The organism is Nocardia sp. AB354, assembly GCF_049538315.1.
Classification (GTDB): domain Bacteria; phylum Actinomycetota; class Actinomycetes; order Mycobacteriales; family Mycobacteriaceae; genus Nocardia; species Nocardia nova.
Genome location: NZ_JBMVFU010000010.1, coordinates 170,020 through 227,690 on the forward strand (window position 1 = coordinate 170,020; position 57,671 = coordinate 227,690).

Consider the following 57,671-nt stretch of genomic DNA (forward strand, 5'->3'; position numbering starts at 1 on the left):
CGGTGATGTACGGCGAGGGCTCGAAGCGCACATCGGCGAGGTGGGTGCGGTCGTTGGGGTTCGGGAAGGTCGCCACGATCGTGCGCCACCCCTGGGCGGCCATCGCCGCGCGCAGGTGGTCGAGCACGATGCCGCAGCTGATCACGAGCTGTCGGCCGGTGCTGTCGGTGGTCGGCAACATGCGCTCGTGCACGCTGAACAGCCGCAGTTGGGCACCGTCGAACGTCCACCGCCACGGCTGGCTGTTGTGCAGCGACGGCGCACGGCCGGCCATCCGGACCGCTGTCTCGACGACGTCGCGTGTGGGCACTGTGTTCATATGTCGACGGTAGGTTCGCGCCGCGCGTGGCGGAGGGGCCGTTGGTCCCGAGGTACCGCGACCATGGTCCGCGCCGGCGACCTCACGGCTGCCGGTCCTCGCCATCGTGCACGCACCGTTCGAGCAGCAGCCGGCGCTCGGCGGCGGCCACCGTGCGGCGGGCGTTGCGGACCGCGTCCGGGGTGACCGAAATCGAGGTGATCCCCGCCGCGACGAGATGTTCGGCGAACTCGGGCCGGGTGGACGGGGCCTGCCCGCACAGCGACGACGTGATGCCCAGTTCGCGTGCGGAGGTGACGATGCGCCGGATGGCGTGCAGGACGGCCGGATCCGATTCGTCGAACAGTTCGGCGCATTCCTCGGAATCGCGGTCCACACCGAGGATCAGCTGGGTGAGATCGTTGCTCCCGATCGATACCCCGTCGATCCCGAGCCGCACGTATTCGGGCAGCCAGTGCACGACCGACGGCACCTCGGCCATGATCCACCGGTGCATGCTCCGGTCGTGGCCCAGCGGCGAGGCGTCCACCAGCTCCAGGCACGCGGCCAGCTCCCAGCGGGTGCGAACGAACGGGATCATCAGATGCAGATTCGGGGTGTATTCGCGCACGCGTGCCAGCGCCGCCAGTTCGAGCCGGAACACGTCCGGTTCGTGGACGTAGCGATAGCAGCCGCGGTAGCCGATCATCGGGTTGCGTTCGTTCGGCTCGAAACCCTCGCCGCCGGTGAGCGTGCGAAATTCGTTGCTGCGCAGGTCCGTCGCGCGGTAGACGACCGGCCGCGGGGCGAAGGCCACGGCGATGCGCCGCAGGGATTCGGCCAGGGTGGAGACGAACTCGTTCTCGTCGCCGGCGGCGATCACCGCGCGGGGATGGCGGCCGCCCAGCGCGCGCGTCAAGAGGGTTTCAGCGCGTAGCAGGCCGACGCCGTCGACATCGGAATCGGCGACGCGCTCGGCGATTTCGGGCAGAGCGAGATTGACATAGATCTTCGTTCCGGTGGTTTCGGTCACCGAAACCACCGCCGGCGCGGTGGTGGCCGCGGCGGGCGCGGAGACGGCCGCTGTCGCGGCGGTCTGCTCGTCCGGGCTGTCCGCCCGAATCCGGCCGGCCTTGGCGTCCACGACGATGCGCTGACCGTCGTGCAGGGATGTGGTGGCGGTGCGCGCGCCGACGATGCAGGGGATGCCCAGTTCGCGGGCCACGATCGCGGCGTGACAGGTCATGCCGCCGCTGTCGGTGACCAAGGCCGCCGCCCGCGAAATGGTCGGCAGCCAGTCCGGATTCGTCATCGGCGCGACCAGGACCTCGCCGTCGCGCAATGCCGATCCCTCGGCGGGTGAGTGCAGGATGCGCACGGCGCCGCGAGCCCGTCCGGGAGCCGCCGGCAGGCCCTGCAGCAGCACGGCGGCGGGCGTCGGTTCCGTTGTCGCCGAGGGTAATTCGTCGGGCAGGGTGGTGATCGGCCGCGACTGCACCAGCCACAGCCGCTGGTCGTCGAAGGCCCACTCGACATCCTGCGGACTGCCGTAGTGCTGCTGGACCTCGAGCGCCAGGCGCGCGACCGCGGTGGCCTCGTCGGTGGTCAGTACCGGCCGATGCGCTTCGTCGTCCGGGATGTCGACGCGGCGGTCACCGTCCTCGCCGGCGAAGATCGCGAAACTTTGCGCACCCCTGCGGGATTCCGTCAGCGTCGGGCCGTCCGCCGCGAACACGTAGGTGTCGGGCTCGACCGCACCGGATACCACCACCTCGCCCTGTCCGCGCGCGGCGTCGATGACGACGCGGTCGCGCCTGCCGGTGGTCGGGTCGGCGGTGAACGCCACGCCGGCGCACCGGACGGTCACCATCTGCTGCACGACCACCGCCATCTCCGGCCGCCGGTCCATGCCGCGGCGGGCGCGGTAGGTGAGAACGCGAGGAGTGAACAGGGAGGCCCAGCATTGCCGGACCGCCTCGAGCAGTTCGGCGTCGCCGCGAATATTGGTGCGCGAGAGGTTCATTCCGGCGAAGGAGGAATCGGCGCTGTCCTCGCCCACCGCCGAGGACCGGACCGCCACGCGCACCCGGTCGCCGAGCCGGTGGTAGGCGCCGACGATCGCCTCCTCGATAGCCCCGTCGATCCGGGTCTCGTGCACCAGGTCGCGCATGCGCGAACACAGTCGGTCGAGCTCGCCGCGGCCCGCGTCGTCGGTGGCGACGGCGCTGCGCAGCGCCTCGGCATGCAGCGAGTCGAGCTCGGACCCGTGCGGCCCGTCGGCGACGGCGGTCTCGTAGGTCGATCGCAGGATCACGAATCCCGGCGGCACCGGGAGTTTCGCGGCGACCATCTCACCGAGATTGGCCCCCTTCCCGCCCACTTGGCCATCATCGCTGAGCCGAATATCGTTCAGACTTGCCACGTAGTCGCCCATCACGGCTCCGATCTGCTGAAAGTGTCTCGATGCCCAGACTCGCGCGTCGCGGCGGCCGGGAACATGGTCGAAGGTCCTCGATCCGGCCGCCCACCGCCCCGGATCACAGACCGCTGGGGTAGGTGTCCGGTGTGCTCGCGGCGGTCCATCGGTGTGACGGTTCCAGCGGCCGCAGGGCGGTGGTCCGGTCGATGTGAATGATCGCGTCGTAGCGGTCGGCCGGCCGCGAGTGGAAGTAGTGGCTGTGCCGCTCGGTGGTCGGCTGATAGATCACGCCGATGGCGCGTTCGAGCCGCGGGTCGCGCAGCAGTTCGGTGGCTGCGCCGGCCGTATCGGTGCGGATCAGGAAGCTGTCGCGTCCGGTGTCGTGCAGCAGCTCCTCGACGCTGCTGCGCAGGGCCGGGCGGACGTCCTTGCACTCGGCGTCGCCGTCCCATTCACTCGCCGCGGTCACGGTGCCGTGGCTGGTGGTGAAACCGATGGTGCGGCAATCGTTTCCGTGGCGTTCGCGGACGAGCTGTCCCAGTGACAGCTGGCCCTCGGCGCCCATTTCCGTCGCGCGGGCGTCGCCGATATGGGAATTGTGCGCCCAGACCACCACTCGCGCGGGAGTGCCACCGCGCCCGAGGTGGCCGGCCAGCGCGTCGAGGGTGTCGGCCATATGCTCGTCGCGCAGATTCCACGACGACACCCGATCGCCGAACATCGCCCGGTAGTAGGCCTCGGCGTTGCGGACCGTCCACGCGTTGCGCAACGCGTCGAACGAGGCCTCGCCGTCGCCGGCCTGTCGATGCGCCGCGGCGTTGCGTTGCAGGTCGACCAGCTGCCGCACCACCTCGGCCTGACACGAATGGCCCGCACCGAACGCGGCGCCGAATCCGTAGGCCTGCCCGTCGTGGTCGCTGGTGCGATCGAAACAGGCGTAGCGGTGCTCGGCGCGCTGCGCCGCGGCGGGATCGACCTGCCGCAGATAGTCGATCACGTGCCGCATCGAACGGTGCATGCTGTACAGGTCGAGCCCGTAGAACCCGGCCTGCGGCGCACCGATCCGGCGCTGATAGTCGTTGTGCAGCCGCAACCAGCCCACGAAATCGCGGACCACGGTATTGCGCCACATCCAGGTGGGGAAGCGTTCGAACCCGCGCAGCGCGAGCGTGGGGGAGGAGTCGTCGATGCCGCGGACGAAGCGATCGACGAGGTGGGCGTCGGGCCAGTCGGCCTCGGCGGCGACCGCGGTGAACCCCTTCTCCGAGATGAGCCAGCGCGTGATGGCCGCGCGGGCGGCATAGAACTCGTGGGTGCCGTGCGAGCTCTCGCCGATCAGGACGAACCGGGCATCGCCGATGAGCTCGTCCAGCACGTGGTGCGGCGGCACGCCTTCGGGAGCCTCGATCGCGGCGGCATCGATCACGGCGGCGGGATCGGTGAGGGTGGCCGAATCGGTGCCGGTGGCCGCCGCGTCGACGGTCGGCGTCGTCAGTAGCTGCCGCACCTCGTCGTCACCGACCTGGGCGAAATCCCAGAACGACTCGCCGACAGCGAGGAACGGCGACGGCATGGTGGCACAGACCATCTCGTCCACCAGCGCGTCGAACTCCCGGCAGGTCGATTCGGGGGCGGCCGGCACCGCGACCACGATGCGGTCGGGCTCCCCCGCGCGAATCGCCTCCACCGCCGCGAACATGGTGGCTCCGGTCGCCAGACCGTCGTCGACGAGGATCACCGTGCGGCCGGCGATCGGCGCCGGTGGCCGGTCATCGCGATAGGCGCGTTCCCGCCGGGCCAGCTCCGCCGCCTCTTCTCGTGCGACGGATCGGATCTGTTCGGCGGTCACGTGCAGTCCGCGGATCGCATCGTCGTTGACGACGATCCGGCCGTCGGGTGCGAGGGCGCCGATGGCGAATTCCGGATGTCCCGGTGCCCCGAGTTTGCGGACGACGAGCGTGTCCAGTGGCGCGTGCAGGGCGGCGGCGACCTCCCAGGCCACCGGTACCCCACCGCGCGCGAGGCCGAGGACGACGACACCGGCGTGGTCGCGGTAGTGCTCGAGCAGTCCGGCCAGCACACGACCGGCCTCGCGGCGGTCGCGGAAGATCGGCTGCGAGGAATCACGCAGGACAGGTGCTGCCGTCATGGCTGTGGCCTCCGGGAGTGAGTAGTAGTGACCGGCGGATGGGAGGCGGGCGCGGGTCCCGGTCTCGCGGCGGCGCTGCCGGCGGGCAGGCCGAGCGCGGAGCGGTCGCAGGCGGTCGCCAGATCGGTGGCGGTGACGACGCCGGTCAGCCGGCCGGCCGGGTCGACCACCGTGATGGCATCGAGTTTGGGACGCAGCACGACCCGGGTGGCGACATCGGCGAGCAGATCGTCCTGTCCGACGATCGCGGCTGTGCGTAACGGACGTGCGACCGAGCGCAGAAAGGTCGTGTCACGAGCCGGTACGGCGGTCGTCGTGAGATCCGACCAGGCGACGACACCGATCGGATGGCCGACAGCGTCGACGACCGGAAATATGCTGTGCCCGGTCTGCGGTGCGCTGGAGGCCAGCAGCTGGGTGATCGTCCAGTCGCCCGGCACCGCCATCGGATTCGCGGTCATGACCTCGCGAACGGTGGTGTTGCCCAGCCGGTGCCGCAGCCCCGCTGCCGCGAGTTCGCTGTTGGCGGCGGTCTGCAGGAACCAGCCCAGCAGCATCAGCCACAGCCCGCCGAACTGGCGGAACACGATGATGTCGACGGCGCCCAGCACGACGAGCACGGTGCCGAGCAACCGGCCGCCTCGCGCGGCCACGGTGGTGGCGCGCAGCCGGTCGCCGGTCCGCCACCAGACGACGGCCCGCACCACCCGGCCGCCGTCGAGCGGCGCGCCGGGCAGCAGATTGAACAGTCCCAGAACGATATTCGTGGCCGCCAACCAGGCGAGCGCCGCGGTGACGGCGCTGTCGGGCCGCCCGCTGTCCACGGCCACCGCGACGGCCGCGAACAGTCCGCCGAGCACGAGACTCGTCGCCGGACCGGCGATCGCGATCCTGAAATCGCTGCGCGCGTCGGGCGGTTCGTCGCCGAGTTCGGACGCCCCGCCCAGCAGCCACAGCACGATGCGCTCGACCCGTACCCCGTCGCGCCGGGCGACGATCGAATGGGCCAGTTCGTGCGCGGTCAGGGAGGCGAACAGGGTCACCGCGGCGAGCGCCGCAACCGACCAGGTGAAGGCCGGGCTGCCGCTGCCGCGCAGCTGCACGCCGAGCAGCCAGACGAACAGCGCCACGGTGACCAGCACCGACCAGTGCGCGCCGATGCGGATACCCGCCACCCGGCCCAAAGGGATTGTCTCGTGCAACATCCGGCCACCTCGCTCCCGGTGTCATCACACCGGCCCGCGGAACATTTCGGTCGTCGCGCGACCGCCCGGGCCACACGCCGAGGCGCGTCGATGCGTCGAACCGGCGATCGGCGCGCCTACCGCCAGTCTGTGCCGGTGCCGGGCCCTGGGGGAGGGGCGAGATTCCCGGCCTCCCGGGACCAATGTCCCTCGAGGACGCCGAGCGCATCCGGGCCGGCGCCGACGTTCCGGCGTGGGGACCGACGGCCGGTCGGTGAGGTCTTTCGCCCCTGCCACCGGCCGGTCGCGTCGATCAGGCTGGATCGCGGACGCGGAAGTGAACCCGCGCCCGGAGGAGATGATCGAGATGGATATGCAATCGCCGATGATGCAAGCAATGCACGCCGTGATGATGTGGCTGGCCCAGATGGGGATCTGCCCGATGCCGATGCCGATGTGATCCGGTCGGGTCCGAGGAGAACGCAGATCCGTCGATGCAGTGAGGAATTACGGCGATGATGATGTGGTACGGCACCGGCCTGGGCGGTTGGGGTTACGGGTTGATGTTCGCGGGCATGGTGATCTTCTGGGTGCTGGTGGTCGTGGCGATCGTGGCCCTGCTCCGCTACGCCGGCCGGTCCGATACCGCCGCCCTCGACCGGGACGGCCGGGGTCCGTCCCCGCAACAGATCCTCGCCGAGCGCTTCGCCCGTGGTGAGATAGACGACGAGGAATACACCCGTCGAATGCGGACGCTCGGTCCCTAGCCGGCCCCCGCGCCGGACGCCGGCCCGGCGGCCGTGGATTGCAGGAGGCCGCCGTGGCGCGCGAGTTACCGTTCCGATCGCTGTACCGGCACGGATTCGTGCGCGTGGGCGTCGCCGTGCCCTCGATGCGGGTCGCCGATCCCGAATACAACGCCGAGCAGACACTGCTGCTGGCGCGGCGGGCCGCCGCCGACTCCGTGGTGCTCACGCTGTTTCCGGAACTCGGCCTCTCCGGCTACTCCGCCGAGGACCTGTTCCACCAGGAGGCGCTCGACGACGCGGTGCGAGCCGCCGTGGACCGCGTGGTCGCCGAGAGCGCGGACATCGACAGCGTGCTGATCGTCGGGGCTCCGCTTCGGGTGCGGGAGCGACTGTTCAACTGTGCGTTGATCATCGACCGCGGCCGCGTCCTGGGGGTCGTGCCGAAGAGCTACCTGCCGAATTTCCAGGAGTTCTACGAGAAGCGGCAGTTCTCCGCGGCCCGCGACGCCGTCGACGACCACACCACCGTGGCCGGGCAGCGGGTGCCCTTCGGCGCCGACCTGCTGTTCGAGGCGGTGAATCTGCCCGGATTGGTGCTGGCGGTCGAGATCTGCCAAGACGCGTGGGTTCCGTTGCCGCCCAATATCTTCGCGGCACTGGCCGGCGCCACGGTGCTGACCAATCTGTCGGCGAGCAATATCGTCGTCGGCAAGGCGGACTACCGCAGGGAACTGTGTGTGTCGACCTCGGCGCGCAATATCGCGGCCTATCTGTACACCGCGGCCGGGCAGGGCGAGTCCACCACGGATATGGCGTGGGACGGTCAGGCGCTGATCTGCGAGAACGGCAACCTGCTGGCCGAAAGTGAGCGCTTCGCCGCCGAACCGCAACTGGTCACCGCGGATATCGATCTGCAGCGGCTGGCCGCGGATCGGCTGCGGCTCAACAGTTTCACCGACAACGGTCACGATTTCCTCGAGCGGGTCACCCGATTCCGGCGGCTCGAATTCGAGGCGCCGATCCCGGACGGCGCACCACCGCTGCGTCGGGAGGTCCCGCGCTTTCCCTACGTCCCGGCCGATCCCGGCAGCCGCAACGCGCGCTGTGCCGAGGTCCATCACATCCAGGTCGCCGGGCTCGCCACGCGGCTGGCCGCCACCGGATCCCAGCACCTCGTGATCGGGGTGTCCGGTGGCCTCGATTCCACTCTCGCGCTCATCGTCGCGGCGCAGACCATGGACCGGTTGGGCCTGCCGCGGTCGAATGTGCTCGCCTACACCATGCCCGGCTTCGCCACGAGCACGCGGACGCTGGAGAACGCGCGCCGGCTGATGCGCGCCGTCGGGGCGAGCGCCGGCGAGATCGATATCCGGCCGTCGGCGATGCAGATGCTGCGCGATCTGGGTCATCCGGCGGCCGACGGCGCGCCCGTCTACGACATCACCTACGAGAACGTGCAGGCCGGAGAGCGCACCTCGCATCTGTTCCGCCTGGCGAATATGCATCACGGCATGGTCGTCGGGACCGGGGATCTGAGCGAATTGGCCTTGGGCTGGTGCACTTTCGGCGTCGGCGACCATATGTCGCACTACAGCGTGAACGCCTCGGTGCCCAAAACGCTGATCAAATATCTGATCGCCTGGACCGCCGACCGCGGTGAGCTCGGCCCGGAGGCGAGTGCGGTGCTGCACTCGGTCCTGGAGACCGAGATCTCACCGGAGCTGGTTCCCGGCGCGGCGCTGCAGAGTTCCGAGGCCACCGTGGGCCCGTACGAGTTGCAGGACTTCCACCTCTATCACCTGCTGCGGTTCGGATTCCGGCCCAGCCGCATCGCCTACCTCGCCGAGCGCGCCTGGGGTGACCGCACCCGCGGCGGCTGGCCGGACCTGATCCCCGAAGATCAGCGTCACGAATACGACCTCGCCACGATCAAGCACTGGCTGGCCGAATTCCTGCGCCGCTTCGTGCAGACCAGCCAGTTCAAACGATCGACCCTGCCGAATGCGCCCAAGGTCGGGTCCGGCGGATCGCTGTCGCCGCGCGGAGACTGGCGCGCGCCGAGCGACGCTCCCGCCGCGGCGTGGCTGGACGAACTCGCGCGCAACGTTCCCGACTGAGCGTTGTCCCCGGTGGCGTCGCCGCGACGGATGTCATCGCCGCTAGGGTCTTTCCGCCCTCCCCGTGACCGGGCGCCGCGCCGTTGACTGGAAGTCGAGCAGACGGACGGCACGGGAGACGGAGGCGCGATGAGCCGGAACGACGCGAGCCCGTACGACGCGGAAACCGCGACGCCGTCGCGATGGGCGCCGATCGAGAAGTCGGCGGCCGAGATCGCGGCCGCGACCCTTCCCGACTACGGCCGGGCGCGGCGTGACTTCTCCTGGTCCGCGGCCCGCTCCGAACTCGCCGGGCTACCCGGCGGCGGAGTCAACATCGCCGTCGAGGCCGTCGACCGGCACCTCGAGGCGCCGATCGGGCCGGCCCCGTCGTTGCGCTGGTTGCCGGTCACCGGTGGCGTGACCGAGCTCGACTGCGCGGACCTGGTCCGGTTGAGCAACAAGTTCGCCCACGTGCTGCGCGACCTCGGGGTGTATCGGGGTGAGCGGGTGTGCCTGCTGCTGGGACGCACTCCGGAGTTGTATCTCGCGTGCCTGGGCGCGTGGAAGGCCGGATGTGTCGTCTCCCCGCTGTTCTCGGCCTTCGGCCCCGAACCGGTGCGTCAGCGGCTGGACCTGGCCGAGGCGAGCACCCTGGTGACCACCGCGGCCCACTATCGCCGCAAGGTCGCGCCGATCCGCGACACACTGCCCGCACTCCGGCACGTCATCGTCGTCGACGGCGAGACCGACCTGCCCGGCGTGGTATCGCTGCCCGCGGCCATGGCCGCCGCCGACAGTGAATTCCCCATCGTGCGAACCCAATTCGAAGACCCCGCCCTCCTGCACTTCACCAGCGGAACCACCGGCCGTCCCAAGGGCGCGGTGCACGTGCACGGCGCCGTCGTGGCGCACCGGGCCACCGCGCGCGCCGCGCTGGACCTGCGCGGCGGCGACGTGTTCTGGTGCACCGCCGACCCGGGCTGGGTGACCGGCATGTCCTACGGGGTGATCGCGCCGTTGTGCCTCGGCGCCACGGTGATCAGCGACGAGGCGGAATTCGATCCGCAACGCTGGTACGACATCCTCACCGCGGAGCGGGTGTCCGTCTGGTACACCGCGCCCACCGCCCTGCGGATGCTGATGCGCCGTGGCGACGAGCTGCCGCCGAGCACGGATCTGTCGTGTCTGCGCTTCGTGGCCAGCGTCGGCGAGCCGCTCAATCCCGAAGTCGTGGTGTGGGGGCAGCGGGTGCTCGGGCACCCGGTGCACGACAACTGGTGGCAGACCGAAACCGGCGCCATCATGATCGCCAATATCGCTGCGGCACAGGTTCGTCCCGGTTCGATGGGGCGGCCACTGCCCGGCGTGGAGGCCACGATCCTGCGCCGCGGCGCAAGCGGGCGCGCGGCGATCACCGACGGCGACGTGACCGCCGCCGATACCGGGGAAGTGGGTGAGCTGGCACTGCGGGCGGGCTGGCCGTCGATGTTCCGCGGCTACCTGAACGACCCCGCTCGCTACGCGGACGCGTTCGCCGGCGGCTGGTACCTCACCGGCGATCTGGCCCGGCGCGACGGCGACGGTTACTTCTGGTTCGTCGGGCGCGCCGACGACGTCATCAAATCTGCCGGACATCTGGTCGGGCCGTTCGAGGTGGAAAGCGTTCTCATGTCACATCCCGCGGTCGCCGAGGCCGGTGTCATCGGAACCCCCGATCCGGTGGCCGGGGAGCTGGTCAAGGCATTCGTGGTGGTGCGCAAGGGTTTTCAGCCGAGTGACGACCTGCGTGACGAACTCACCGCGTTCGGCCGCCGCGCCCTGGGCGCGGTGGCTCCCAAACGTATCGACTTCGTCGACGCGCTGCCGCACACCCGCTCCGGGAAGGTGATGCGCCGGCTGTTGAAGGCCCACGAACTCGGATTGCCCGAGGGCGACGTATCGACCCTGGAGACGGTGCGATGAGCACGATCGAGACCGACGGCCACGCCCCGGCGCCGGCCGTGGCGACGCCCGGCGATGCCGCCGGAACGGATCGAAAGGCGCTGCTGCGGCAGATGATCCGGATCCGGCGCTTCGAGGAACGCTGTGTGCAGCTCTACAGCGCCGAGCGGATCCGCGGATTCCTGCACCTGTACGTCGGCGAGGAGGCGGTGGCCGCCGGACTGCTGAGCGAGATCGGCGGCGACGATGCGGTGGTCTCGACCTACCGCGAGCACGGTCACGCGCTGGCCCGCGGCATCCCCATGACCGACCTCATGGCCGAGATGTTCGGCCGCACCACCGGCTGTAGCCACGGCCGGGGCGGCTCGATGCATCTGTTCGACGCGCGGCGGCGCTTCTACGGCGGGAACGCGATCGTCGGCGGCGGACTGCCGATCGCGGTGGGCCTGGCACTGGCCGACGCCATGACCGGACGCGATCGGATCACGGTATGCCTGTTCGGTGACGGCGCGATGGCCGAGGGCGAATTCCACGAATGCATGAACCTGGCCGCGCTGTGGCGGCTGCCCGTGCTCTTCGCCTGCGAGAACAACCGCTACGCCATGGGCACCGCGCTGGCCCGCGAACACGCCGCGACCGACCTCGCGCTGCGCGCGACGGGCTACGGCCTGGCGGCCTGGCCGGTCGACGGCATGGACGCCACCGCCGTCGCCGCCGCGACCCGGCGCGCCGTCACCTCGATCCGGGCCGGAGGCGGCCCCTGCTTCCTGGAACTGCGCACCTATCGGTTCCGGGCGCATTCGCTCTACGACGCCGATCGATATCGCGACAAGGCCGAAATCGCGCGGTGGCGCGAACGCGATCCCCTCCGGCTGCTGACCGAACGGCTGCGCGACGCCGGAGAACTGACCGACGAGGACGTGCGGCGCTACGAGGCGCAGGCCGACGAGGAACTCGACGCCGCCATCGCCGCCGCCGAGGCCGCACCGGCCGAGCCGGTGTCCGAATTGACCCGGCACGTCTACGCGGAGCGGCCATGACCACCTATCGGGAGGCGATGCGGGATGCGTTGCGCGAGGCGCTGCTTCGCGACGAACGGGTCTTCCTCATGGGCGAGGATGTCGGCGCCTACGGCGGCTGCTTCGGCGTGAGCCGCGGACTGCTCGACGAATTCGGGCCCGAACGGATTCGCGATACGCCGCTGAGTGAATCGGCGTTCGTCGGCGCGGGGATCGGTGCGGCCCTGGCCGGCATGCGGCCCATCGTCGAGATCATGACCGTCAACTTCAGCCTGCTCGCGCTGGACCAGATACTCAACAATGCCGCCACGCTGCGGCACATGTCCGGCGGACAGCTCGGCGTGCCGCTGGTCATCCGGATGGCGACCGGTCCGGGCCGCCAGCTCGCCGCCCAGCACTCGCACAGCCTGGAGGCGTTCTACGCCCACATTCCCGGTCTGCGGGTGGTGTGCCCCGCCACCGTAGCCGACGCACGAGGCATGTTGTGGACCGCGCTGCAGGATCCGGACCCGGTGGTGATCTTCGAGCCGATCTCGTTGTACAACAGCGGATCCGAGCTGCCCGAGGACGCCGGTGCCGTCGATATCGACGCGGCGGCGATCCGGCGCGGCGGCACCGACGTCACCCTGGTCGCCTACGGCGCGACGGTGCCGGTGGCCCTGGCCGCCGCCGACCTCGCGGCAACCGAGGGTATCGCGGTCGACGTCGTCGATCTGCGCTCGCTGCGTCCGCTGGACGAGGCGACGGTGCTGGATTCGGTACGCCGCACCCATCGCCTCGTGATCGTGGACGAAGCCTGGCGCAGTGTCAGCATCGCCGCCGAGATCGCCGCTCGCGCAGCCGAATACGCCTACTACGACCTGGATGCGCCGATCGGCCGGGTATGCGGCGCCGAGGTGCCGATCCCGTACGCACGTCAACTGGAGGACGCCGCACTGCCGGACGCGTCCGGGGTGCTGGCCGCGATCCGGAAGGCGGTGGGATGACATGACCGAATTCCGGATGCCGTCGCTGGGCGCCGACATGACCGAGGGCACCGTGACGCACTGGTTCGTGCACCCCGGCGACCCGGTGAAACGCGGCGACATCGTCGCGGAGGTCGACACCACCAAGGCCGCGATCGAAATCGAATGCTTCGACGACGGTGTCATGGACGAGATCCGCGTGCCCGAGGGACGGACCGTTCCGGTGGGCGCCGTGCTGGCGACGATCACCGCCGGCGCCTCGAGCAGTGGGAACGGGAAGGTGGAGACCGTCCCGGAGGCGCGTGGCGAACCGGTGTCGTCCGTCGCGACCTCGGAATCGGCCGGACCGCCGGAATCGCGCGACCAGGCGGAATCGGTCGCGGCACCGTCTCCGGTCGCGGAACCCGCTCGGATGACACCCCTGATCCACCGGCTGGCCGAGGAGGCGGGACTGGATCCGGCGACTGTGCACGGCTCCGGGCCGGGTGGGCGGGTCCTGCGCGGTGATATCGAAGCCGCTGTCGCGCAGCATAATTCCGCGCCCGCGTCTGCGGCGGCGCCTGCACCCGCACCTGGGCGCGAGGCGGCGCCCGCACCCGCACCTGGGGAGGCGGCGCCCGCGTCCGCCTCCAGGCCCGCGCCCGCACCCGAGGAGGTGGACGCTGTCGCGCGGTCCGGGGCGCAGCCGGACGTCGCACGCGCCTCCGGTCTGGCGCGGCGACTCGCCGAAGCGCGGGGACTCGACCTGTCCGGGCTGTCCGGAACCGGTCCCGCCGGTGCCGTGCGCGCCCGCGACCTCCCGGCCGAGGGTGTCCCCGCACCCGCCGCGGCACAGCCATCGGAGGACGAGACGGTTCGCGCGGACACCGCCACCCCGCTCCCGGGCTCGCGCGACGCGGCGGCGATGCGCTCGGCGATCGCCGCGACGATGGCACGGTCCAAACGAACCGTGCCGCACTACTACCTGTCCGATGTCGTCGATGTCTCGGCGGCGGCCGACCGGCTGCGGGAGCGAAATGCCGGCGCGCCGCTCGCCGAGCGAATCGTGATGGCCGCCTTGTTGTTTCGCGCCGTGGCCGGGGCTGCCCGCCGGGTGCCGCAGCTCAACGGATATTGGATCGACGACGAGTTCCGTCCGGCGTCCGCGGTGCATCTCGGCGTCGTGGTGTCGCTGCGCGGCGGGGGCATCATCGTGCCGACGATTCCCGACGCCGACACCTTGGACGCGGCGGAGATGATGGCCGCGATGCGATCGGTGGTGCAGCGCGCCCGATCCGGCCGCCTGCGCTCCTCGGACGCGACCGCGGCCACCATCACGGTCACCAACCTCGGCGATCTCGGTGTGGAGTCGGTGTTCGGCGTGATCGCCGTGCCGCAGGTCGCGATCGTCGGACTGGGCGCCGTCACCGACCGGCCGTGCGCTGTCGACGGTTTGCTCGGTGTGCGGCCGCAGGTGACCGTCACCCTGTCGGCCGATCATCGCGCCAGCGACGGCGCGACCGGCGCCCGATTCCTGCACACCGTCGCCGACCTGCTGCATCAACCCGAGGAGTTGTGAAGCCATGTCCACCACTGTTTCCCGGCAATCGGCCGACAGCGCGGTGCGTGCCGCACTGCGCGGATTCGCCACCGACGCCGAACTCACCGCACTCGGACCGGACGAGCCGCTGCGCACCACCCTGGAACTGGATTCGCTGGATTTCCTCACCTTCGTCGAACGGCTGTCGAATCTGCGCGAGGAGCCGATCGCCGAGGCCGACTATCCACGGCTGGCCACGATCCGCACCTGCGTCGACTTCCTCACCGGGAGTCCCGAGACGGGTGCCGGGGCGCGATGAGCACGTTGCGCATCATCCGCGGCAGCGCCAACCCGCCGCTGGCCGACGCCGTGGTCGCGCGAATCGGCGGGGATTCGCACGAGTGCTGCGATTCGCAGCCGACGGCCGGCGGCGAACGGCGTGTGGTGGTCGCCGACATCTCCGGCGACGATGTGTACATCGTGCAGCCGACGTCGCCACCGGTCGGTGAGCATATGGTCGAGTTGCTGCTGCTGCTCGACGCCTGCCGCCGCGCCGGCGCGGGACGGATCACCGCGGTGGTTCCGTACTTCGGTTATGCCCGTCAGGACCGGGGCACGGCGGGGGAGGCGATCGGCGCCAGGGTGGCGGCCGAGGCCATCGCCCACGCGGGCGCCGACCGGCTGGTCGTGGTCGACCCGCACACGCCCGCACTCGAGGCGATCTGCCCGGTGCCGGTCGAAATCCTGACCGCGGTGCCGCTGCTGGCGAGCGAACTGGAGCCGGCCATGATCGGCCGGGGTGTGGTCGTCGCCCCCGACCTGGGCGCCGGTGAGCGCGCCGAACACTTTGCCGCCGCCTTGCGCGCATCCGTCGCGGTGGTGCGTAAGCACCGGCTGAGCGATACGAGCGTGCGCGCACTCGATCTGCTCGGCGAGGTCAGCGGATGCCCCGTCGCCCTCGTCGACGACATGATCTGCACCGGGGCGACGATCGAGGCGGCCGCCCACCTGGTGCGGTACCAGGCCGCCGACACGCTCGTGGCGGCCACCCACGGCCCGCTGAGCGACGGGGCGGCGGCGCGTCTGCACGAACTCGGACTCCGCCGCATCGTCGTGACCGACAGCGTCTTTCACGATGCGGAGGCAGGGAAGATCGAGGTGTGCTCGATCGCGCCGCTGCTCGCCGACGCCATCATCGGATTGCACGAGGACCGCCGCCGCGGGTGACCGGCGAGAGCCGCCGCGCACGTTCCGCGCCACGCCGGGACAGGGGCGAAAGTCCCGGACGCGCGGGGACTCTCGTCACCGAAAGGTGAGGCCCGCACCGGGCCGGACGTCCCGGACAGCGACCCGATTGGCCACTTCCCGCGATGGCTTCCGATACTGCTCCTCGACTGTGATGCAGACCACAATAGAAGTGTCGAAGGAACCGGCGACGACGAGGTCGCCGCATCGGCAGGAGTCGGCCACAACGGTGTGGCGTGATTCGTCGGGGATGATCATTCGGGGGTGATCGGCAGTATCGGACAACGACCGATTCGCGGCTCCCGGACGAGGGTGAGCCGCGAATCACGTTGATGGAGGCTGGGTTTCGCGCTGTTCGGCATGGTGGACCGCCGGGCGAGCCCGGTGGGTCACCCGATGGTCTCGTCGGCCTTGCGATGCAGCCATTCCGACAGCGGTGCCGTGGGAGCGCCCGTGGCATCCGCGACGGGGCCGGGGCCGGGAACCGTTTCGGCGTGGGTGATCTCGTCGACGGTGAGCGCCAGCGCCGTCACCGTCCGCTCCTCGGCCGCATCGGCGAATCCGCCGGTGATCACGGCGTGACCGCCGTCGACCCGGATCGTCCACTGGCGGCGGCTGCCGGCGTAGTCGTCGAGCAGGGCGCGCACCTTCGCCTCCACGGCGGCGTCGTCGCGCATCAGGGTGCGCAGCAGATCCCGGCGTGCCACGATGCCGACCAGAATCCCCGCCTCGACCACCGGCATCGAACGCAACCGCCGGGTGAGCATGCGCGCGGCGACGGTGGCGAGGTCGGTTCCGGGCTCGATCACCTCGGCGGGGGTGGTCATCGCCGCCCCGACCGTCGCGTCCGGGGCAGGCGCCGAGAGCGCGTCCGATTCCGACAGCATGCCGACGACGTGCCCGTCCTCGTCGACGACCGGAAGGGCGGCGAAGCCGCGCTCGGTGAGCTGGGAAATCGCCTGGGGCAGTGGGGTTTCGGCGTGGACGGTGACCACGGGACGGCTGAGAATGTCGCGAGCGTACATGGCAGAACCTCCTGCATCGATCCTGGTTCCGGCCCGGAACACACACCAGGGACCGTCGGCTCCCATCCCTGGACGAAGGTCCCGCATCGGGCGCGGTGCGAGATGCGGGCCGCGCGGTCGAGATGAGGACTTTCGGCCGCATCGCGGCATCGGCCGTCGTCTCTACCGTGAGAACAACGGCCGAGCACCTCGCGGGCCGTCGCACGGAAGGAAGGGCGCCATGACCCCCGAACACAGCTCCGACATCCGCCATTCCGCCGCGGCCGCGGTCGTGGTGGGTGTCGACGGTTCCGGGCACGCCGGTCTCGCGGTGGACTGGGCCGCGGGGATGGCCGCGCAGCGCGGGCGGGAATTGCGCATCGTGCACGCGCTGGACCTGAACCGGCTGCAGCTCGGCATCGGCTCGCTCGATTCACCCGCGGCCGCCATGCTGACCGCGGCTCGCGAGCGCGGCGCCTCGTTGGTCGAACGGTCGGCGCAGCGAGTCCGGGCGGTGCTGCCGGGGCTGCGGATTTCGACCGCGGTCCTCGACGGTGACCCCGCCAGGGCGCTGGTGAACGCCAGCGCATCCGCCTACGCGGTGGTGCTCGCGGCCCACGGCACGAACCGGCTGGCCGGCCATTTCGGGGCCACGGTGTCGGCGGTGGCCGCCCATGCGACCGGGCCGGTGCTGGTGGTGCGGACCGATCCGCAGGAGAACCGCGTGCACACCGAGGGCCCCGTCGTGGTCGGCGTCGACGGCGGGCCGGTCAGCGAGGCAGCCATCGGCGCGGCCTTCGAGGAAGCCGCCGAACGCGGCGCCGAACTCGTCGCCGTGCACGTATGCCACGACGTCTACTACGGGCAGTTCGCCGATGATCCGCACATCCTGTATTCGGCTCGCGAGGTCGAGGTGCGGGAACGTGCCGTGCTGGCCGAACGGCTGGCAGGCTGGCAGGAGAAGTATCCGGATGTCGCCGTGGCGCGCCGGGTGTCGCTGGCCGATCCCGGTGCGGTGCTGCTGGAGTCGTCGAAATCGGCGCAACTGCTGGTGGTCGGGAGCCGCGGCCGGGGCGCGGTGCTCGGCGCGCTGCTCGGCTCCACCTCCCATTCGCTGGTGCAGCACGCCTGGTGCCCGGTCATGGTGGTGCATCCGCAGCCGTGACGCGCTCGCACCACCGGTGTCCCCGCCAGAGCAGCACTGCCCGCCTCGGGCCGCCTTTCGTCACTCGCGGCGGCGACCTTCGCATCTGCCGGTGACACGACGGAGCGCACGAGACTGAACCCACCAGCTCGGCAGATCGCCGGCATGTTTCGGAACGAGCCACCACCATGAACGAATTCGGACCGCTGGACACGGGTTTCATGGAGCTGGAGGACAGCGACCGCCACGTCAATATCGCCATCGCCGCGATCGCGATCGTCGCCGGGCCGGCGCCCAGCCGAGAGCGGTTCGACGAGACCGTGACCCGGGCGCTGGGCCGCAAGGAGCGCCTGCGCCAGCGGATGCGGCGCACACCGCTGGACATCACGGCGCCCAGCTGGGAGGACGACCCGGATTTCCGATTGTCCCGCCACGTCCGATGGACGGCGCTGCCCGGCCCCCGGGACGAGCAGGCGTTACGCGAGTTGGTGGGCGAGGAGCTCGCCCGCCGCCTCGATCGCGAACATCCGCTGTGGCAGGTCGTGGTGGTGGACAATCTCGCCGAGAACCGGTGGGCGGTGATCGTCAAGGCACACCACAGCATGGTCGACGGGATCGCCGGCATCACGGTGTTCGAAAGTCTCTGCGACGAAGAGCCGGAGGCGCCGTCCGAACTGCCGGTGCGGCCGCCGGACACCGCTGTGAGCCTGCGGGACACGGCGGGGACCGTGATCCGATTGCCTTACACCGCTTCCCGTTTCGCTGTCCGCACGGCCCGCACGCTGGTGCCGCTGCTGCGCGATACCGTGGTCCCGACCCCGACATCCTCGCTCAACGGCCCGCTGGGCCGCCGACGCCGGTATGCGGTGGCGCGGACCTCGCTGTCGCAGCTGCACGAGGTCGGCGCCGCGTTCGACGCGACGGTCAACGACGTCGCGGTGTCCGCGCTCGCCGGAGCGTATCGACGCCTGCTGTGCGCGCGCGGCGAAGAACCGCGGGCGGATTCGGTACGGATCGTGATACCGGTGTCGATGCGCTCGGCCGACGCGAAATACGCGATGGGTAACCGGGTCTCGGTCGTCATCGCCGCCTTGCCGGTCGATGTCGCCGATCCGGTACACCGCCTGCAGACGGTGCACGAACGCATCGTCCGCCATCGCGCGCGGGGCGAGGCGGAGGCGGAGGCGTCACTGCTGACGCTGGCCGGCCGGCTGCCCGCCGGCGTGGCGGCGTGGGCGTTCCGGCTGGCCACCCGCTTCCCGCAACGCGGCATCAGCGCGCTCGCGACCAACGTCCCTGGACCGCGCCACCGGCTGAGCATGGCGGGCGCCGAGGTCGAGCAGGTCTGGCCCGGAATTCCGGTGGCCATGCGGCTGCGCACCACGGTCGCGATGCTGAGCTACGCCGGCCAGTTCACCTTCGGGATCACCGGCGACTACGACACCACTCCCGATATCGAGCTGATCCCGGCGGCCGTCACCGACGAGATCGAGACGCTGCTGGCCCGCGCCCGCGCCACCGCCTGAACCGGCCCCACAAGCTAGGACGGCTCGGACACCGGCGAGGGCTCGGGCGGCGACGACTCGGGCGCCGGCGACGGCTCGGGTGCCGACGGCTCCGGCACCCGGTGCCGCAACACCCACCGATACACCTCGTCGCACCCCCAGACGATGAACGGGAACGGGACGACGAACGCGATCATCCACGGTGCGAGGGCCGCGGTGCCCAGGACGTCCTGCAGCGGCGGCACGTACACCACCACGGCGGTCAGCACCAACTCGAAACCTATGCCCCACAACAGCATCGGATTCGAGAACACCCCGATCGACCGCAGCGACGCGCGTTCGGTGCGGGCCGCGAAGGCGGTGCCGATCTGGCCCGCGACCATGCCGACGAACAACATCGTCACGGCCTGCCGGTAGGCATGGTGCAGTGCGGATCCGGGCCCGGTGGGGTCGCCGGGATGCCAGCCCGCCGAGATCAGGACGGCGAAGAAACCGGCGAGGGCCAGGACGGCGCAGATCAGTCCCAGGAACAGCCAGGCGCGCAACAACATCCGGCGCCGGATCACCGGCTCGCCGCGGGGCCGCGGCGGCCGTCGCATGATGCCCGGCTCCGCGCGTTCGCGGCCCAGCGCGAGGGCGGGAAGCGTTTCGGTGCCCACATCGAAGGTCAGCAGCAACGGCACCGTCAGCGGAACGGGCACCGCGCCACCGGACAGCGCGAACACCAGGAACGGCAGCACCTCGGGTGTGGCGTGGGCGAAGATGTAGAAGATGAACTTGCGGATGTTGTCGTAGACCCGGCGTCCGGACTCGACCGCCGCGGCGATGGTGGCGAAGTCGTCGTCGGTGAGCACCATCGTCGACGCCTCGCGGGCGACGTCGGTTCCGCTGCGGCCCATGGCGATTCCGATATCCGCGCGCCGCAGCGCGGGCGCGTCGTTGGCGCCGTCGCCGGTCATGGCCACCACGTGCCCGGTGGCGCGCAGGGCGTCCGCGATGCGCAATTTGGCTTCGGGTGAGGACCGAGCGAAGATCACCTCGTCGGCGCCGGCGAGAAGATCGTCGAGCTGGGCTTCGCTCATGGCGTCGAGTTCGGGGCCCGTGACGATGACCGGGGTGCCGTGCACGATGCCGACCTGGCGGGCGACGGCGGCGGCCGTCGCCCCGTGATCGCCGGTGATGACGATGATCCGGATTCCCGCGGTGCGGCAGCGGGTTACGGCGCCCGGTACCTCCCGGCGTGGGGGGTCGACGATGCTGACGACCGCCAGCAGGGTGAGATCGGTCTCGGCCGCGGCGGGTGTCGCCGGATCCGGGCGGCCCGCGGGCAGGGGCCGGTCGGCGATGGCGAGCATCCGGTATCCGTCGTGCGCCCGCGCGTCGACGGCGGCGAGAACTTCGGCTCGCCGCCGCTCGGTCAGCGGGCGGGTGGTTCCGTCCGGGGCGAGTTCGGCCGTGCACAGCGGAACGACGGTTTCGGGCGCGCCCTTCACATGGACGGTGTGCACGCCGCGGGCGTCGTCGAGGGTGGACATGCGTTTGCGTACGGAGTCGAAGGCGAACTGCCGCAATCGATGTCCATCCGGGCCCGCCGGATCGAGAGCTGTCGCCGCGGCGAGGACGGCGATATCGGTCGCGTCGCCGGCGAGCTCCCCGGTCGGTGCCGGATGGGCGTTGTTGCAGAGCGTCATCGCCCGCGCCGCCCGGCGCACCGGTTCCGCGACGTCGGTGGCGGCGAAGGGGTCGATCTCACCGGAGGCGGTGGCGATGGTGATCACCCGCATCCGGTTCTCGGTGAGGGTTCCGGTCTTGTCGGTGCAGATCACGTCCGTGGAACCCAGCGTCTCCACCGCCGAGAGGCGTTTGACCACCGCGCCGCGGGCCGCCAGCTGGCGCACCCCGATGGCCAGGGCCAGGGTGATCACCGGCAGCAGCCCCTCGGGCACGTTGCCCACCAGCAGCCCGACGGCGAAGATCACCGCGTCGAGGAACGGCAGCCCGGCCCCGAAGATCGCCAGCGGGATGAACGCCGCGCCGAGCAGTACCGAGATCGCGGCGATCAGCCACGCCACCCGCCGCACCTGGTGTTCGAGCGGACTCTCCTCGGTGCGCACCCGCTCCGACAGCGAGGCGATCCGGCCCAGTTCGGTGCGCATCCCGGTGGCGAAGACGACGGCCGACGCCTCACCCTGGGTGCACGCGGTGCCGCTGAAGATCACGTCGGTGGCATGCAACAGCGGCACGGTGGAATCGACCGGCCCGGCGCTGCGGTGGACCGGCACCGACTCCCCGGTCAACGCCGACATATCCACCTCGACGGCGCCGTCGAGCAGGCGGGCATCGGCCGAGATCTTGTCCCCTTCGGACACGATCAGCACATCGCCGGGCACCAGGTCGGCGGTGTCCACGCTCCGGCGCGACCCGTCGCGAACAACGGTGGCGTGCAAAGGGATGAACGCGGCCAGCGCCTCGACGGCATGTTCGGCGTGGCGCTCCTGGACGAATGCGAAGACGGCGTTGAGCACGATCACCGACAAGATCGCGATCGCGACCGCTTCGATGCCGACGGAGAACGCCAGTGCCGCCGCGGCCCACAGCAGGAGTGCGAGCGGGTGGGTGAACTGGCGCAGCAGCTGTCGTGGCCATTGCCGGGTGCCTCGGCGACGCAGCGTATTGGGCCCGGCGTGAATCAGCCGGCGTTGCGCCTCGCGGGTGGACAGGCCGCCGCGTGAACTGCGTAGATCCCGCAGCAGCAGGTCCAGCGGTTCGGTGGCTTCGACCTGAGCGGGCACCTCGGCCGCGCGGTCGGTATCCGGAGAGACGGAGCCGAGCACGGTCGATCAGCCCGGCCGTCGTGCGGTGCTGCGGACCATGATGCCTCCCTCCGGCACTCGGCCGGGTTCGGTGACGTTTGCTCCTACTCGACTGTAGAAGCAGCGCTCGCACCGGACACGGGACTTCGGTCACCACCGCGGCCGACCGGAATGCCCTACTCGGTGGTCCGCCGATCCCGTGAGATGGACCGTATGCCGATCGTCACGCTCACGATGAATCCCGCGATCGATAGTGCCGCCCGCACCGAGCGGGTCCTTCCGACCGACAAGATGCGCTGTAGCGCACCGCGATTCGACCCGGGCGGCGGCGGCATCAACGTCGCTCGCACGGTCGCGGCCCTCGGTGAGCCCGTCACCGCGATCTATCCCGCCGGTGGGCACACCGGTGTCTTCCTCGAGCAATTGGTGCGCGCGGCGAATATCCCCTCACACGCCGTGGCCACCGCCGAGCCGAGCCGGGAAAATCTGGCCGTGTTCGCCGACGACACGGGGGAGCAGTACCGATTCGTCTTCCCGGGGCCGCGGCTGACACCGGCCGAACAGCACCGCTGCCTGGCGGCGGTGGAGCACTGCGCGCCCGGAGCGGATTATGTCGTGGCCAGCGGCAGCCTGCCGCCCGGCGTCGAGTCCGACTACTATCAGATTCTCGCCGATGTGGCTGCGGCACAAGGTGTTCCGATGATTCTCGACACCTCCGGGGCCGCGCTGCGGGCGATCCGGCGCGGCGTCTTCCTGATCAAGCCGAGCGTGCGGGAGCTCGCGCAGCTGGTCGGGCGCGCGCTGCCCGATCGCGAGGCACAGGCTGCCGCGGCCCGCGAACTCGTGCACGCCTCGGTCGCCGAGGTCGTCGTCGTGTCGCTCGGCGCCGAGGGGGTACTGGCGGTCACGGCCGAGCGATCGCAATGGTTCGCGCCGATACCGGTGCCGGTGCGCAGCGGGATCGGCGCGGGGGACGCGATGGTCGGCGGCATCACCGTCGGCTTGACGCGCGGTTACGAGCTCGACGACGCGATCCGATTGGGTATCGCCGCGGCGACCGCCGCCCTGACCACCTCGGGCACCGCTCCCGGGCTGCGCTCGCGGATCGAGCAGCTGTACGAGGAGCAGACGCGGGCCGCGGCGCCGGTAGCCGAAATGGGCTGATCGCAGGCGCGCCCGACCGCGATGTGCCGAGCTACGACGGGCCGAGCCGCAAAACGACGTGGACGACCTCGTCGTCGCGATGGGCCGACATCGGCAAATCGATGTCCATCAGCAACTGCATCATCTTCGAATTCGTGGCCAGGATGTCGCCCGCGAGCCGGGCGATGCCGTGCCGTCGTGCGTCCTCGCCCAGCCGCGTGAGCAGGGCAGTGCCGATACCCGACTGCTGGTCCTCATGGGCGACCACCATGGCCACCTCGGCGCAGTCGGTGTCGGGCAGCACGACGTAGTTCGCCACCCCGATGAGCCGACCGCCCGAGAAGGCGCCGAAGGCACAGTGCCTCGGGTCGTTCAGCGATATGGCGGCCGCCAGTTGTTCGAGATGTTTCGGCCGTGCGCCGAAGAACCGGTAGTAGCCGTCGCGCTGATCGAGCGTCGCGTGCAGATGCCGGACCGCATCGCAGTCGCCGGGGGCGAGACGGCGGTAGGTGACGTCGGTGAGGTCGACGGCCGGCTCCGCGGTCACGCGTCCCCCCGTCCGATCGTGTGCCGATAGCTGCGCAGCGCGGCTGCGACGGTCTCGTCCTCGGAGGCGGTGGTGTCCAGGACCACCGCACCGGGCCACGGGTCGCGATCCGCGGCCATGGCCGCCGCGACGGCGGGTGTGGCGTCGGATTCGGATCCGCTGCGTGCCGCGATGCGTGCGGCGGCGACGGAAGCCGGTGCACTACAACAGAGTTCGATGAGATCCGCCGCGGTGTCGGTCGCGAGCCGAGACGCTCGGCGTCGTTGCGCCTCGTCGATCCAGCTGGCGTCCAGAACGACCGAGCGGCCGGCGGCGAGCAGAGTCTGCGCCTCGGCGCACATGACCGTGTAGACGTGATCGCGGGCGGCGGGCGTGTAGGCGCCGTGGTCGTACTCGCCGGCCGCACCGTCCAGCACACCCTCGGCGCGCGCCACGGCGCGAATGTGGTCGCTGGACAACAGGATCGCGCCGGTCGCCGCGGCCAGGCGGCGGGCGATCGTCGATTTGCCGGTGCCCGGCAGGCCGCCGACCAGGACCAGGCGCACCGCGCCGGCGGCGAGGTGGCGCAGGGCGACCTCTACGTGCCGGACCGCACTCGCCGCCGCGTGGTGCTCCCCCTGCCGCAATCGCACGCAGTCGACCTTCGCGCGTACCGCCGCCCGGTAGGCGATGTAGTGGTGGTACAGCGAGTCCGGCGCCGGGTCGCCGGTCGTTTCGAGATACTCCTCGACGACGGCCCGGCCGAGCTCCGGATACCCGAGGCGTTCCAGATCCATGGCCAGGAAGCAGATGTCGTCGAGCCGATCGACGTGGCGGAGTTCGTCGTCGAAGTCGAGGCAGTCGATGACCCGCACGCCGTCGTCGGTGACGAAGATGTCGTCGGCGCGCAGATCCCCGTGACCGTCGACGATGCGCCCGGTGGCGATGCGCTTGTCGAACAGCGCCTTCCGTCCGTCGAGGTAGCGCATCGCCAGTTCGGTCAGCTCTCGTACCGCGGCCGGTTCGATCGGGGGATGGGTCATTCCGGACAGCAACGACATCCAGCGCTCGCGCACCGCCGTGACCGTCGCCGCGCGATCGATCGCCGGTCCGGTCGACGCCCGGTCGTGCCAGGCGGCCACGTCGTGTACCAGAACCGAGAGGATGTCGCGCGCGACGGCCGGGTCGTCGAGGCGACGCGACAACCGGGTGGCGTCGGGGAGCCGGCGCATCACCAGCACCGGTTCGTCCGCATCGGTCGTCGGATCCGACAGGTGCCCGATGCCGAGGTAGACATCGGGGGCGAATCGCCGGTTGAGTTCGAGTTCGCGCATGCAGGCGGCTTCGCGCGCGGCCCGCGTGGAGAAGTCGAGAAAGTCGGTCCGCACCGGCTTCTTGACCTTGTAGGCGCGGTCTCCGTACAGCACGACCACCGCCGAATGAGTTTCGGCGAGTGCGGCGAAGGGATCGTTCGTCTCCATCGGTACCAGCGTCGCCGATGGCCCGGGAATTCGTGATGGACCAAAGTCACCGGAATGTGGTCCATGCGGCCCGTGGTGCGTCGATGCGCTGGGTGCCGGGGCAGGAAATGCCGGAAACCGGAGACCATCAAGGCCTTTCGAATCTGCCGGGCGGCCGGGGCCGCCATACAGGATCGAATCACGGACTTCGACCAGTGAGGCGGCCACCATGACGATCGAGCAACCGCTACTGCGCCCGCTCTCCCGACCCGCGGCGCTGTGGCGCCGGTGGGTGGCGGCCGTGACGGTCGGGGAATTCCTCGGCTTTCTCGCCCCGGCGACCGCCGCCGCGGCGACCGCGCATGCCGGTGCCGGTGTCACGGCCGCCGCGATGCTGACCGCCGGTGCGGTGGAGGGGGCGGTCCTGGGTGCGTTCCAGTCCTCCGTGCTGCGATCCGCGCTGCCGCACTGGCGCACGGCGCCCTGGATCGGGGTCACGGCGGCGGCCGCGGTGGTGGCGTGGACGCTGGGGATGATGCCGATGCTCTTCGGTGAACAGGTCGCACGGTGGCCGCTGTGGGTGCAGATTCCGGCGGTGGTGGCCGCGGGCCTGGTCGTGGTGTTCTCCCTGGGTGTCGCTCAGTGGACGGTGCTGCGCCACTACTGCGCGCGAGCGGCATTGTGGCCCTGGGGCAACGCCATCGGCTGGATCGCCGGGTTGTGCGTGTTCACCGCGGTGACCACCCCGTGGTGGCAGCCCGGGCAGTCGGCGGCGCAGATCGCCGCGATCGGGGCAGTGGGCGGGCTCGCCATGGCGGCCGCCGTCGCGGTGGTCACCGGGGTCTTTCTGGTCCGCACCATCGGGGAGGGCGAGGGTCGAACGCGAGGGTGAGGACGCGGCTCACCCGGTCATGGTCGCGCGCGGGCCGTGGATTCGCGGAAATGGGTGCAAAACCAGTCGCGGGCCAGTTCGGCCACCGCTTCCAGCGTGCCGGGCTCGGCGAACAGATGGGTGGCGCCGGGCACGATCTCGACGCGTGTCTCGCACGTCATCGCTCGCTGGGCGAACCGGTTCAATTCGATTACCGTCGGGTCGTTTCCACCCACGATCAACAGGGTCGGCGCTCGCACGGCGGTCAGATAAAGGTCGGCGAGGTCGGGCCGGCCGCCGCGAGAGACGACGGCGGCGATGCCCAGTTCCGGCGCGGCGGCCGCCCGCAGCGCGGCGGCGGCCCCGGTGCTGGCGCCGAAGTACCCGATCGGAAGGTCGTCGGCGTAGTGCAGCCCGGTGAGCCACCGCGTGACACCCGCCAGCCGATTCGCCAGCAGGCCGATATCGAAGACATTGGCGCGGTCGAGCTCTTCGGCGGGGGTGAGCAGATCGAACAGCAACGTTCCGAGTCCTGCCCGCTGGAGGACGGTGGCGACGAATCGGTTGCGCGGACTGTGCCGGCTGCTGCCGCTGCCGTGCGCGAAGATGACGACGCCCGTCGCGGCTTCCGGGACCGTCAGGTGGCCGCTCAGTTCGGCCTTCCCGACGGTGATGGTGACCTCGTCGTCGACCAGCGGTGGATCGTCGGAATCGGCCACACCGGGTCGTTCCCGGGCGGCGACCGCCGCCCGGGCGAGCAGATCGACCACTTCGGCGTCGCTCGTCTGCCCGAAGTGCCGGTACCACTGGCCGACCGCGTCGAAGAGCAGCGGCGTTTCCAGACAGACGATCTCGTCTGCTTCCGGCCGCAGCGACGCCAATGCCTCGCGCGGGGCGACCGGAGTCGCGAGGACGATGCGGGCGGCGCCGCGGGCACGGGCCACGCGGCAGGCGGCGCGGGCGGTGGCCCCCGTCGCGATGCCGTCGTCGACGAGCACCACGGTCCGGCCACGCAGCGGCGGTCCGTCGCGCCCCTGCCGGTACATGTCGACGCGACGCGCAAGTTCCGCGCGTTCGTGCTTCTCCACCGCATCGATGTCGTCCTCGGACAGCCCGGTGCGGCGCACGACCAGGGTGTTGATTACCCGGGTGTCGTCCTCGCCGATCGCGCCGAAGGCGAGTTCGGGCTGATAGGGGACGCCCAGCTTGCGGATCACCAGCACGTCCAGCGGCGCGCGCAGTGCCCGCGCCACCTGGAAGGCGACGGGCACTCCGCCGCGCGGCAGGCCCAGCACGACGACATCGGTATCACGCAGGGCCATCAGGTGCGTCGCGAGCTTGCTGCCCGCCTCGACGCGATCACGAAACACCATCGAATGCCTCCTGCCGGGTTCTTGCGAAGCCCGCGGGCAGCACCGCATGCCGGCTCGGCACGGCCCACGCCCTGGCGCTACGGCGACCACCGGACCTCGGCGCGGAGTCCGAGGAGGTCCTCACCGATCTCACCGACCGGGTCGCCGACGTGCTCATCGGGTCTCATACGGCAACTATCCGCGTTCGCTCGCTCCGCCGAATCGTGCCGAAGGCTCCGATGCGTGGGACGTTGGTCAATTTTCTCGCCGGAACCCTCCCTCGCGCTGCCGAGGGGCCGGCGCCGCCGCGGCGTGCGGGAATGTCACCGGTTCGTCGGTGGCGTGGCACGCATCGGGAAGCTCAGGGGCGGGGCAGCGTCCCGATGGGGGTGCGATCGGGCATTGCGGTGTGCGCCGCTCGGGCCAGCGGCCGCAGCAACTCGGCGAGGCGTCCGGTCGCCGCGGACCCGATCTCCCGCCACGGCCGCGCGGCCAAATCGTCGGTGCGCCTTTCGATCTCGTCGAATTCGGCGCGACCGGCCGAGGTGGGCCGACCGTCCGCGTCGAGCCAGCCCCGGTCGGTCAGGCCCGCGATCGCGCGATCCCACTGCTCGTCGCCCCACCCGCGAGCCGGTTGCAGGATGTCGCGTCCGGAATCGGTGGCGGCGCGCCAGGCCAGACTCTGACATCCGGTCAGTCCGGCGGTGGTCAGCGCGGCGACATGGCCGTCACCTCGGTGCTCGCGCAGCACCGTGCAGGCGTGCCACAGGACCGACAGCGGTTCGCCGGGCCAGGTCAGGTCGGCATTGGCGGCGGCGAGAGGTTTGCCTTCGAGTTCGACCGCTGTCGCGGCCCGCCGGGCCAGTTCGGCCGCCTCGGCGTACTCCTCGTCGGTTCCGCCGAGCCGGATCAGCGCGGCGCGGGCGCCGGCGGAGCGGGCCGCGAGCACTCGCTGCGGCGTCGCCAGCTCCCACACGCCCGGCAGCGCGCGAGCCACCATGGCGGGGGAGAAGCCGAAGAAGGCCGCCGTCACCACGCCGGGACCGACCGGCCCGAACGGCGCCGATCGGCCGCCGAAATAACCGCGCCAGAAGCCGCGCAGACCCGCCTGCTCGAATTCGGCCCGGCATTCCGGGGCGAAATAGGTCACCGCGTGGATCGGCTCGAACACCGCCCACATCTCGCGTGCTGAAATCACCCGCACCCCTTGTCTGTTCGCATCCTCCGGCAAGTGGATCACCTCGATCCTAGGTACCTCCGGAATCCCGCCACCCCGCCACCGCCATCGCGGTCAGGTCGGGATGAGGGCGAGCCCGACCACGCCGAGGACGTACACGACGAGCACGGTCAGCGAATCCGGTCCCATCCGCAACCATTGGCGGCGGGGACGGAACACCAGGCCGGTCATGTAGACGAGGGTGAGCACGCCGCCGAGGGCGGTGAGGTAGATATCGGTGTTGTGTGCTCGAGGAAGCACCGACGACCCCGAGAGCAACGTCGCGAGCAGAAACAGCACCGGGAGGAATGCGTTTCCGCCGAAGATGTCGCTGACGGCGAGTTTGTAATCACCCATGCGCGTGGAGGTCAGTCCGGTCGACAGTTCGGGCAGTGAGGTGGCCGCGGCCAGCACCGTGGCGCCGAAGACGACTCCCGACATTCCCCAGCGGCCGAACAACTCCTCACCGCTGCGCTCGATGCACACGCCCGCGGCCAGGGTGACCACGGCGGCCCCGGCGAAGATCAGCGCCGTCCGGCCGGTGCCGACCCCGCGACGCGTGGCGTGATCCTCCTTGGTGGCCGTGGAGTGCCCGGCCGGACGGTCCTGGCCCCCGGGCGCGTCGCCGGCCTCGTGCCACGGCAGGCTGCGTCCCGCCCGGCGCAGCAGCAGCAATCCGATGGCCCACAGCACCGCGATGAGCACGACTCCCGGCGTCATCCGCCAGGCGATGACGTCGGACGGCATCTGGGTGGACATCACGACGAGCAGCAGCAACGCCACGACCAGCGCGCCTTCCAGCAGCAGCGTCAGCGAGGCGGCCAGATAGGTCAGCGGCGCGCGCGGGCGGACACCGGCGGCGTCGAGCGCGACGAGGACGACGGTCTGCAGTGCGATCCCGCCGAGAATATTGCCGACCGCCACGTCGAGCTGATGCGCGAGCGCCGCACTGGCGGTGATCGCGATCTCGGGCAGATTGGTGGCGACGGCCAGTAACAGGACCCCGCCGAGCGCCTCACCGAGGTGCCAGCGCTGCGACAGCACATCCGTGGTGCCGGAGAGTTTCACGCCGGCCACCCAGATGGCCGCGGCGCAGGCCAGGAAGATCAGCAACAGCAACGGCGAAGACAGTGCGCTCATGATGGCGCAGTCATAGCCGCGGTCCCCAGGATTCAAACTGGGCACATCCGCCCACGGGCCACGGCTCGGCGAGCGATGTAGCCCATCTCACACCGACGGCGCGCAGCGGCCGTCAGCGTGCCCGATTCGAAGCGAAACATGCTGTACGAGAAGTGTTTTCGTGGTGAATCGCACCACCGGGTGCGCTGCCGGTGTAGCGCGGCCGTGAGCGGGTAGCCGCCGGAAGTGCGTAATCGACGGGGGCGGTGGCGGCGGGCGGCGAGATGCGGTGCCCGGAACCGGCCGCCGATGTGGATCAAGGAGGGCTGATGCGGACGGTGACGTCCATGCCGCAGCAGATCACCGTGGACGAACAGGTGTGGATTCCGATGCCGGACGGGGTGCGGCTGGCCGCCAAGGTGTGGCGGCCGGTCGCCTCCGACGACGCCCCGGTCCCCGGCATCCTCGAATACATCCCGTATCGCAAGCGGGATCTGAGCGCGGTGCGGGATTCGATTCACCACCCGTATCTCGCCGGCCACGGCTACGGCTGTGTCCGCGTCGACCTGCGCGGCACCGGCGAGTCGGAGGGAGTGCTCGCCGACGAATACCTGGAACGAGAGCATCTCGACGCCGAAGCGGTGCTCGCCTGGATGGCGGCGCAGCCGTGGTGCAACGGCCGGCTCGGAATGATGGGCATCTCCTGGGGCGGCTTCAATTCGCTGCAGGTGGCGGCCCGCAAACCCGCGGGGCTCGAGGCGATCGTGATCTCCTCGTTCACCGACGATCGCTATTCCGACGACATGCACTACATGGGCGGCGCCCTGCTGTCGGACAACATCGCCGAATCGGCGACGATGTTCGCCTACAGCACGCTGCCGCCCGATCCCGCGCTGGTCGGCGAGCGATGGCGGGAGATGTGGCTGGAACGGCTGGAGAACTGCAGCCTTTGGGCCGCGAACTGGCTCGAGCACCAGCGCCGCGACGACTACTGGCGGCGGGCGTCGGTCTGCGAGAACTACGCCGACGTCCAGATTCCGGTGCTGGCCTCCAGCGGCTGGGCCGACGGCTATTCCAACGCCGTCGCACGGCTGCTCGAGAACCTGGAAGTTCCGCGCAAGGGCCTCATCGGCCCGTGGTCGCACAAATATCCACATCTCGGCGAACCCGGCCCCGCGATCGGCTACCTGCAGGAGGTGGTGCGCTGGTGGGACCATTGGCTCCGCGATATCGACAACGGCGTGATGGACGGGCCGATGCTGCGCACGTGGATGCAGGAGAGCGTGCCGCCGTCCACGTCCTACGAACAGCGGCCTGGCCGCTGGGTCGGTGAGCCGGCGTGGCCCTCACCGCACGTGCGGGCCGTGGCGCACCCACTGGCACGCACTCGGATCGCGCGCCCGGACGAGCCGGTGGCCCCGGCGGCGCTCGCGGTCGAGTCGCCGCTGTCGGTGGGACAGTTCGCCGGGAAGTGGGCGTCCTACAGCGCTCCGCCGGATCTGCCCTACGACCAGCGCGAAGAGGACGGCGGCTCGCTGGTGTTCGACACCGACGCGCTGACCGAACGCTGCGAGATCCTGGGCGCGCCGACCGTGACGCTGGAGGTGTCGGCCGACAAACCGGTGGCGATGGTCGCGGCCAGGCTCTCGGATGTCGCCCCGGACGGCCGCGCGACCCGGGTCACCTACGGCCTGCTCAACCTGACCCACCGCGACGGGCACGACGAACCGGAGCCGCTGGAACCGGGTCGGCGCTACCGCGTCACCGTCCAGCTCAACGCCGTGGCCCAGGCCTTCCCGCCGGGTCACCGGATCCGGTTGTCGCTGTCGACGTCGTACTGGCCGCTGGCGTGGCCGCCGCCGGAACCGGCCCTGGTCACCGTGTACACCGAAGGCAGCGCGCTGACGCTGCCGATCCGCCCGGTCGCCGAATCCGACGATGTCGCGGTGCGCCCGTTCGAAGAGCCGGAAGGCGCCGAGCCGATGCGCACGACGCAGATCAGCCCTGGCGAGCAGAAATGGACGGTCTCGCGCGACCTGATCGAATACCGGTCCGCGCTCGACATCGTCAAGGACGCCGGCCTCGTCCGCTTCGACGAGCACGATCTCGACGTCGACCGCCGCGTCCACGAACGCTACAGCTGGAAGGCGGACGAATTCTGTTCCGCCACAGCGGAAACGTCGTGGTCGATGAGTTTCGCCCGCGGCGACTGGCGGGCCCGCACCGAGACCCGGACCCGCGTCACCTGTACCTCGACCGAATTCCTCGTCCACGCCGAACTCGACGGATTCGAGGGTGAACAGCGAATGTTCTCGCGGAACTGGAAGAGGGTGATCCCCCGTGACCATGTTTGACCTGGAGCCGGTGGCCCCGGTGAACCACGCGAAACCGAGTCTGCGCAGCCGGATGCTGATCGCCGGCATGCGAATGACCCACGCGGACAAGACCTTTGCCGACGCGCACGCGCTACGGGAGAGCATCCGCAAGAGCCAGCGGCCCGACCGCGACCGCCCGCCGGCCGAATTGCACACCCATTACTGGGTGACGCGCCGCACCATGCAGGGCCGGCCGGTCTACACCATCCGGCCACTCGAGGGCGGCACCTCGCGCCACGTCCTCTACCTGCACGGTGGCGCCTACGTGCACCAGATCCAGCACGACCACTGGAAGTTCCTGGCGCGACTGGTCGACCGGACCGGATGCAGCGTCACCGTGCCGCTCTACCCGCTCGCGCCCGCACACCACGGCGACGACACGGTGGCCATGGTGCGCGCCGTGCACGACGAGGTTTTCGCGCACACGGCCTCGGAGAACAAGGTGTTCATGGGTGATTCCGCCGGCGCCGCGCTGGCGCTGGTGCTGGCGCGCGAGCTCGGCGCGTCGGAGGCGGTCACGCCCAAGGAGGTCGTGATGATCTCACCGTGGCTCGACGTGACCATGACCGATCCCATGGCCCGGGCTCTCGAGCCGTGCGACCCCTACCTCGGCGTCGCGGGACTGGCCGAGGCCGGTCGCCTGTACGCGGGTGACCTCGACCGGTGCGATCCGATGATCAGCCCGCTGAACGCGCCCGCCGCGACGCCCGGGCGCCTCAACCTGTTCGTCGGCACCCGCGACATCCTGCTGGCCGATGCCCGGCGCTTCCGGGCGCGGTGCGTGCGTGAGGGTGTCGAACTCGCCTACTTCGAATATCCGGGAATGTTCCACGCGTGGCATCTCTCGGATGTTCCCGAGGCGCGGCACGCGATGCGCCGGCTGGTGCGGATCGTGCAACGCCCGGCGCCCCGGCCGGATGCCGGGGAATCGATGCACGCGCCCGTGGAAAACATTTCGAAATGAGGAATTCGTGAGCAGTGCCGACATCTTCGTAATCGGTCTCGACGACGGAAATCTGCGCACCCTCGAGCAGATTCCGGATGCGCAGCGGTTCCGGTTCCACCCACTGCTCGGAATCGAGGAAACGCAGGAGGGCGAGATTCCGATCGAGGACCTGTTGTACAAAGCGCAGGAAACACTGAAGGACTTCGACGGCGATATCGCGGCTGTCGTCGGTTACTGGGATTTCCCGGTGACCGCCCTGGTTCCGATGTTGTGTGAACAGTTCGGACTGCCCAGCGCCGATCTCGAGGCAGTGGTCAAATGCGAGCACAAGTACTGGAGCCGGATCGAGCAGAGCAAGGTGATCGACGAGATCCCGAAGTTCGGAATCGTCGATCTCGACGGTGAGGCCCGGCTGCCCGAGGGGATGAACTATCCGGTGTGGCTCAAGCCCGTCAAGTCCTTCTCCTCGGAACTGGCGTTCCACGTCCACGACGATCGCGAGTTCGAGGCGGCGGTCGAACAGATCCGCGAGGGCGTCGGCCGCGTCGGCAAACCGTTCGAATTCGTACTCGACCGGATCGAACTTCCGCCGGAGATCGCCGCGATCGGCGGCCAGGCCTGCCTGGCCGAGGAAACGCTCACCGGAGTGCAGGCCGCGACCGAGGGATACGTCTATCGCGGGCAGGTCACCGTCAACGGCGCCCTGGATTCGATCAACTATCCGGATACGCCCTGCTTCCTGCGGCATCAATATCCGTCCCAGTTGCCGCCCGAGATCGTGGCGCGGATGACCGATATCTCCGAGCGCGTCATAGCGCAGATGGGCCTGGACAATTCGACCTTCAGCATCGAATTCTTCTGCGAGCCGGAAACGGGACGGGTCTCGGTCCTGGAGATCAACGCCCGCCATTCGCAATCGCACGCCGACATGTTCTACGCCGTGGACGGCGTGCCCAATCACCACTGCATGGTGCGACTGGGCCTCGGTCTCGATCCGCGGCTGCCGAAGGGCCAGGGCCGCTACGACATCGCCGCCAAGTGCTACCACCGCCGCTTCTCCGACGCGATCGTGACCAGAATTCCCACGGCGGCCGAGATCGAGCGGATCGAGGACGACATTCCCGGCGTCACCATCGAAGTGGTTCCCAGCGAGGGAACCCGGCTGTCGGATATGCCGGCGCAGGACAGCTACAGCTACGAACTGGCGGATCTCTTCATCGGCGCCGACAGCGAAGCGGATCTGATCGCCAAATACGAACGCTGTGTCGAGTCCCTGCACTTCGAATTCGACGAGGAGGGCTAGGCCCGCACCGGCGGCGGCGGGCCCTCACCGCCGGCGCGCGGTGCCGACGACCAAGGGCACGATGGTCGGTACCACGGTCGGCATCCGGGTGTGTTCGATGACCTCGATATCGAAATCGGCTGCCGCGAGCAGACTTTCGAAGTCGCGATTGGCGTGGCAGCCGTCCGCGAGGCGTCGTTGCAGCGGGGTGAGCAGGTCCTGGACGCCCGCGCGCAGGCCGGTTCCGCGGACGTGTTCGTGGAACAGGAAGCGGCCGCCGGGACGCAGTACACGATGGACCTCGCGCAGCGCCCGGGCCGGGTCACGCACCGAGCAGAAGACCAGGGAGGCGGTCACGGTGTCGAAACTGGCGGCCGGGAAGTCCAGCCGGTGCGCGTCGCCGTCCACGACGGTGACGGGTGCGGAGAGGGCGTCGGCGCGGGCTGCCAAGCGGGCGCGTAGCGCCGGATTCGGTTCGAGCAGGACGAGTTCGTCCAGGCCGTCCGGATAGTGCGAGACGGACAGGCCGTCGCCGGCCCCGATTTCGAGGGTGCGACCGGATGCGTGGGTGAGCTGGGTGCGGCGCAGATCGGCCTGTCCGGCCCGATCGACGCGGGCCATGAAGCCCGGATACCAGCTGGCGAAGAATCGTTCGCCGAACGTTGCTGTGGTCATGGTGTACGAGTGTGGCCGGTGTCGGCCCTTCGCGTCATGGCCGTTTCGGGCCATAATCGATGCCGGATGATGCGCCGGCCTCGACGGCCGCCGCGCGAGAGGGTGGAGCATGGGGCGCGCCGAGGATCAGGTGATCCACCGGGTGCGGACCGTCGGCGGCGAGGTCGCCTGTTCGGTGGTCGGCAGCGGTCCCGCATTGCTGATCGGCGGGTGGTGGTGCAGCCACCTGATCCTCAACTGGAAGGATCCGCTGTTCCGCGCCTTCGTGTCCCGGCTGGCGACCCGGTTCACCGTCATACGGTACGACCAGCCGGGGCGAGGACTGTCCGAGGCGGGGGTGCCGGTCGATGCGGACGGCGAAATCGCCGTGACCGCCGACATCGTCGATGCGCTGGGGTTCGAGCGGGTGGCCGTACTGGGCGCGTCGTCGGGCTCGGCGGTCGCCGCGGGACTCGCGGCCCGGCTGCCCCGCCGGGTGCATCGGCTCGTCCTCTACGGATCGTTCGCCCGGGGCGTGGACATCGCACCGGACGGTGCGCGCCGGGCGCTGGTGGACGCGATCTCCGCGCACTGGGGATTGGGGTCCCGATTGCTGGCCGATGTGTTCGTGCCCGGCGCCGACAGCGCCGAACGCGAACGGTTCGCCCGATTCCAGCGGCTGTCCGCGACGGCGGAACAGGCCGCCCGATCCTTGGCCGCCACATACGAACTCGACGCCACCGAGTACCTGGCGGCCGTCACCGTCCCGACCACCGTGCTGCATCGCAGGGACGATCGCGCGGTGCCTTTCGCGCTCGGCCTCGACGTCGCCCGCCGGGTGCCCCGCGCGAGCTTCGTGGAACTGTACGGCGAGGACCATTTCCCGTGGCGCGGTGATGCGACCTCGGTCGCCGACGCGATTCTGCGCGGGCTGGGATATCCGGTGCGGGCCGAGCCGGCACCGCCGGGGCCCGAGGCGGTGACCGAGCGCGAGCGCGAAATTCTGCGCCTGGTCGCCGAGGGGCTCACCGACGCGCAGATCGGCGAGCGGCTGACCCTCAGTCCGCACACCGTGCACCGGCACATCGCGAACGCGCGCACCAAACTCGGCGTCCGTTCGCGCGCCGCCGCGTCGGCCGCCATCCGAACGCATCGCCCGGACCGCACATCCTGATCCCGCGTCCACGCCCGGGTTCATCGCGACGACACCGGGTAGCCCGACAGTGCCGGCCGGTCGGACGGCACCGAACGAAGTTGGGAAGGAGACTCGAGATGGTCAGCTATCCGCAGAGCACCGCAGTGGACCGGCCCACCGGACGGGAGGCTCGCCACGGCGGCCCTGGTGGTGCGTCGGTTGTGACGGTCGATGGATTGGTCCTGCTGGCGGGACTGTTCACGGCCATCACGCCGTGGGTGATCAACGATTTCTCCGTCGCGCCGAAGTTGGTCATGCAGAATCTGATCCTCGGTATCGCCGTAGCCGTGATCGGCCTGGTGATCACCGCGATACCGACGCACGGCTACGGGCTGAGCTGGGTCCTGATCCCGATCGGCGTCTGGCAGATCATCAGCCCCTGGGTCGTGGGTGAGCGCCCCACGGGCGTGCTCTGGACCAATGTCGTAGTGGGGGCGATCGTCACCGTTCTGGGTCTAGCGGCGGCCGGGTTGCTTGTGACCACGGCCGTCAGTGACCGGCGACCGCACGCCGCGGCGGCACACCAGTGAGTCGCGGCGGCGCCGGGTCGCCGGAGCGTGAACCGGGCCCGTCGGCACGGCGCGCGTATGGAGATCGGCGAGCGGGGTAGTCGCCGCCACGACGGCAACTATTCCGCTTCCTACTCCCTGAAAAGGAGTTTGATATGCGCTACGACCCGATGCGTGCGGCGGCGCGCGTACTGATGGGCTCCACCTACGCCGTACTCGGCGCGGACGCGTTGCGCGAGCCCGGCGCCCGGCCGGAGGCGGCGGCGCCGACCCTCGCGGCGGTGCGCACGGTCGTACCGCTGCCCGAGGACGACAAGCTGCTGGTGCAGGTCAACGCGGGCGTCCAGGTGGCCGCCGGCGTATTGCTGGCGCTGGGCAGATTACCGCGGCTGTCGGCGCTGGCACTGGTCGCCTCGATGGTGCCGACAACCATTGCGGGACACGCGTTCTGGGCGCTCGACGACCCCGCGGCGCGCAAGCCGCAGCAGGTGCAGTTCCACAAGAATATGGCGATGATCGGCGGGCTGTTGTTCGTCGCCTCGGACAAGCGCGGCGGATAGCCGGCACCGGCCGATTCGCCGCGCTACGGCTGCGCGACCGCGTCCTCCGGCGTACGCCACACTCCGTCGCGCAGTGTGTCCAGGATCCGGGTCAGCAGTCGTGACACATGCATCTGCGACACCCCGAAATGCTCGGCGATCTCCGATTGCGTTTTCGATTCGAAGAATCGCAGGACGAGGATGTCGCGGTCGCGCTGAGGCAGATCGGCGATGAGCGGCCGCACCGCGGCGGCCTGTTCGAGCAGCTCGTAGCAGGGCTCGTCGACACCGAGCGCCGCGGCCGCCGTGGACGGCGTGTCGTCGCGTTCTGTGCGCGCGGCGTCGAGGGAATCGCACTGGTAGACGTTGGCGGCGACCAGCGCCTGGGTGATGTCGATGATGTCGACGTCCAGCTCGGCGGCCAGCTCCCGGGCATTGGGCGCCCGGCCCAGGCGCTGAGTGAGAGGATCGCCGGCCTTCACGATCCGGTGGCGCAGTTCCTTGTAGCGGCGGGGTACACGGGCCGCCCAGGTGTGGTCGCGGAAGTGCTTGCGCACCTCGCCCATGATCGTGGGGACGGCGAATCCGAGGAACGGCGCGCCACGTCCCGGATCGAAGCGGTCCACCGCGAGTACCAGGCCCATGCGGGCGGTCTGCAGCAGATCGTCGTAGGCCTCGCCGCGGTTGAGGTAGCGGCGTGCGATGTGCTCGGCCAGGGGCAAACACAGTTCGATGATGTGTTCACGCAGTGCCCGCCGGTGCGGGTCGGTGGCGTCGAGGTCGGCGAGTTTGTCGAACCACGGTTCGATGTTGTCGTAGCTGTCGCTACGCGACCGGGCGCCTCCGGTCCGGTGGGTTCGTGCGGGATGTGTCATTCGGGCCACTCCGTTTCCGTCGTATGCGACGACATGGAGCGAGCACCTCGATCACGCAAGCTCATCGGTGCTGTGCCTGCGCACGGATGTTCGCATTCGGCTATCGTTCGCCTCGGCCTGCGCCGGAGTTTCGAAACAGGTTGGCGCGCAACGCATCTACGTGGTGCACAATCGAACGCTGGGGGGCGGGCGGATGCGCGCCGTTCGCGTACCGAACCGATCCTACGGACCCTCCGGTTTCATCGGTCGAGATCCGGAAAGGATCCGGTATCGGTTGGGCTACGGATCGGATGCCGCCGCGCATCGCCTCGGCACGGCCGCCCCGTCGGCGCCGCCGGCAGGGCATCGGCGCAGGTGAGAGGCCCTGCCGAATGGGGGAGTAGGCTGCGACCATGGTTGGCGGCGGGCAGGATGACGGCGTCGAGCGGGTGGTGGGCGCCGGTGAACCGCAAGGCGTCGGCCGGTTCCGATTCTGGTTCGCCGAACAACGGTGGGAGTGGTCGGACGAGGTGGCCCGCATGCACGGTTACGCCCCGGGGCAGGTCGAGCCGACCACCGAGCTGCTGCTCGAGCACAAGCATCCAGACGACCGAGACCGGGTCGAGGCCACCATCGTCACCTCGGTGGAGGACCACGCACCGTTCTCCAGCAGGCACCGCATCGTCGACACCGGCGGCACGGTCCGCGACGTGCTGGTGGTGTCGGAGCCGATGCTCGATGCGTCGGGTCAGGCGATCGGCACGCAGGGCTACTATGTCGACCTCACCGAATCGGTCGACCGGGAGCGCCGGCTACTACTCGAGGAGGAGTTGCCCGCCGTGATCGAGCGCCGGGCGGCGATCGAACAGGCCAAGGGAATACTGATGTTCGTCTACCGGATCTCAGCGGAGCAAGCGTTCCGGGTGCTGGCCTGGCGATCCCAGGAAACCAACATCAAATTGCAGGAATTGGCCGCGCACCTCGTCGACGATCTGGACAGCATGCCCCCGGTGCCCGCGCCGACGCGGACCCGGCTCGATCATCTCCTGCTGACGCTCCACCGCCGGGACGAGCAGTAGCCCGTGCGCTATCGGCCGCGTCTACGGCAGCGCGCACTCCAGCAGCAGGAACAGCGGACGAGTGAAGTGTTCGTCCCACCAAGGGTTTTCGCGCCGCTGCCGATCGGAGGGCCGGGGTTCGCGCACGGCGGTGATCGCGAATCCGGCGGTGGTGAGCATTCCGATCGTCGCTTCCAGTGAGTACAGCGCTTGAACCGATGCGGCGGGGGAGCGGGTCCCCGCGACCTCGAACCGCTGTCGCACCGTCCGTCCGGCGAAATAGTCGTCGATCGTGAAACCCGTTCCGGCGCTGGTGCGTTCGCCACGGGCGACATAGAAACAGGGATGCATCATCAGCATCACCAGCCGTCCCGGCGGGCGCAGGACCCGGGCGAATTCGGTGAAGCGCCGCCCCGGCTCGGACAGTCCGTGCGGAAGGCGGTTGACCACCACCAGGTCGACACTGTCGTCGGCCAGCGGTAGTGCGGCCACGTCGGCAAGCCGGAATCGCGTGCGAGCCGGATCGTGCGCCGGATGGCTCGCGGCGGCCGCGACGAATTCCGTGCAGGTGTCGACGCCGTGTACGAAACCCGCACCGCGCGTGATCAATTCGCGGGCCAGATACCCTTCACCGCATCCGGCGTCCAGGATGTGCAAGCCGGTGCACTCGCCGACGAGCGCGAGCAGCGCCGGGTCGGTGAGGCCGCTGCGGTACGGGTCGAGGTCTTCGCGCACGATGCGAATCCAGAACTCGGCGTTGGCCGCGTACGCGTCCGAGACGGGCTCGTCTCCCAGCACATTCGCTCCCCACTGCGATCGGGTCGGAATTCGGAACCGAATTGTAGACGGCGGCGGCATGATCCGCACGGAACACCGTCGCGAAACAATGATGTTTTTGATAGCATTTTCCGAAGCCGGTATTCACCGGTGGAATGCGGATTCAGGGCGGCCAGGTGCGGCCCGAATATTCATGGCCGGGTCGCATGCGCGCCGGTCGGAAGGAGTCGGTCGTGGCTCGCATATCGCCCGCGGAAAAGTCGGAGTGGTCGCCGGAACTGGTCGGCTTCATCGGAGAATTTCGTTCCTCCGTGCTCGGTGACACCCCGGCCGACACCCACCCCGCCGGTGCCAACCTGCTCGGTACGCTCGCGCGATATCCCGCGCTGGCCAAGGCATTCCTGAGTTTCAACGGCCATCTGCTGTACGGATCCACGCTCGACGACCGGCAGCGCGAACTGCTGATCCTGCGCGTCGCCGCCGTCCGGCATTGCGATTACGAATGGGCCCAGCATGCGATTCTCGCCGAAATAGCGGGAATGCCGAAAGCGGAAATAGAAAAGGTTGCGGCGGGGGAACCGGACGATGAATGGACGACGGCCGAGAGGGCGTTGCTCGTCGCCACCGACGAATTACTGTCCGACGGTGCGGTCGGCGCCACAACATGGGAGATTCTGGCCGCCGAATTCGAGCCGAATCAACTCATGGATATCGTTTTCACCGTCGGCACCTACGATATGCTCGCCATGGCCTTGCGATCCTTCGGCGTCGAACCCGAGGACGATCTGAAGCCCTATCTGCCGCGGCATCGGTAACCCGGCGTTCTGCCGAGGGCGGGGCCGGTCCCGGGTGATGAGGCCGGACGGCAGACCCGGCCCCACCGCGACCCACCTCAGGTGTTGCGTCCGCCGTTCACGCCGATCACCTGCCCGGTGATGTAGCCGGCCTCCTCGCTCACCAGGAACGCGCAGGCGGCCGCGATATCCTCCGGCAGCCCGATCCGCCCGACGGGAGTCGCGTCGATCTGCTTGCCGACATCGATGAAGCCGCGCTCGGCGGTGGCTCGCATCATCGGCGTATCGATGAACCCGGGCGGAATCGTGTTGACCGTGATGCCTTTTCGCGCGAATTCCAGCGCGAGCACCTTCGTCAATCCCAGCACCCCGGACTTCGAGGACACATACGCGGCCATCCCCGCCGCGCCGCTGTGCACACTCGACGAGGAGATGTTGACGATGCGTCCCCAGCCCTGCTCGACCATATCGGGCAGCACGGCCTGGCAGCAGTCGAACGTGCCGGTGAGGTTGACCGCCAGCACCCGCGCCCACTGCTGTGCGGTGATGTCGAGAAACGGCCCGGACGTGGTGATTCCGGCGCTGTTGACCAGAATCGAGGGCCGTCCCAGCTCGGCCCGCACCCGCTGCACTCCGGTGTCGATGGCGGCGCGGTCGGATACGTCCACGGCCACCCCGATCGCCTTACCGCCGGCCTCGCCGATCTCCCGCGCCGCGAGATCGGCCGCCGCGCCGTCCACGTCGAACACCGCCACCGGCGAGCCGTCGGCGGCCAGCCGGCGCGCTATCGCGCCGCCGATTCCGGATGCGCCGCCCGTCACGATCGCTGTGCGGCCGCTCATTTGATCGACTCCTGCCCGACCAGGGTGGAGCGGTGCATGCGTCGCGGCTGCGAACGATCGAACGGGCAGGCCCGATGCACCAGGCCGGTGTTGTCCCAGATCACCATGTCACCCACCGACCACCGATGGGACAGCACCCGGTCCGGTGCGGTCGCCCGCGCCAGCAGATCGTCGAGCAGGGCGCGGCCCTCGTCCTGGTCCATGCCGACCACATGATCCGCCGAGGCGCCGAAAACCAGTGAGCGGCGGCCGGATTCGTGCGTCCACACCAGCGGATGTTCCCGTCCGCCGCGACGCGCCCACTCCTCGAGCTGTTCCGGAGTCGGGTCCGCATACGTCAGCCGCTGAATGGCCTCGAAGCTGTGCCACACCCGCAACCCTTCGAACCGCCGCTTCTCCTCCTCGGACAATTCGTCGTAGGCGACGTACGTGCTCGCGAACGCGGTTTCACCGCCCGTCTCGGTCACCACGTGAGCGCTCATGATGGACGCCTTCGCCGGCACCTCGTCCATGAAACCGTCCAGATGCCAGTAGTCGTTGCTGGCGAAATACTCCACGTTGGGGTTGTCCGGATCGAAGCTGATCTCCATCACATCCGGATTCGGGTACAGCGGAAACTGCACCAGCTCCCCGAGTTTGCGGCAGAACGCGGCCTGCGTCTTGTCGTCGGCGTGCAACCGCGGGAACAGCAGCACGCCGTGTTCCTCGAGCGCGGCCAGGCACGCCTGCGGCAGGTCGTCGTCGCTGCGTAGCCGGTCGAGGTCGACATCGTCGACCCGCACACCGACCGTTTCGCTGAGTTTGGTGGTGGTGATCGCCGGCATCCGATGCTCCTGTCTGTCGATGCTGCGCGGTCGGACCGCCGCCCCGGCGCGGGAAACTCCCGGTGCGGGGCGCGCGGACCCCCTCACGCCCCCTCCTCCGGGGCGTATCCCAGGATCGCTTTCGTCTCGAGGTACTCCTCGAAACCGTATGCGCCCCATTCCCGTCCGTTGCCGCTCTTGCGATAGCCGCCGAAGGGGCAGGCGAAGTCGAAGCCGTCGTTGATGGCGACCGATCCGGCGCGGATGCGGCGGGCGACCGCGCGCGCCTGGTCGAGGTCGGCTCCCGCGACGAAGCCGGCCAGACCGTATTCGGTGTCGTTGGCGATCTCGATCGCGTGATCGAGGCCGTCGTAGCCGAGAATGGTGAGGACCGGCCCGAAGATCTCCTCGCGGGCGATCGTCATTTCGTTGCCGACATCGGCGAAAACCGTTGGCTTGACATAGAATCCGACCTCCAGCCCGTCCGGCCGGCCGGTGCCGCCGGTGACGAGGGTGGCGCCCTCCTCGATGCCCTTGCGGATCAATGCCTGGATCTTGTCGAACTGGGCGCCCGACACCACCGGGCCCATGGCGACCTCCCCGGTCGGATCGCCGACGCTGATGCCGGCGGCGGCCTCGCGTGCGGCGTCGATCGCCTCGTTCATGCGGGCGGCGGGGACCAGCATCCGCGATCCGGCGCTGCAGGTCTGGCCGGAATTGTTCATCATCGTCACCACGCCCTTGGCGACGTGGGTGGCGAAATCGGCGTCGTCGAGCACGATATTCGGGCTCTTGCCGCCGAGTTCCTGGGTGACCCGCTTGACGGTGGGCGCGGCGTTGCGGGCGATGTCGATACCGGCACGGGTGGAGCCGGTGAACGAGATCATGTCGATACCGGGATGGCCCGACAGCGGCACGCCCACGCCCGGGCCGTCGCCCTGCACCAGATTGAACACCCCGGCGGGCACCCCGGCCGCATCGAGGATCTCGGCGAAGATCTGCCCGGTGAACGGCGACTGCTCCGACGGTTTCAAGATGACGGTGCACCCGGTGGCCAGCGCCGGAAACACTTTGACCGCAATCTGATTCAGCGGCCAATTCCACGGCGTGATCAGTCCGCACACCCCGATCGGTTCCTTGACCACCAGCGAGGCGCCGTGGCGCTGCTCGAAGCTGTACTCGGCGAGTGCGGCGATCGCGGTATCGAGATGTCCGGCGCCCAGATCGACCTGGAAACCGCCGGCGAGCGCGGCCGGTGCGCCCATCTCCTCGGTGAGCGCCGCCGCCAGATCGTCACGGCGGCACTGATATTCGGCCGCGACCCCCCGCAACACGGCGAGGCGGTCGGCCACAGTGGTCGCCGACCAGGTCTCGAACGCGCCCCGCGCCGCGGCCACGGCCCGGTCCACGTCCTCGGCCGATCCGGCGGCGACCTTTCCGCAGACCCGTTCGGTCGCCGGGTTGATCACGTCGATGGTCTGCGCGGTCGCCGGTTCGACCCACTGCCCACCGATGTAGAACGTCGGATATTCACGCATGAGCCGCCTGTCCTTCTCTTCGGATGTGCTGTGGGGCATGGGTTGTCGAGCACGGGGTCTACTGCATCCCTTCCGCGTACCAGGTGCGGAATTCGTCGTAGCTCGGCATCTCCTCGGAATTGGCCTTCGGATCGACGGCGACGTGCACGACCCCCGGTTTGCCGCTGGAGAAGGCGCGTTTGACGGCCGGTGCGATGTCGTCGTCGCGTTCGACGTATTCGCCGTAGCAGCCGAATCCCTCGGCCACCTTGTCCAGCCGGACCGCGGTGCTCCAGTGCACGCCGGTTTCGAGCGACCCGTGCCCGAAGGTGCGTTTGTAGACGCCGACCTCCAGACCCCAGGCGTAGTCGACGCCGACCACACAGACCAGCGGCAGATTCAGGCGTGCGGCGGTTTCCAGTTCGGCGATCTGGAACTGGAACGAGGAGTCGCCGGTGATCAGCATGACCGGCCGCCTGCCGCCGTCGGCCACCGAGGCGCCGATGGCATACGGCAGCCCGGTGCCCAGATGCCCGAAGTTCTGATTCCACATGACGTCGTGCGGCTTGGCCTGCGAGTACGTCCAGCCGAAAATCGTGGTGGCGCCGCCGTCCCGGGCCATGATGCCGTCGGCGGGAAACGCCTTGGTCGCCTCCACGATCAGGCGTGCGGGATGGACCGGGCTCATCCCGCTGGGCGCGGATTCGGCCAGTTCGGCCAGCCGGGCGGCGTCGCGCTCGATCCAGTCCGCCAGCTCCGGAGACGGAGTGCGCGGCGTGTCGCGCAGTGCGTCGACCAGCTGCGGAACCACTGCCCGCAGGTCGCCGACCAGCGGCACGTCGATGGGACGGTTCACTCCGATGGCGGCCGGATCCTGTTCCACCAGAATCCATGTCCGGTCCGCTTCGCCCGCCTGCCAGTGCCGGCCGCGACCGTAGTGCACCGGTTCGCCGAGTTCGGTGCCGATGGCCAGGCACAGATCGGATTGCACGACCGCCTCCACCGCCGACGGGGAGAAACCGTAGGGGAAGGTGCGATCCTCGAGGCCGGGAATGTAGGAGGTGCCGCCGGAGGTCTGGATCACCGGGGCGGCCATGAGATCGGCCAGTTGCTTCACCGATTCCGCCGCCCGCGCGGTGTGCACGCCGTGCCCGATCAGCAGAATCGGCTGCTTCGCGGCCCGGATGTGCTCGGCCGCTTCGGCGATGCGGTCCTGGCCCGCGGTCTGTCCGGCCAGGCGGTACCGGTGCGGTGGCAGCGCCGGCGGCAGATCGAGTTCCTCCTCGATCACATGCGACGGATATTCGATGTACACCGGGCCCGGCGTTCCCGACAGTGCCTTGCGCAGCCCCTCGCGGATGATCTCGTCGGTCTGATCCGCGTATTCGATACTGGCGCTGTACTTCACGGAATTCTCGACCAGACCGGCCTGCTGCACGAACTGGATCCGGCCGCGCCGCACCCGCTGCTCGGTGATCCGGGCCCGCTGCCCGCCCAGGAAGATGATCGGTGAATTCTCCACCTTGGCGCACATGATGGCACCGGACAGATTCGCGATACCGGGGCCCAGCGTGCCGATGCACACCGCGGCCTTCCCGGTCATCCGCGAGACGCCCTCGGCCATCATTCCGGCCGATTCCTCGTGATGCGGCGCCACCACCTTCCAGCCGCGCTCCTCGGCGCGGTGGAACAGATGGACGAAGTTGGGATCCGGAATGCCGAAGATGGTGTCGATACCCTCGGCCTCGAAAAGTTCGAGTATCCGTTCGTAAACCTTCACTGCTGCTTCCCTTCGGTCGCCATCGCGAAGCTGCGGCCGATGTGGTCGGCGTGCGCGCTCAGCGGCGGCAGGATCCACGAGTTGTCGGTGTTGCGGATGTCGTCGATGCGCGCGGCGACCTCGTCGACGGTCCAGGACGGCTGATACACCCCCGGCGTCTCGGCGATATAGGCCCGCGCCACCCGGCCCGCGATCGCGACGAGCAATTCGCCGGTGAGAGAACATGATTCGTGCGCGAGATACGCGACCGCGGGAGCCACCAGTTCCGGGCGCATATCCGGATAGGCGGAGGTGTCGATGCCGGCGGCCATCCGGGTGAGCGCCGAGGGCACGATGATGTTGCAGCGCACGCCCACCTCGGCGCCCTCGAGGGCGACCACATTCGACAGGCCGATCATGCCCGCCTTGGACACGGCGTAATTGGCGACCGCCCGATTGCCGTAGATGCCGCCGATCGAGGAGGTCAGCACCACCCGCCCGTAACCGGCCTCGCTCATGACCGGAAAGGCCGCGCGCACGGTGTGGAAGGCCCCGCGCAGATGCACATCCACCACGGCCTCGAAATCCTCGTAACTCAGCTCGGTCAGCGATCCGTAGCGCACGGTGCCGGCGTTGTGGATCAGGATGTCGAGGCGTCCGAACCGGTCCAGCGCCGTGTCCACGATCGCCCGGCCGCCCTCCGGGGTGGCGACCGATGCGGTGCACGCCACGGCCGTGCCGCCCGCGGCGGCGATCTCGGCGACCACCTCGGCGGCGACTCCGGCGTCGGCGTCGTCGCCGCGCATACTGGCACCGGAATCGTTCACCACGACCTTCGCGCCGCGCTCTGCCAGCAGCAGGGCATACGCCCGGCCCAGACCGCGTCCGGCGCCGGTGACCACCGCGACGCGGTCGTCGAATCTCAGTTCGGACAACGATATATCCTCTCGCGCAACATCTTCCGGGTCTAGGTGGTCAGCGTGAGGCCGTCCAGATCGCCGGCGTCACGCCAGGCCTGCAGCAATTCCTCGAGGACATAGAAACCACCCCAGAACGGGTCGCCGAGGAACGAGCGGCCGTTGGGCTCGCCCTCGCTGTTGTAATAGCCGGGGGTGCATTCCATGACGAAGGTGCTGTTGTCGACGGTGTTGGCTCGAATCGTCTGCACCCACGCCGCTTCGGCCTCCGCCGTCGGCTCCACGCGGGTCGCGCCGCGTGCCTGCGCCTGGGCGATGATGTAGGCGATGTGGTCGGCCTGCTGCTCGTACATCAGCGTGGTGGCCGCGGTGACCCCGCCCTGAATGAAGCCGGTCGCGAAATGGTTCGGGAATCCGTGCGCCATGATTCCGTGCAGCGTGCGAAAACCCTTGCCCCAGTGCTCGTACAGCGATTTCCCGTTGCGGCCGGCGAACGGCGCGATGTCGAACTGGCGATCCAGCGCGGTGGTGATTTCGAAGCCGCTGGCGAAGACGATGCAGTCGACCTCGTATTCGACGCCGTGCGCGATGACGCCCTTGGGCGTGATCCGCTCCACGCCCTTGGTGTCGGAGACGTCGACCAGGGTCACATCGGGCCGGTTGAACGTCGGCAGGTATTCGTCGTTGAACACCGGCCGCTTACACATGTTGCGGTAGTACGGCTTCAACTTCTCCGCGGTCTCGGGATCGGTGACGATCTGTTCCACGCGCCGGCGCAATCGTTCCATGGCGCGGTAGTCCTCGATTTCCTTGAGTTCGAGGAACGTCGCCGGATCGGCCAGTGCGGCCCAGCCGTCGGTCTCGTTCAGTTTCGCCGCCAGATTGCGGGCGACCTCGGTCCAGCCGTCGCAGATCAGATCCGGTTCGCCGGGGGAGTAGAAGGCGAACGCGGCATTGTGGAAATTGCGTTGCCGTTCGGTGCGCCAGCCCGGCTGCAGCGAGGCCACCCATTCCGGATCGGTCGGGTGGTTGTCGCGCTCGAAGATATAGGACGGCGTGCGCTGGAAGACCGTGAGATGTTTCGCACCGCGCGCCAGATGCGGAATGACCTGCACCCCGCTGGCGCCGGTGCCGATGACGGCGATCTTCTTGTCGCCGAGGCGATCCAGGCCGCCGTGCAGGTCACCGCCGGTGTAGTCGTAATCCCACCGCGCGGTGTGGAAGGTGTGGCCCTCGAACTCGGTGATTCCTGGGATGCCGGGCAGTTTCGGCCGGTTGTAGGGCCCCTGGCACATGATCAGGAAGCGGGCGCGGATCTCGTCGCCGCGGTTGGTGGCGATGCGCCAGCGTGCGATCTGCTCGTCCCATTCCAAGGCGCGCACCAGCGTATGGAAGATCGCCTTGTCGTAGAGCCCGAAATGTTTACCGATGCGCTGGGCGTGCTCGTAGCATTCGTCGCCGTGGGAGAATTTCTCCTTCGGAATGAATCCGGTTTCCTCGAGCAGGGGCAGATAGCAGTAGGCATCGGAGTCGACCTGGATGCCCGGATACCGATTCCAGTACCAGACACCGCCGAAATCGCCGCCGAGTTCCACGATCCGGAAGTCGGTGACACCGGCCTGCTGCAACCGGTGGGCGGTGATGAGTCCGGCGAATCCACCGCCCAGGATCACGACCTCGATATCGGCGTCGATCGGGGCGCGCGGAACGACCGGCAGGTGCGGGTCGGATTCGTAGAAGTCCGCGAATTCGCCGGCAGCCTCGAGGTACTGCTGCTGGCCCTCCGGGCGTAGCCGCTTGTCGCGTTCGGCCAGATACTTCTGCCGCAGGGCGTCTCTGTCGACCTCGGGGGTCCGGGTGGGGGCGCAGGGTTTCATCGGAAAATCCTTGTGGGGTGGGAGTTCGGGTCATTCGAGGTCGGTCGGCGCGCCGGTGCCCATATACCTCGCGAGGTTGTGGTGCAGGTTGACGATCGTGCGCTCGCGGTACGGATTGGGTTTCGGACCGGAGAAGCCGCGGGATTTCATGCCCTGCTGAACGGCGGCCATATTGTCGAAATCCTGTGGCAGCACGGTCCGCCAGCCCGGATCGCCGACCGGGGTGTAGATCCACTCGGTCTCCGGTTCCGCACCGGGCGGGAACAATTCGAAGACCGCGGCCTCGAAGATGCACTTGTCGGGGTCGTAGCCGTAGGGCCGGAATCGGTAGCACAGCATGTTGTTCAGTGCGTGCCCGATCTGGAAATTGGGGAAGATCTGCCAGGCGGTACCGCTTTTCGCGACGATCTCCGGATCCACGGTCGGCCACACCACGCCGCGTTCGGCATCTTCTTTGCGGCAGGTGTCGAGCCAATAGCGCATCACCTGGTCGGGCGGAGTATCGGCGGGGAGTTCGTCGGCGAGGCGATTCGCGACCTCCACCATCGTCTCGGTGGTATTCGTGTTGGCGTTCTCCCAGGTGAAATTCTGCAGCTGCGCGGTCGAGATCCGGGCGTCGGGACCGGCGCCGATCCGCAGCTTGCCCTGGTTCTCCTCCATCCCCTTCGGGGCGTCGTAGCCGATATTGCTGTGTCGGCCCTGGGCGCGGCCCCAGCCGAGGAAATTGCCGAAATTCATGAATTCCGGATGGGTGTAGGGGACGTGGTAGGTCTCCATGAACGCCTCGAAGGCGACCTTCCAATTGCAGTCGAAGGTCAGCCACCGCCGCCAGCGGTACCGCATGTTCTCCAGGTGGAACGGATCCAGCAGGGAGGCAGCGGGTTCCAGATAGTCGCGCAGCGATTCGCCGTCGGGATCGAGATTGATCCAGACCCAGCCGCCCCAGGTGTCGACGCGCACCGGCGCCAAACCGTCGTTGCGTTCGGTCAGTCCGCAGGTCCAGTCACCGCGTTCGGGCACGAAGGTGTTGCGGCCCTCGAGGTCGTAGCGCCAGCCGTGGAATCCGCAGACGAACTGTTTGCGCTGCCCGTGTGCGTCATGGGCTCCGGGCGGGGTGTCGACCAGGCGGCGGCCGCGGTGCGCGCACACATTGTGATAGGCGCGCAACGTATCCGGCGCTGTGCGCACGACGATGATCGAGTCGTCGAGGATGTCGTAGGTGAGGAAATCGCCGACGCGGGGCAGCTCCTCGACGCGGCACACCTGCTGCCACACCTTCGCCCACAGCTTGTCGCCCTCGGCGCGGGCGTACTCGGGACCGATGTAGGCCTCGACGCCGATCGTCATGGGTGTCGACAGCGGTGGCGCCGCGGTCGTCTCGGTGATGCTGTCGGCAGTTTCGGTCATGACTTCTCCTGACGGCGTCTCAGCGTGTGATGGCGGCACGGAACCCGTCGTCCTCGAGGAACAACGAGGTGTTGTCCGCGCCCAGATGGGTCCATTTCAAGTTCAGCCCGCCGTCGACCAGCACGGTCTGCCCGGTGATGTAGCTGGAGAGTTCGGACAGCAGGAACAGGATCGGCCCGGCCTGTTCGTCCGGCCGGGCGCGGCGGCCCATGGCGATGGCTCGGCGATCGCGCTCGGGATCGGCGCCCACGTAGGTGCCCGAGGCCGGGGTCGCGGTGACGCCCGGGGCGACCGCGTTGACGCGAATTCCGTCGAGTGCCAGTTCGGCGGCCAGGGTCCGGGTCGCGGCCACGAGTGCGGCCTTCGCGGTGCCGTAGGCGATGTGGAAGGGGGCGGCGTTCATCCCGCTGATCGACGACAGCGACACGATGGATCCCGGCAGCCCCCGCGATCTCAGTTCGGCGGCGACCGCCTGGCTGAAGAAGAACATCGTCTCCAGATTCCATTCGAGCAGCGCCCGCCAGTCCTCGCGGGTGACCCGGGTGGCCGGCATCCAGGTCGCGGGTGCTGCGCCACCGGCGATATTGACCAGGCCGTACAGGTCGCCCTCGGCCGCGCGCGCGTGATCGAGCACCGTCGCGATGCCCTCGTCGGTGGCGGCGTCGGCGGCCACCGGCACGATCGGAAGTCCTTGTGCCGCAAGCGGTGCGATATCGGCGTCGAGTTTGTCGCGGGAGCGGCCCACCGCGATCACCCGGGCCCCCGCCTCGGCGATGCGGCGGGTGACCGCCGTGCCGATGCCGCCTCCGCTGGCGCCGGAGACGATGACGACCCGGCCGTCGAGTCCGAAGAAGTCGTTGACCGTCATCGTTGCGACCGGCCGTCGCGCCGGATCGCGAGGACGCTGCCCTCGGCATCGCCGGAGAGGTAGAGCGTGCCGTCGGGCCCGGCGGCGATGCCGCTGAACGGTCCCTGCGGTCCGGAGAACGGCAGCAGGCCCTTCAACGGTTTGGGTGTCACCCCGGGCGGGGCGCCCACCGGCAGATTCCGCGCGATCACCTGGCGCGCTTCGGTTGTCGGATCCAGGCCGATCAATTCCTTGGCCTCGACGTCCACGATGTACACGACACCGGCGTGAACCACCAGCCCGTGCGGCCGGCCGAGCCCGTCGGCCACCGTATCCACCGTCGAACCGTCGATCGCCGCCACCCGGCCCGCGCCTGCCTCGGCGACCAGGCAGATGCCGGACGCGGTGAATGCCACGCCCATCGGATCGTGCAGTCCGCTCGCCAGCAGTTCGGCGCGCCCATCGCGTACCGCGTGCACGGTGCCGGTGCCCCGGTCGGCGACCGCGACGGTGCCGTCGGGTGCGACCGCCACACCGTAGAGCTGGTCGAGCCCGTCGACGAGCACCTCGCTCTCGTTGGCGGCCGGGCGATAGCGCGAGACCGACCCGTTGCCGGTGACGATGAGCTCACCGCCGCTCGTCGCGGTGAGTCCGCGAATATAGCCGGGGTAGCTGGGGCTGAAAAGCATTCCGGCGGTATACAATTCGCCGCCCGGCGGGACGGCGAGCAGGAAGGTGCCGTCCGCGATGTAGAGGGTGCCGTCCGGGCCGACGGTCAGGTCCAGCGGCCAGGTCAGTCCGTCGGCGAGGGCGGTGCGGGTGGCGCCGCCGGCGAGGATTTCGGTGATCTTGCCGGTGAAACTGGAGACGAACAGCCGCTCGCCGACGAAGGTCAGATTGTCCAGGCCCGGCCCGACGGTCGCTAGGACGGTTCGCTCGCCGTTGCGCGGATCGATCCGGAGTACCTCACCGGTGGCGACCTGGGTGGAGACGATGCAGCCGGTGGCGTCGAATTTGACCGCGTCCGGTCCGCCCAGGTCGGCCGCGACCCGCTCGGGTTCGCCGCCGTCGGGATCGATGCGCCAGATCTCGTTGCTGCCCAGCAGCGGATAGTAGAGCTTGCCGTCGGGCCCGGCCTCGAGGGCGTTCGGCATCGGCAGCCCGTCCAGCAGCACCCGCGGTGCGCCGCCGGCCGGGTCCACTTCCATCAGCCGCCCGCCCGGGCGGCATTCGTCGACGAACAGCCGGCCCCGGTGAAAGGTGATGCCGTTGGCGCCGGGGAGATCGTCACGCAGCACCCGGGTTGCGCCCTTGCCGTCGCGAATGCTGACGCGGCCGTCGTAGTACTCGGTGATGTAGAGCTCACCGTCGGGTGCGAAGGCGATGTCGTCGGGCGCGACGATATCGCTGCCCATCGCGCTGATCGTCTCCAGATCGCCGGAATTCGGGTCCAGGGCGCTGATCTGGCTGCCCGCCACCTGCGCGACGTAGATCCGCCCGTCGGCGCCGGTGCGAATGCCGTTGGCGCCGAACAACCTGCTCGGTGCGGTGATGCGGTCGAGGGTCCACCCGTCGGCGACGCTCGCCGCGGTCGAGGTGAGGTAGCGCGCCGGTGTAGTCACCGCGAAGCCTCCGTAGTGCTCTGGGAAGTTCTGGGACGAGGAATCACTCGATTCGGTGTCGGCACCCGGTCTCGCCGCGAGACGATAGTGATGTATGACACCCTCTCGTTGAGGGAGAGCGTAGTTCTCCAATTCCGATCATTCAAGTGTTGTTATCATTGACAGGATTGACGTAGCATGCGCGAGCTACCGGCCGTCACCTGCGGCGATGATTACCGATGTCGGGTGGAGTCTCGGCCTGGTTTCGGCGGCGCTGCTCGTGCGCGGACTGCTCGCGGCCGGGATGGGCCCTTTGACAGGCCGGCTGGTCTCACACTTCGGCGTGCGGGCGACTGTGCGGGCCGGTGGCGTGACCAACTCCGGGTGCGGGGCTACACACCGGCCGGCGCCCGGCCGTCGCGGCTGCGGCCGGCGCCGACCAGGGAGTGATCAGACCGGATGACCGGATTCGGTTGGGCGCGGGGCGTTTTCGGGTTCACGCGGCCCCTGGTCCAGCCGGAACGGCGGGTACTCGTCGCGCATCAGCGACACGTAGGCCCGGACTCGCAGCGTCCAGCGGTTCATGCCGAGTACGAAGGCGAACAGGCCGTTCGGATAGCGGCCGGTGAACAGCAGCGCGATCGCCGCGATCAGCACGAGGATGCCGAGCAGCGGAATCCAGATGACGGCGGTCCCCTCGTCGTCACTGCCCCAGTACCGTGAGCTGCCGACGAACGCCCAGACGATCAGATACTGGGGGATCGCCAGCAACCACCATTTGATCAGGACCAGACCCCGGTGCAGCCGCTCGGGATAGTCGACCTCGAGGTCGGCCGGATAGTTCTCGTCCGGCCGCAGACTGAACGGCGGGTACCGGTCGGTGCCGAGCGCCGAGAGCGCGTAGAACCGCACGCGCCACGACCAGCGCAGGACACCGACGGTGAAATCGAACAGTCCGCGGGGATAGCGGCCGGTGATCAGGATGGCGAAGAACGCGATGACCGTCACCACCGCATAGGCGATACTCAGGAAGAACAGCACGATGTAGTGCGGGATCGCCAGAATCCACTTGACGATCCATTGCCAGCGCGACAGCGCGGGATCCAGATCGCCGCGCACGCGGACCGGGTAGGGAGATGCCTCGGGTTGCATGTCACGCTCCTCTCGGCGGTCGCGGCCCAGCCGAGCCGCGTCGGATATGCACGATTGTTTCGCATTCACGCTGCGCGCAGGGGCAATTCGGGCCGGTGCGCGTCGCCGGGCCGGAACACGCGGCCGGTCGGTGCCGTGGTCGGCCATCCCGCGCACGCGCGGAGCTCACGTCCGCATCCGCCGATCTTCGTCGGTGGCGGGGAGGTCGCGGCGCGGCGTGCGGTGCGCCTCGGTATCGGCTGGGGGCCCAACGGCGTATCCGACCCGGCGCAGGTGCCGGACCAACTGGCCGCCGTCGGCGACAGCGGCATCCCGATCGCGATCACGCCGGTCGCGCCCGATCCCGCATTGCTGGATGCCTATGCCGAGGCCGGTGTGCAGCGGGTGACCCTGGCACTGCCGACCCTGCCGGAATCGGAATCGCTGCGCGCCCTCGACGAATTCGCGGCGGTCGCGCAGCGCTACCGCGACTGAATTCGCGATGTGCTGTGCCGCAGCGTCTTTCGCTTGCGTTTACAGCCGGGCGCGGGGCCCCGCGGCGATCGCCTGGCGTGCCATGTCCGAGGACGCGTTCACCACACCGGAGTCGTAGCGCTCCAGCACGACGGACTGGGTCGCGCGCAGGTGGGCGCGGGCCAGGCGTTCGGCCTCGGCGTCGTCGCCGTCGGCGATCGCGGTGACCAGGCGGGCGTGCACCCGGGCGGCGTCGTGGGCCTGCGGTTTCGACGGGTACTCACCGCGCCGGGTGAGCGTCTCGGCCCAGGCCTGCTCCTGCGCCGACCACAGGGTGACCAGGCTCGACACCACGCAGCGCACGGTCGCGTTCGGGGTGAAAGCGACCACCAGATCGTGGAATTCGCGGGCGGTGCGGGTGAAGGCGACACCGTCGCCGACCACTTCTTCGCAGGCGTGGATATTGGCCTCGAGCGCCGGGACCACCACTTCCGCGCGATCGGGGCGGCGAGCGCATTCGGCGGCGCACAGCGGTTCGAGCATCTGCAAGGCGGCGGCCAGATCGCCGAGGGTGACCCGCGCTCCCTGCAGCGCCAGACCCAGGTGATAGGCGGCAGAGTATTCGTCGGGCCGGTGGACCTCCGCGCCGCCGACATTGCCGCGCCGCACGGTGACCAGTCCCTCGGTCTCGAGGATGCGCAGCGATTCCCGGATCGAGGGATAGCTGACGCCGAATTCCTTCACCAGCTGGTCCTGGGTGGGCAGGCGATAGTCGTCGTCGCCGGACAGGATGCGGGTGCGCAGCTCGGAGGCGACCGTTTCGGCGATGCGGCGCTGCGGAATCCGCCCGCGACGCGCGGTGGTCACGCGGGCTGCCTTTGGTCCATGCACGGATTCTAACCAGCTGGTGCTGACCATTCAAATATTGCTATCCTTGTGAGGATTGACGTACCGTCGGGTGATGGACTTCACGATGGGGGAGGCCGCCAACGCGCTGCGAGATGAATTGCGGCGCTTGGTGTCCCAGCACGTCCCCGCCGATTTCCTGGGCGCCTTCACCGACGACCCGGCAGATCTCGCGGTCGCGCAGCATTTCTGCGGAGTTCTGGCCGAGCGCGGGCTCCTGTGCGCGGCGTGGCCCCGGGAATTCGGCGGGCGCGGCGGATCGGTGTGGGAGCAGACGGTGGTCCGCGAGGAGATGTGGGCCCATCACGAGCCGCGCGGCGCCCAGTACATGGGGGTCAACTGGGTGGGGCCGGCGCTGATGCGACACGGCACCCCGCAACAGCAGCGCACCCACCTGCCGCCCATAGCGCGCGGCGAGGTGATCTGGTGTCAGGGATTCAGCGAACCCGAGGCGGGGTCGGATCTGGCCTCGCTGCGCACCACCGCCCGCCGCGACGGCGACGGCTGGCTGATCAGCGGCCAGAAGATCTGGACCTCCTACGCCACCATGGCGCAGTGGTGTTTCCTGTTGGCGCGCACGGCCACCGGCGAACGCAAACAGCAGGGGCTGACCATCTTCCTGGTGCCGATGACCGCGCCGGGGGTCCAGGTCCGGCCGATCCGGGCCATGATGGGGCCGCATCATCTGAACGAGGTCTTCTTCGACGAGTTGCGGGTCACCGAGGCCGATGTGCTCGGCACGGTCGGCGACGGCTGGAAGGTCGTGCAGGAGGTGCTGGCCTTCGAACGCGTCGGCATCGCCCGCTATGCCCGGTGCGAGCGACTGCTGCGTGCGGCGCCGGAGGTGCTGGGCGATCGCTGGGCGGAGGTGCCGGCCGAATTGCGCGGGCGCTGGGCGCGCATGCTGGTGCACTGCCGCCGCGCGCGGTTGCTGGCCTACCGGGTGGTCGCCATGCAGCACGAGGACCGGGTGGCGCCGGGCGACGCCGCCGCCTATCGGATCGCGGTCACGCGGCTCGACCAGGACAGTGCCGAAGTCCTCACCGAATTGGCCGATCAGCTCGACACCGCACCGGATGCGCGGCGCGAGAGCTGGTTTCGCCGTGCCGTCGCCGATCATTGGCGGTATTCGCAGGCCGCGACCATCGCCTCGGGAAGTATCGAAATGCAGCGGCTGTTGTTGTCGCGGGCACTGCTGGGGGCGTCGTGAACATCGATCTGAGCCGGGAGGCCGCCGACTACGGCCGGGAGGCGAGCCGGGCCTTCGAGGCCGCGGGCGGGGATCGGCTGATCCAGGACGCCGAGGCCCATCCGTCTCGTCGCGGGGAGATCGTCGCGTCCGTGCTGGCCGGACTCGGGGCGTGGGAGCTGGATCCGCGTCGCGACCGCGACGATCTGGAGGCCGCCGGGGCGCTGTGCCGCAGTGCCGGCTACTGGGCGCTGCCGTATCCGCTGGCCGAACGGCTGGCACGGCCGCTCGACGCGGACGCCGACGGTCTGGTGGTGATCACCGAATCGCATCCTCGCGGCGCGGTCGCCGAGCTGGACCTGCGGTGGTCGGCAGTCACGGTGGAGGGCAAGCTCTTCCAGGCGCGGGCGCTGCCCGACGGTGCGGCGCCACGCACCTCCGCCTTCGTGACGCCCTTGGCGCTGACCTCGGTCGGGGCGGCCGGCAGCGCGGATGCGGCCCTCGCGCTGACACTGAGCTGCTGGACGCTGCTGGGCATGCTGGACCGCGCCCTCGATCTCACCCGTTCCCACGTCCTGATGCGCACCCAGTTCGGACAGCCGCTCGCGAAATTCCAGGGCGTGCAGTTTCAGCTCACCGACGCCGAGGTCGAACGCAGCGGGGTGGACGTCCTCGCGAAATACGCCTTGTGGAGCGTCCAGTGCGGCGGGGAGGATGCTCTCGGCGACGCGCTCGCGGCGCGGGTGGCCACGCTCGATGCCGCGGAATCCGTGTTCCGGGTCGCCCACCAGCTGCACGGGGCCGTCGGCTTCTGCGACGAATCGCCGCTGTCGTGGTTGTCGCGCTACAGCCTGCCGTTGCGCCGGCTGCCGTGGGCGAGTTCCGGTACCCGCGATCGACTGACCCGCCATCTCGGCACGCGGGGGCTGCCCGGGCCGTTCGACGGCGAGGAGGCAGTCGATGCGACATGGCAGTGAGTGCAACAGTGCGTCGAATGCGAAAGTGCGGTAAGTGCCTGTGACGGACGATATTCCGAACCGCGATATCGCGAACTACGACCTGCCCGACGTGCTGACCGTGACGGGCAGCGGGCCGGTGCGAACGGTGACCATCAACCGGCCCGACGAATTGAACGCCGTGAACGAACCGCTGCACTGGGCACTGGCCAATGTGTGGCGACAGCTGGCGGCCGACACCGCGGCGAAGGTCGTCGTCGTCACCGGCGCCGGGCGGGCCTTCAGCGCGGGCGGCGATCTGGACTGGATCACCTCCTTCCTCGACGATTCGGTGGCGCGGGAGGAAAGCCTGCGCGAAGGTGCGCAGATCATCGAGGAGATGTTGCGGTTCCCGCTGCCGGTGATCGCCGCGGTCAACGGTCCAGCCATGGGACTGGGCGCGAGCGTGGCCGTCCTGTCGGATGTGGTGTTGATGTCGCGCACCGCGTATCTGGCCGATCCGCATGTGAGCGTGGGGCTGGTCGCCGGTGACGGGGGCGCGGCCTTCTGGCCGCTGCTCACCCCGCTGCTGCGCTCGCGTGTCTACCTCTACACCGGCGATCGCATCGACGCCCCGACCGCCGTCGACCTGGGACTGGCCACCTCGGTCTCCGAACCGGAGAACCTGCTCGACGACGCGTCGCGGCTGGCACAGCGGCTCGCCGCGCAACCGGCGCCGGCGC

Annotated in this window: 49 protein-coding genes (2 of these 49 only partly in view); 24 read left to right on the top strand and 25 right to left on the bottom strand. The window is 69.4% G+C overall.

Going from position 1 to position 57,671, the window contains the following annotated elements:
• The 4 genes from ACPCUW_RS16945 to ACPCUW_RS16960 form a co-directional block, all read right to left on the bottom strand.
• Positions 1-319, bottom strand: partial view of an Acg family FMN-binding oxidoreductase gene (locus tag ACPCUW_RS16945; RefSeq protein ID WP_064905340.1) — the beginning only. Its footprint begins 671 nt before the window's first position; 319 of the gene's 990 nt are visible here — the first part of the coding sequence; it begins with the start codon at positions 317-319; the stop codon falls past the left edge of the window.
• Positions 320-401: 82 nt separating this feature from the next.
• Positions 402-2,732 (bottom strand): phosphoenolpyruvate synthase, encoded by a 2,331-nt coding sequence (ppsA, locus tag ACPCUW_RS16950; RefSeq protein ID WP_423425842.1) that lies wholly within the window; start codon positions 2,730-2,732, stop codon positions 402-404.
• A 103-nt stretch (positions 2,733-2,835) separates the two neighbouring features.
• A complete protein-coding gene (locus ACPCUW_RS16955) occupies positions 2,836-4,866 on the bottom strand; it encodes an erythromycin esterase family protein (protein ID WP_423425844.1) in 2,031 nt (676 codons plus the stop codon).
• Positions 4,863-6,071 carry a site-2 protease family protein gene (locus ACPCUW_RS16960; RefSeq protein WP_218400788.1) on the bottom strand — a complete coding sequence of 403 codons (1,209 nt, stop codon included), beginning with the start codon at positions 6,069-6,071 and terminating at the stop codon, positions 4,863-4,865. The genes ACPCUW_RS16955 and ACPCUW_RS16960 overlap by 4 nt, the downstream gene beginning before the upstream one ends.
• 494 nt (positions 6,072-6,565) lie before the next feature.
• On the opposite strand from ACPCUW_RS16960, the gene ACPCUW_RS16965 reads away from it, so the two are divergent.
• The 8 genes from ACPCUW_RS16965 (at position 6,566) to ACPCUW_RS17000 (ending at position 15,569) form a co-directional block, all read left to right on the top strand.
• On the top strand, positions 6,566-6,817 hold the full coding sequence (locus ACPCUW_RS16965; protein ID WP_064905332.1) for an SHOCT domain-containing protein: 252 nt from the start codon (positions 6,566-6,568) through the stop codon (positions 6,815-6,817).
• A gap of 53 nt (positions 6,818-6,870) precedes the next feature.
• On the top strand, positions 6,871-8,916 hold the full coding sequence (locus ACPCUW_RS16970) for an NAD(+) synthase (RefSeq protein WP_423425845.1): 2,046 nt from the start codon (positions 6,871-6,873) through the stop codon (positions 8,914-8,916).
• Positions 8,917-9,045: 129 nt separating this feature from the next.
• Positions 9,046-10,860 (top strand): acetate--CoA ligase, encoded by a 1,815-nt coding sequence (acsA, locus tag ACPCUW_RS16975; protein WP_064905330.1) that lies wholly within the window; start codon positions 9,046-9,048, stop codon positions 10,858-10,860.
• Entirely contained in the window at positions 10,857-11,879 is a 1,023-nt protein-coding gene (gene pdhA / locus ACPCUW_RS16980) for a pyruvate dehydrogenase (acetyl-transferring) E1 component subunit alpha (protein WP_423425847.1), read from the top strand. The genes acsA and pdhA overlap by 4 nt, the downstream gene beginning before the upstream one ends.
• Entirely contained in the window at positions 11,876-12,844 is a 969-nt protein-coding gene (locus ACPCUW_RS16985; RefSeq protein ID WP_305780405.1) for an alpha-ketoacid dehydrogenase subunit beta, read from the top strand. Before pdhA ends, ACPCUW_RS16985 begins: the two co-directional genes overlap by 4 nt.
• A gap of 1 nt (position 12,845) precedes the next feature.
• Positions 12,846-14,381, top strand: coding sequence for a 2-oxo acid dehydrogenase subunit E2 (locus ACPCUW_RS16990; protein WP_423425848.1), 1,536 nt, complete (start codon positions 12,846-12,848; stop codon positions 14,379-14,381).
• 4 nt (positions 14,382-14,385) lie between these two features.
• Entirely contained in the window at positions 14,386-14,661 is a 276-nt protein-coding gene (locus ACPCUW_RS16995; protein ID WP_063032747.1) for a hypothetical protein, read from the top strand.
• The gene (locus tag ACPCUW_RS17000) at positions 14,658-15,569 is read left to right on the top strand and encodes a ribose-phosphate diphosphokinase (protein ID WP_305780407.1); all 912 of its coding nucleotides are present in this window, start codon (positions 14,658-14,660) and stop codon (positions 15,567-15,569) included. Before ACPCUW_RS16995 ends, ACPCUW_RS17000 begins: the two co-directional genes overlap by 4 nt.
• Before the next feature lie 407 nt (positions 15,570-15,976).
• Here ACPCUW_RS17000 and ACPCUW_RS17005 read toward each other — a convergent pair whose 3' ends face one another.
• Positions 15,977-16,612 (bottom strand): HPP family protein, encoded by a 636-nt coding sequence (locus ACPCUW_RS17005; protein WP_063833675.1) that lies wholly within the window; start codon positions 16,610-16,612, stop codon positions 15,977-15,979.
• A gap of 220 nt (positions 16,613-16,832) precedes the next feature.
• Between ACPCUW_RS17005 and ACPCUW_RS17010 the strand changes: the two genes are divergently transcribed.
• The gene (locus tag ACPCUW_RS17010) at positions 16,833-17,756 is read left to right on the top strand and encodes a universal stress protein (RefSeq protein ID WP_423425850.1); all 924 of its coding nucleotides are present in this window, start codon (positions 16,833-16,835) and stop codon (positions 17,754-17,756) included.
• Positions 17,757-17,923: 167 nt separating this feature from the next.
• Entirely contained in the window at positions 17,924-19,261 is a 1,338-nt protein-coding gene (locus ACPCUW_RS17015) for a wax ester/triacylglycerol synthase family O-acyltransferase (protein WP_423425852.1), read from the top strand.
• 14 nt (positions 19,262-19,275) lie between these two features.
• On the opposite strand, the gene ACPCUW_RS17020 is transcribed toward ACPCUW_RS17015, so the two are convergent.
• Positions 19,276-22,074 (bottom strand): cation-translocating P-type ATPase, encoded by a 2,799-nt coding sequence (locus tag ACPCUW_RS17020; protein WP_423425853.1) that lies wholly within the window; start codon positions 22,072-22,074, stop codon positions 19,276-19,278.
• 192 nt (positions 22,075-22,266) lie between these two features.
• Here ACPCUW_RS17020 and ACPCUW_RS17025 point away from each other — a divergent pair, with 192 nt between their 5' ends.
• Positions 22,267-23,217, top strand: a complete 951-nt coding sequence (locus tag ACPCUW_RS17025) for a 1-phosphofructokinase family hexose kinase (protein WP_063018782.1) — start codon at positions 22,267-22,269, stop codon at positions 23,215-23,217.
• Positions 23,218-23,248: 31 nt separating this feature from the next.
• Here ACPCUW_RS17025 and ACPCUW_RS17030 read toward each other — a convergent pair whose 3' ends face one another.
• Both ACPCUW_RS17030 and ACPCUW_RS17035 read right to left on the bottom strand, forming a co-directional pair.
• Positions 23,249-23,743 (bottom strand): GNAT family N-acetyltransferase, encoded by a 495-nt coding sequence (locus ACPCUW_RS17030; RefSeq protein WP_063018767.1) that lies wholly within the window; start codon positions 23,741-23,743, stop codon positions 23,249-23,251.
• Positions 23,740-25,203 (bottom strand): AAA family ATPase, encoded by a 1,464-nt coding sequence (locus ACPCUW_RS17035; protein WP_423425854.1) that lies wholly within the window; start codon positions 25,201-25,203, stop codon positions 23,740-23,742. The genes ACPCUW_RS17030 and ACPCUW_RS17035 overlap by 4 nt, the downstream gene beginning before the upstream one ends.
• Before the next feature lie 208 nt (positions 25,204-25,411).
• Between ACPCUW_RS17035 and ACPCUW_RS17040 the strand changes: the two genes are divergently transcribed.
• Positions 25,412-26,074: a hypothetical protein gene (locus ACPCUW_RS17040; protein WP_104362531.1), complete on the top strand. Its 663-nt coding sequence runs from the start codon at positions 25,412-25,414 to the stop codon at positions 26,072-26,074.
• Between the two features lie 17 nt (positions 26,075-26,091).
• Here ACPCUW_RS17040 and ACPCUW_RS17045 read toward each other — a convergent pair whose 3' ends face one another.
• The 3 genes from ACPCUW_RS17045 to ACPCUW_RS17055 all read right to left on the bottom strand — a co-directional run bounded on the left by ACPCUW_RS17045 (position 26,092) and on the right by ACPCUW_RS17055 (position 29,761).
• The gene (locus ACPCUW_RS17045; RefSeq protein WP_423425856.1) at positions 26,092-27,426 is read right to left on the bottom strand and encodes a phosphoribosyltransferase family protein; all 1,335 of its coding nucleotides are present in this window, start codon (positions 27,424-27,426) and stop codon (positions 26,092-26,094) included.
• Positions 27,427-27,766: 340 nt separating this feature from the next.
• A complete protein-coding gene (locus tag ACPCUW_RS17050) occupies positions 27,767-28,603 on the bottom strand; it encodes an SCO6745 family protein (RefSeq protein ID WP_423425858.1) in 837 nt (278 codons plus the stop codon).
• A 93-nt stretch (positions 28,604-28,696) separates the two neighbouring features.
• Positions 28,697-29,761 (bottom strand): sodium:calcium antiporter, encoded by a 1,065-nt coding sequence (locus tag ACPCUW_RS17055; protein WP_030516423.1) that lies wholly within the window; start codon positions 29,759-29,761, stop codon positions 28,697-28,699.
• Positions 29,762-30,069: 308 nt separating this feature from the next.
• Between ACPCUW_RS17055 and ACPCUW_RS17060 the strand changes: the two genes are divergently transcribed.
• Genes ACPCUW_RS17060 through ACPCUW_RS17070 form a run of 3 tightly spaced genes read left to right on the top strand, consistent with a single transcriptional unit; the run spans position 30,070 to position 34,364 of the window.
• Positions 30,070-32,094, top strand: coding sequence for a CocE/NonD family hydrolase (locus tag ACPCUW_RS17060; RefSeq protein ID WP_423425859.1), 2,025 nt, complete (start codon positions 30,070-30,072; stop codon positions 32,092-32,094).
• Positions 32,087-33,079 (top strand): alpha/beta hydrolase fold domain-containing protein, encoded by a 993-nt coding sequence (locus tag ACPCUW_RS17065; protein ID WP_423425935.1) that lies wholly within the window; start codon positions 32,087-32,089, stop codon positions 33,077-33,079. Before ACPCUW_RS17060 ends, ACPCUW_RS17065 begins: the two co-directional genes overlap by 8 nt.
• A 7-nt stretch (positions 33,080-33,086) precedes the next feature.
• Entirely contained in the window at positions 33,087-34,364 is a 1,278-nt protein-coding gene (locus tag ACPCUW_RS17070; protein WP_423425860.1) for an ATP-grasp domain-containing protein, read from the top strand.
• Between the two features lie 24 nt (positions 34,365-34,388).
• Here the strand turns inward: ACPCUW_RS17070 and ACPCUW_RS17075 are convergent, their stop codons facing one another.
• Positions 34,389-35,018, bottom strand: a complete 630-nt coding sequence (locus ACPCUW_RS17075; protein WP_063018482.1) for a class I SAM-dependent methyltransferase — start codon at positions 35,016-35,018, stop codon at positions 34,389-34,391.
• A 109-nt stretch (positions 35,019-35,127) separates the two neighbouring features.
• On the opposite strand from ACPCUW_RS17075, the gene ACPCUW_RS17080 reads away from it, so the two are divergent.
• From ACPCUW_RS17080 to ACPCUW_RS17090, 3 genes are all read left to right on the top strand, one after another.
• Entirely contained in the window at positions 35,128-36,171 is a 1,044-nt protein-coding gene (locus ACPCUW_RS17080) for an alpha/beta fold hydrolase (protein WP_423425862.1), read from the top strand.
• Positions 36,172-36,269: 98 nt separating this feature from the next.
• Positions 36,270-36,722 (top strand): SPW repeat protein, encoded by a 453-nt coding sequence (locus ACPCUW_RS17085; protein ID WP_423425863.1) that lies wholly within the window; start codon positions 36,270-36,272, stop codon positions 36,720-36,722.
• 134 nt (positions 36,723-36,856) lie between these two features.
• On the top strand, positions 36,857-37,261 hold the full coding sequence (locus ACPCUW_RS17090) for a DoxX family protein (protein ID WP_423425864.1): 405 nt from the start codon (positions 36,857-36,859) through the stop codon (positions 37,259-37,261).
• Positions 37,262-37,284: 23 nt separating this feature from the next.
• Here ACPCUW_RS17090 and ACPCUW_RS17095 read toward each other — a convergent pair whose 3' ends face one another.
• Positions 37,285-38,115, bottom strand: a complete 831-nt coding sequence (locus ACPCUW_RS17095; protein ID WP_423425866.1) for an RNA polymerase sigma factor SigF — start codon at positions 38,113-38,115, stop codon at positions 37,285-37,287.
• 392 nt (positions 38,116-38,507) lie between these two features.
• On the opposite strand from ACPCUW_RS17095, the gene ACPCUW_RS17100 reads away from it, so the two are divergent.
• On the top strand, positions 38,508-39,173 hold the full coding sequence (locus ACPCUW_RS17100) for a PAS and ANTAR domain-containing protein (protein ID WP_305780416.1): 666 nt from the start codon (positions 38,508-38,510) through the stop codon (positions 39,171-39,173).
• A 21-nt stretch (positions 39,174-39,194) separates the two neighbouring features.
• Here the strand turns inward: ACPCUW_RS17100 and ACPCUW_RS17105 are convergent, their stop codons facing one another.
• A complete protein-coding gene (locus ACPCUW_RS17105) occupies positions 39,195-39,950 on the bottom strand; it encodes a class I SAM-dependent methyltransferase (protein ID WP_423425868.1) in 756 nt (251 codons plus the stop codon).
• A 212-nt stretch (positions 39,951-40,162) separates the two neighbouring features.
• On the opposite strand from ACPCUW_RS17105, the gene ACPCUW_RS17110 reads away from it, so the two are divergent.
• A complete protein-coding gene (locus ACPCUW_RS17110; RefSeq protein ID WP_305780418.1) occupies positions 40,163-40,744 on the top strand; it encodes a carboxymuconolactone decarboxylase family protein in 582 nt (193 codons plus the stop codon).
• A gap of 77 nt (positions 40,745-40,821) precedes the next feature.
• Here ACPCUW_RS17110 and ACPCUW_RS17115 read toward each other — a convergent pair whose 3' ends face one another.
• From ACPCUW_RS17115 to ACPCUW_RS17160, 10 genes are all read right to left on the bottom strand, one after another.
• Positions 40,822-41,565 (bottom strand): SDR family NAD(P)-dependent oxidoreductase, encoded by a 744-nt coding sequence (locus ACPCUW_RS17115; protein ID WP_063018468.1) that lies wholly within the window; start codon positions 41,563-41,565, stop codon positions 40,822-40,824.
• Positions 41,562-42,389 (bottom strand): TauD/TfdA dioxygenase family protein, encoded by an 828-nt coding sequence (locus ACPCUW_RS17120; protein WP_423425871.1) that lies wholly within the window; start codon positions 42,387-42,389, stop codon positions 41,562-41,564. Before ACPCUW_RS17120 ends, ACPCUW_RS17115 begins: the two co-directional genes overlap by 4 nt.
• 83 nt (positions 42,390-42,472) lie before the next feature.
• On the bottom strand, positions 42,473-43,906 hold the full coding sequence (locus ACPCUW_RS17125; protein ID WP_423425873.1) for an aldehyde dehydrogenase family protein: 1,434 nt from the start codon (positions 43,904-43,906) through the stop codon (positions 42,473-42,475).
• 58 nt (positions 43,907-43,964) lie between these two features.
• On the bottom strand, positions 43,965-45,665 hold the full coding sequence (locus ACPCUW_RS17130) for a thiamine pyrophosphate-binding protein (protein ID WP_423425875.1): 1,701 nt from the start codon (positions 45,663-45,665) through the stop codon (positions 43,965-43,967).
• Positions 45,662-46,579: an SDR family NAD(P)-dependent oxidoreductase gene (locus ACPCUW_RS17135; protein WP_305780422.1), complete on the bottom strand. Its 918-nt coding sequence runs from the start codon at positions 46,577-46,579 to the stop codon at positions 45,662-45,664. Before ACPCUW_RS17135 ends, ACPCUW_RS17130 begins: the two co-directional genes overlap by 4 nt.
• A 32-nt stretch (positions 46,580-46,611) precedes the next feature.
• A complete protein-coding gene (locus ACPCUW_RS17140; RefSeq protein ID WP_423425877.1) occupies positions 46,612-48,438 on the bottom strand; it encodes a flavin-containing monooxygenase in 1,827 nt (608 codons plus the stop codon).
• Positions 48,439-48,468: 30 nt separating this feature from the next.
• Positions 48,469-49,845 carry an aromatic ring-hydroxylating oxygenase subunit alpha gene (locus tag ACPCUW_RS17145; RefSeq protein ID WP_423425879.1) on the bottom strand — a complete coding sequence of 459 codons (1,377 nt, stop codon included), beginning with the start codon at positions 49,843-49,845 and terminating at the stop codon, positions 48,469-48,471.
• 19 nt (positions 49,846-49,864) lie between these two features.
• Positions 49,865-50,713 (bottom strand): SDR family NAD(P)-dependent oxidoreductase, encoded by an 849-nt coding sequence (locus ACPCUW_RS17150; protein ID WP_063018446.1) that lies wholly within the window; start codon positions 50,711-50,713, stop codon positions 49,865-49,867.
• Positions 50,710-52,314, bottom strand: a complete 1,605-nt coding sequence (locus ACPCUW_RS17155; RefSeq protein WP_423425880.1) for an SMP-30/gluconolactonase/LRE family protein — start codon at positions 52,312-52,314, stop codon at positions 50,710-50,712. Before ACPCUW_RS17155 ends, ACPCUW_RS17150 begins: the two co-directional genes overlap by 4 nt.
• Before the next feature lie 429 nt (positions 52,315-52,743).
• Positions 52,744-53,445 carry a DUF4389 domain-containing protein gene (locus tag ACPCUW_RS17160; RefSeq protein ID WP_063018444.1) on the bottom strand — a complete coding sequence of 234 codons (702 nt, stop codon included), beginning with the start codon at positions 53,443-53,445 and terminating at the stop codon, positions 52,744-52,746.
• 135 nt (positions 53,446-53,580) lie between these two features.
• Here ACPCUW_RS17160 and ACPCUW_RS17165 point away from each other — a divergent pair, with 135 nt between their 5' ends.
• Positions 53,581-53,919 (top strand): hypothetical protein, encoded by a 339-nt coding sequence (locus ACPCUW_RS17165; protein WP_423425881.1) that lies wholly within the window; start codon positions 53,581-53,583, stop codon positions 53,917-53,919.
• A 39-nt stretch (positions 53,920-53,958) separates the two neighbouring features.
• Here ACPCUW_RS17165 and ACPCUW_RS17170 read toward each other — a convergent pair whose 3' ends face one another.
• Complete coding sequence (locus ACPCUW_RS17170; protein ID WP_063018440.1) at positions 53,959-54,765, bottom strand: FadR/GntR family transcriptional regulator; 807 nt, start codon at positions 54,763-54,765, stop codon at positions 53,959-53,961.
• A 94-nt stretch (positions 54,766-54,859) separates the two neighbouring features.
• Between ACPCUW_RS17170 and ACPCUW_RS17175 the strand changes: the two genes are divergently transcribed.
• The 3 genes in view from ACPCUW_RS17175 to ACPCUW_RS17185 are tightly spaced (at most 34 nt apart) and all read left to right on the top strand, a layout consistent with a single transcriptional unit that may run on beyond the window.
• Positions 54,860-56,014 (top strand): acyl-CoA dehydrogenase family protein, encoded by a 1,155-nt coding sequence (locus tag ACPCUW_RS17175; RefSeq protein ID WP_423425882.1) that lies wholly within the window; start codon positions 54,860-54,862, stop codon positions 56,012-56,014.
• On the top strand, positions 56,011-56,970 hold the full coding sequence (locus ACPCUW_RS17180) for an acyl-CoA dehydrogenase family protein (RefSeq protein WP_423425883.1): 960 nt from the start codon (positions 56,011-56,013) through the stop codon (positions 56,968-56,970). The genes ACPCUW_RS17175 and ACPCUW_RS17180 overlap by 4 nt, the downstream gene beginning before the upstream one ends.
• Positions 56,971-57,004: 34 nt before the next feature.
• Positions 57,005-57,671: the 5' portion of an enoyl-CoA hydratase/isomerase family protein gene (locus tag ACPCUW_RS17185; protein ID WP_423425884.1), read on the top strand. It continues 152 nt past the right edge of the window; only the first 667 of its 819 coding nucleotides appear in the window; it begins with the start codon at positions 57,005-57,007; its stop codon lies off the right edge, out of view.

Bases quoted from the DNA above. Each gene is read 5' to 3' on its own strand.
- ACPCUW_RS16965 (WP_064905332.1), top strand. From the start codon at position 6,566: ATGATGATGTGGTACGGCACCGGCCTGGGCGGTTGGGGTTACGGGTTG.
- ACPCUW_RS17115 (WP_063018468.1), bottom strand. From the start codon at position 41,565: ATGAGCGGCCGCACAGCGATCGTGACGGGCGGCGCATCCGGAATCGGC.
- ACPCUW_RS17125 (WP_423425873.1), bottom strand. From the start codon at position 43,906: ATGCGTGAATATCCGACGTTCTACATCGGTGGGCAGTGGGTCGAACCG.
- ACPCUW_RS16990 (WP_423425848.1), top strand. From the start codon at position 12,846: ATGACCGAATTCCGGATGCCGTCGCTGGGCGCCGACATGACCGAGGGC.
- ACPCUW_RS17065 (WP_423425935.1), top strand. From the start codon at position 32,087: ATGTTTGACCTGGAGCCGGTGGCCCCGGTGAACCACGCGAAACCGAGT.
- ACPCUW_RS17025 (WP_063018782.1), top strand. From the start codon at position 22,267: ATGCCGATCGTCACGCTCACGATGAATCCCGCGATCGATAGTGCCGCC.
- ACPCUW_RS17150 (WP_063018446.1), bottom strand. From the start codon at position 50,713: ATGACGGTCAACGACTTCTTCGGACTCGACGGCCGGGTCGTCATCGTC.
- ACPCUW_RS17095 (WP_423425866.1), bottom strand. From the start codon at position 38,115: ATGACACATCCCGCACGAACCCACCGGACCGGAGGCGCCCGGTCGCGT.
- ACPCUW_RS17040 (WP_104362531.1), top strand. From the start codon at position 25,412: ATGACGATCGAGCAACCGCTACTGCGCCCGCTCTCCCGACCCGCGGCG.
- pdhA (WP_423425847.1), top strand. From the start codon at position 10,857: ATGAGCACGATCGAGACCGACGGCCACGCCCCGGCGCCGGCCGTGGCG.
- ACPCUW_RS17005 (WP_063833675.1), bottom strand. From the start codon at position 16,612: ATGTACGCTCGCGACATTCTCAGCCGTCCCGTGGTCACCGTCCACGCC.
- ACPCUW_RS17100 (WP_305780416.1), top strand. From the start codon at position 38,508: ATGGTTGGCGGCGGGCAGGATGACGGCGTCGAGCGGGTGGTGGGCGCC.
- ACPCUW_RS17000 (WP_305780407.1), top strand. From the start codon at position 14,658: ATGAGCACGTTGCGCATCATCCGCGGCAGCGCCAACCCGCCGCTGGCC.
- ACPCUW_RS16995 (WP_063032747.1), top strand. From the start codon at position 14,386: ATGTCCACCACTGTTTCCCGGCAATCGGCCGACAGCGCGGTGCGTGCC.
- ACPCUW_RS17080 (WP_423425862.1), top strand. From the start codon at position 35,128: ATGGGGCGCGCCGAGGATCAGGTGATCCACCGGGTGCGGACCGTCGGC.
- ACPCUW_RS16960 (WP_218400788.1), bottom strand. From the start codon at position 6,071: ATGTTGCACGAGACAATCCCTTTGGGCCGGGTGGCGGGTATCCGCATC.
- ACPCUW_RS16985 (WP_305780405.1), top strand. From the start codon at position 11,876: ATGACCACCTATCGGGAGGCGATGCGGGATGCGTTGCGCGAGGCGCTG.
- ACPCUW_RS16955 (WP_423425844.1), bottom strand. From the start codon at position 4,866: ATGACGGCAGCACCTGTCCTGCGTGATTCCTCGCAGCCGATCTTCCGC.
- ACPCUW_RS17090 (WP_423425864.1), top strand. From the start codon at position 36,857: ATGCGCTACGACCCGATGCGTGCGGCGGCGCGCGTACTGATGGGCTCC.
- ACPCUW_RS17060 (WP_423425859.1), top strand. From the start codon at position 30,070: ATGCGGACGGTGACGTCCATGCCGCAGCAGATCACCGTGGACGAACAG.
- ACPCUW_RS17160 (WP_063018444.1), bottom strand. From the start codon at position 53,445: ATGCAACCCGAGGCATCTCCCTACCCGGTCCGCGTGCGCGGCGATCTG.
- ACPCUW_RS17075 (WP_063018482.1), bottom strand. From the start codon at position 35,018: ATGACCACAGCAACGTTCGGCGAACGATTCTTCGCCAGCTGGTATCCG.
- ACPCUW_RS17035 (WP_423425854.1), bottom strand. From the start codon at position 25,203: ATGGAGACGAACGATCCCTTCGCCGCACTCGCCGAAACTCATTCGGCG.
- ppsA (WP_423425842.1), bottom strand. From the start codon at position 2,732: ATGGGCGACTACGTGGCAAGTCTGAACGATATTCGGCTCAGCGATGAT.
- ACPCUW_RS17145 (WP_423425879.1), bottom strand. From the start codon at position 49,845: ATGACCGAAACTGCCGACAGCATCACCGAGACGACCGCGGCGCCACCG.
- ACPCUW_RS17175 (WP_423425882.1), top strand. From the start codon at position 54,860: ATGGACTTCACGATGGGGGAGGCCGCCAACGCGCTGCGAGATGAATTG.
- ACPCUW_RS17055 (WP_030516423.1), bottom strand. From the start codon at position 29,761: ATGAGCGCACTGTCTTCGCCGTTGCTGTTGCTGATCTTCCTGGCCTGC.
- ACPCUW_RS17085 (WP_423425863.1), top strand. From the start codon at position 36,270: ATGGTCAGCTATCCGCAGAGCACCGCAGTGGACCGGCCCACCGGACGG.
- acsA (WP_064905330.1), top strand. From the start codon at position 9,046: ATGAGCCGGAACGACGCGAGCCCGTACGACGCGGAAACCGCGACGCCG.
- ACPCUW_RS17045 (WP_423425856.1), bottom strand. From the start codon at position 27,426: ATGGTGTTTCGTGATCGCGTCGAGGCGGGCAGCAAGCTCGCGACGCAC.
- ACPCUW_RS17015 (WP_423425852.1), top strand. From the start codon at position 17,924: ATGAACGAATTCGGACCGCTGGACACGGGTTTCATGGAGCTGGAGGAC.
- ACPCUW_RS17140 (WP_423425877.1), bottom strand. From the start codon at position 48,438: ATGAAACCCTGCGCCCCCACCCGGACCCCCGAGGTCGACAGAGACGCC.
- ACPCUW_RS17120 (WP_423425871.1), bottom strand. From the start codon at position 42,389: ATGCCGGCGATCACCACCACCAAACTCAGCGAAACGGTCGGTGTGCGG.
- ACPCUW_RS17010 (WP_423425850.1), top strand. From the start codon at position 16,833: ATGACCCCCGAACACAGCTCCGACATCCGCCATTCCGCCGCGGCCGCG.